We start from the raw sequence: 57,671 nt of genomic DNA, 5'->3' as shown, positions 1-57,671 counted from the left end.
TTGGCACTATCCTGACTGTTTAGATGCAGAACAGCCTGTGGTGGCTTTTGCGCATGCTGTGATTAAAAAAACAGCCATCATGATTGCAAAATGGCAATTGGTCGGCTTTGCACATGGTGTTATGAATACCGACAATTTAAATATTACAGGGTCGACCTTAGATTTTGGTCCATTTGGATTCTTAGAGCGCTTTAAACCGAATTGGATTAATAACCACTCAGACCATCAAGGGCGCTATACCTATCAAAATCAGCCGAGTGTTGCACATTGGAATTTGTGGGTTTGGCTAAACAACCTCATACCTTTGGCAGCAGATGACCAACAAGATGAGTTAAAAACAGCCCTTCAAGCCGCTTTAGCAACATTTGAACCTATCTTTTTACAAACCTATCAAGATGGCCTTGCCCATAAAATGGGATTGCCTACGTTCCATCATGACAGCTTGGCATGTGGTACGGCTTTTCTTAGTATTTTACAAAAAGAGAAATTAGATTACACACAAAGCTTTATTCGCTTGCAAACCAAAGCATATCAAGCCTTACGAGATGACTGTATCGATCTTGAAGCGTTTGATGCCTTCATGACGAACTACCATCAGATTCGGTCAAACCAAAATATAGATGAGTTGCAGACCCTCATGTGTCAGCATAATCCACGTTATATTTTGCGTAACCATATGGCACAAGCAGCCATTGAAGCGGCTGAGCGTGATGACTTCACTGAGGTGGATCGTTTATTTCACTTATTAGCTACACCATATACGCAGCAAGTTGAACGTGAAAAAGCAACTGATTTAACACCACCTGCTTTAGGTGATGCTGAAATTGCTATAAGTTGCTCTTCATAAGAAAAATAAAGTCTATAATTGACTTATCAGTCTGGATATTCAAAACGGTAACCAACCCCATATACCGCTTGAATCCATTCATGATTGGCGTTTGATTCAGTTGCATCAATAATTTTACGACGTAAGTTTTTGATGTGGCTGTCAATCACACGGTCTGCCACATCAAAACTGTCTGGATTAATATGATCTAACAATTGTGTACGTGAGTACACTTGCCCAATGTGCTCTAAAAACAGTTCAAATAAACGGAATTCAGTTGGCGTTAAGTTCAATGCTTTGTGTTTATACCAAATACGTTGTTGTGCTTTTTCTACAGTAAATAAATTTGCTTCTTCTTCAGGTTGCTCTTTACGCTCTAAACGGCGCAATACCGCTTGAACACGTGCAACCAACTCTTTAGGACTAAATGGCTTACAGATATAATCATCTGCGCCCATATTTAAACCCAATACACGATCAATTTCTTCGGTTCGTGCAGTCACCATAATAATTGGGATATCTGATTGTTCACGTACTTTACGACAAATGGTTAAACCGTCCATGCGTGGCACCATTAAGTCTAAAATCATGAGGCTTGGCTTTTTTTGTAGAAACTGCTGATAGGCTTCTTGACCATCATGAAACATATGAACATGAAACCCTGCGGCTTCTAAATAATCTTTGACCAAACCTGCTAGTTCTACTTCATCTTCGACTAAAAAAATACTTCTCATCGACTTCCTTCCTCATCCAAATTGATATGTTTTAAAAAAGTTAATTGGCAACGCAATCCGCCAAGTGGTGAGTGATCAAAAGACAGCTCACCGCCCAAGACCTGTATAATTTTTACCGACAATGCCAAGCCAAGTCCTGTTCCCCCAGTACTTCGAGTCCGTGAGTCATCCACGCGATAAAAACGTTCACCCAATTGTTTGATTTGTTCTGTGGTTACGCCCAATGGGCTATCATCGACATAAACACGCCAATACATGTCTGTTTGCTCAGTATGAATATGAATCTCACCATCTTGTTCAGTATACCGAATACTATTGCTGAGTAAGTTGACAATCACTTGTCTAAAACGATCATGATCGAGTGACAACATGGTTCCCACCCCTTGCATGGTCACTGTCAGTTGAGATTGCTCAAATTTTGGTTTGAAGTTTTCAACTTCCTCTACAATTATTTTCCATGGATCGGCATCTGTAAAATAACATTTAAGCTGTTGAGCTTCGACTTGTGCTAAATCTGATAAATCTTGAGTCAATTTTTTTAAGCTTGAGACTTGACGCATCATGGCAGATAAATGCTCTGGTGTCGGTTTACGAATACCATCTTGCATGGCTTCAATTTGTGCTTGTAACACCGACAAAGGCGTTTTAAGCTCATGAGAGGTGTCTGCCACCCATTGCCGTCTCGATTTTTCATGGGTATTTAAAATATCTGCCAAATTATTAATTTGAAAGGACAAATCCCCTAACTCATCATTTCGTTTAACAGGCATTTGATATTGAAAATTACCTTTCGTCAGTTCTTGTGCAGCTTGTAAAAGTTGCTGAATTGGCTTTTTAAAATAGGTTGCAAGGAGTAATGATAAAATTAAACTTGCAAAGACGGTCACAGCATAAATTAAAAGCAATACGCGCTTTTGGGTACTAAAGAAACTGACACTTAAAATATCATCTTGATCTAAGGTCGGTTGTAAACCTAAATAGCCAATCACCCGACCACCCACCACCAATGGTCGAAAGGCAACCGTTCCTTGCTGCGGTGGTCCGACCACAAAATGTTTTTTGGCATCATATAAAGCTAAACGTGCGCTCAAACCAAAACGGTCTGGCATCGGATAAAATTTTCTAGATATGGTATTTTTTAAATCAATATTTTTATAAGTGTTCGGTAGACTGTTTTTCTCAAATAAAGACTTTTCTACATCAAATGGTGCAGGCTGACTGTTTCTTTTATTGCCAAACATGCCAGGGTTACTGTTTAACGGAAATTTAATGCCTTCAAAAGGTTGATATTCCGATGGCAAATTTTCTTGCATTAGTTTAATTTCTTGCTCAGTAAAATGTCTTTTTTTGGCATTATTTTCTTTTTGGTCTAAGCCTTTAGGCACATTTAACATGGTATTTTCTTTAAAATAACGCTGTTGAAATGCAATATCATATTGACGGCGTAACCACATGCGAGATAATTGATCAAAATCATTGCTGTTGGGTTTGCCCTCAACTTGTAAAATCTGAGCTTGAATGGCATCGCCCCAATCACTATAAATGCCATAAATCCCGACCAAATTTTCTACTAAATGATCGAGCTTTTGCATTTCCACATCTGCAACATATTTGGCAAAGTTTTCTTTCATCGTCCATTGAAATGCACCTAAGCTCACGGTCGTTAAAATGACTGTGGTGCATAGCACAGTTGAAAACAAACGCAGTGCAATAGGAATACGACGATTATTCAAAGAATCTACTCAAATCTGATTTGATTGCTATTCTAACCAACATAGACACAAAAAATCCTCCATTCTTCCTCCATGTTAGTTGTATAAATTTAAATAAAATATTTTTAGGTGGATAACCATGCAATCACGTCTTAAAACCCTCATGATGGTAACGGGCTTGGTCAGCGTTAGCTTATTAAGTGCCTGTTCAACCTTCGACCACTTCCCAAATAGAGATGGTGATCGCCGCTTTGGACCTCGTGATCATAAAAAATCACCCGAAATGAAAGCACTGATTGAACAATCTAAAACGCTATGTACAGGCAAACAAGATGGTCAAGCTGTTCAAGCACAAGTCAATGGTAAGGTCATTGATGGTCAGTGTGAATTACGCTTTAAACCAAATGCAAAGCCGAAACAACCTTAAATGCATTGATTTGATCTGATGCCGATGACAATTTGATGAAGAATGCCTGCTTTTGCAGGTATTTTTCATTTTATGGTTAGTAAAATTGATGGTTTTTGCTTATTCTTAGCCTTAACAATATATGTATTTATAAGCTAGGACAGGCTGACTTATGGACCCCAAAAAATCAAAATACCGTCGTATTGAAACAAAACTTGATCAAATCGGAAATCTTGCTGTTGAAGCATTTCATTATATCGCACTATTTATTATTGGCTGTATGATTGCATGGTCAGGTGTGAATACCACTATAGATATTTTTACGCATAAACCTTATGCGTCAATTGATGATATTTTATTACTTTTTATCTATCTAGAACTTGGCGCAATGGTGGGGATTTACTTTAAAACCAACCATATGCCTGTACGATTCCTAATCTATATTGCAATTACAGCATTAACACGCTTACTCATTTCAGTTATTCAGCATGACCATAAAGCTGACATTGGCTTGGTGATTGTGACAGGTGCAATTTTAATTCTTGCCGCTTCTATTTTTGTGGTGCGCTATGCATCTTGGCACTATCCATCAATGATTCGAGTGAAGCATGAAATTAAGCGTCAAAAGCTAAATCCTGAAGATGATGAGCTTGCTTAAACCTATAAAAAAAGCCTGTCAATGGACAGGCTTTTTTGTGCGTCTAATTAAAATGTAGATAACCCTGACCATTCCATAATGCGATATACCATGTATTTTAAGCTTGATGCGTCTGCATATTTTTCATAAGGCAAACTATGTTGCTCTCCATTTGGATTCGACCATGTGGTATTAAAATATTGCTCTGCATCGACAAATACTTTGGCATTGGCAGGACCAATCACGCGTAAATTGGTTTCTAAATTATAGTTGTTTAAATTACGGGCAGTCAGATTGGCTGAACCTAAAATCAGCTCTTGTGTTGCACCTGATTGCCTAATAACCATTTTGCTATGGCATTGCTCACCTGTCGTATTACACCAACGCACCGTCATACCTGCATCATGCAACTCTTTGGCAACTTGACGATTTGGAATACCGTTTTTAGTACGGCCAAACGCATCTTGGTTTGGATCCAATAAAATGCTCATTTTAACACCACGAAGTTGTGCTTCTTTTAATGCTTCAATCACATCACGGTCAGACAAATAAAACATAAGCATTTGAATATGGTCATTGGCATTGGCAGAACGAATCAATGACAATACACCACGTTCAATGGCTTTTTCAGTCAATACTTGTACTTGCGGTAAGGTTGGATTACTTGAATGATCTGCTATCAAGACATATGGCAATTCGCCGCCTGACATTTTTGCAATCGATTGTTCTGTATTTAATACATCAACCGCAGCAGGCCCTTTCACACGTAAAGCGACATTATCATGTGCAGAACTTGCCGCATGAATATTTTGTGAAGTTACCAATGCTTCCCAACCCGATGCACCATCTACCACCAAAGTTTTACGATGATTGGCTTTAAAGTTTAAAAGTGACAAATAACTTCTTAACGTTAATTTATCAGGTCCTAAGGGATTGGGTAACCAACCTTGTCCAGGGCTATTACCAAAATTTTGGCAACATAATGACCAAAATCCTGTCCAAATTGGATTAGATGCACGTAATGGAATCAAATCTGTTTCAATCACTTCAACACCAACCCGTCTTAATAACACATCCTGCTCAGGGACAATTGACCCATAATATGAGTTAATTGGATCTGTAATAACCGTGATGCTCATGTCAGGATGACGACGTTTTTTTTCAATTAATGCCGCCACCATTTCTTGTGCTAAAGCACGGTGTGGTGCAGCTGTTTTGCCCAACTGATCATTGAACAAAAACATGTCTAACACAATGGTCGACTTGGCCTCTGCAACCATGCTTAACATGGTGTCAAAAATATGTTGCTGATATTGTTTTTTGCCTTGTGCATCAGTAAATGTTTGATCTGCAATGAAATCAACTTCTGCATGATGCAGCTTACCTGTAAAATCGACCCCTTCAGGCAATGGTTTAACCGTTTGATAGACTGAGAGGCTCACATCACCAATCAAAATCATGCCTAAAATCAGGGCTAAATATCGTCGCTTGGACCAATTTAATTTATTGTTAATTCGTTGAAAAATACGCATAAAAAACACCTAGCTTCTTACAAGCTAGGCTAGATAGTATTGCTTAATTTTTCAAGTCTCTTTTGGTGAAAATTAGAAGCTAAAGTCGACCCCTAAGGTAAAATTACGTCCCATTTGCGGTACATTCGCTAAAAATGATTCGTGCTGATACACCTTGCTGTCTAATAAGTTATTGGCTTGAGTATATACACGGTAATCTACTTTACCATTTAAATGGTTGCTATAAGACAAACCTAGATTAACCATGTTATAACCCTGCCCACCTGTTTCATAATTGGCAATATCATCCTGATTAAAGACGTGATAATACTCAACATTTGCAGCATATTGGTCATCAAACTGTGCTTTTACACGTGCGCCTAAACGACCACCTGGAATACGTGGTGCGTTGCCCTCTTGGTCTAATTTACCACGAACATAATCGCCAAATAAACTCACTTGATAAACAGGTGAGAATTGATAACTGATATCACCATCGACACCATAAAAACGTGCTTTAGATTGGCTATATTGAATTAAGCGGAAATCTTGATATCGGTCCAATGTATTGGCATAAATAAAACCATCAAACCAATTGTGAAATACATTGATATTATATTTTAAGCGGTCTTGATCTACATGTAAGCCCAATTCTACATTGTTTGATTTTTCTTTACTCAGGTCATCATTGCCAAGTTCATAGGTATTGGTCGCCATGTGCTTGCCATTAGAGTAAAGCTCTTGAGCCATTGGCAAACGTTCTTGGTGTGATGCAGTGAGTGACAGCTTATAGTTGGGAATAAACTCCCAAGCTGTTGCTGCTGCCACTGAATATGCTGTGTCTTGATAGTTTTTAGCATCTGGATTGGTTTCACCCTGTGTGATATCAATCTTTTGATGGTCTATACGTGATGACAGTTGAAAGTGAAAATTATTATATTGTTTTTCTTGCAATGCAAATAAACTATAACGCTGTGTATTGGTTGGGTCCATCAGCGACTCATCACCTGCAATGGTTAAACGCTGCCCTGTATATTGAACCCCAACTTGCCCCGTCCAACCATTTGCCCATGCTTTATTGTCTAATACAATTCGTGCATCTGTACCACGACTTCTAAATGTCGTTTCTGGTGTATCACCATCCATTTCTGCATGTTGATATTCGGTATAATTGGCTTGTGCAGATAACTTAGAAAAACCAACAAATGGGTCATTTAACTCAGATTTAAAGTCATAGCGTTTTTCTTTGAGATTGATCCATGCTGAGTCGCCATGCTCTTCTTCCGCAGCGCCGCAACTATCGGGTAAAAATGCTGTGCCAAGCGCATTGATTTCACAAGCACCATATGCTGCATTATCGCCTGGAATACCATATCGGTCACGTCGCTCACTATAAGAAACACCTGCATAACCACGATCAAAAATCCAAGATGCCCCAACATTGGCATCTTTAGAGCGTGCAAACGTATTGTCTTCTCGGCGTTCTGTGCCCTGTAAGTTTCGAGGTAAAATATAACTGTTGGCATCGCGTGTCAGTCCACCCGCACTGAGTGCAAATTGTGACCCTAATGCCACTGTGGCTTGACCTGAATACAGCATTTCATCATTGCCACTGTTATAACGGGCACCTACACGTCCTGTATAGCCCTGATCTGGCATCTTATTTGGAATTGTGTGCTCAACCACATTCACTAAACCGCCCACCGACCCTGCTGCATAAAGTAAACTTTCAGGTCCTTTCAACACTTGAATTTCTTGTGCTGTATTGGGGTTTACTGTTACCGCATGATCAGGAGAAACTGAGGATACATCAAGTGCATCACCACCATTTTGTGTAATTTTTACTCGAGCTCCATCTAAACCACGAATAACAGGACGACTTACACCGCCTGTATATTGTGCTGCATAAATACCTGCTTGACCATTTAATGCATTACCAATGGTCGTTGCCCCTTGAATAAGCTGATCTTGTTTGATTGATAAATCGCCTGCTTCTTTATCTAAAGGAACAGCTTGTTCTTTGACTGCTTTTAATTCAATGGCAGGTAAATCCACATTGGCAGGCAAATCTTGAGCAAATGCAGTTTGTATAGAAAGCGCAAGTAAAGACAAAGTCAATAAACGGTGTGGTTGTGACATCTGAAAATGGCCTAACATAAATTATCGTTATGTTATAACATATTTTTATTTTTACAAGTTTTATTCAGCTTTGGCATATTTGATTTAATTGAAAAAGATTCAAGGTGTTATCTTCATTTCTCGTTCTTCATCGAAACAATTCATTAAAAGTCGAAAGTTAAATCAAAAAACACCTTTTGAATAAATATTCTTATAATATATTTTAATTCAATACCTTATTTTCATAGATATCAGTGTAATAATAAAAGGTGAAGTGAAAGTGATTTACTATCGGGTTTATATTCGCACCAATCGTGACCGGTCGCAACGGTTGATATCCAAACAGGCAAAAAGACTATTTTAGAATATTTATTAAAACCATTTAATAAAGCCAAAGAAGCATTAAGAGAACGGTAAATTCATTTAAACGTCACTTGAGAATCGTTTCTTACATATTAAAGAACGATTCTCGCTATAATAATTACATAATGTAATTATAAATTATCAATATATAGCACTGCATTATTTATTCTAAAATCTAGGTCTATGATTTAATAACTAATTTATTTAAAAAAAAACCAAGACAAAATAAATATTCAATAAAAACAAACAATTATTTTATTCATTATGTTTAGAAAAATATCTATACAAATAAAAATAGTATAAACACAAACTCTCTATTGAAACTTCATTTATGCTCAGCAACTATACTATTATTATATTTGGAGGTGAATAACATAAAACAATCCCTATCACATAAAAAATGTTACCGCTCATGGAGCTAGAGTATGAAAACAAAAGCAGTTAAACTTACTTCAGAACCCGTATTTATTACCGACCAAGTCGCTTATATTCAAGCAATTGGCGGAGAGTTCTTTTTTGTATTTTCAGAGAAAAAACCATCAAAAGTGCATCAAAGTGAAGCACATATAGACACTAAAATATATGTTGATGGTCAAATTGGAAAACTATGGGCATGGAAAAGAATTTCCTCTAAAACAAAACTTATTATTTCAGGATCATGATGCTTTAAGATTTATTTAACCAATTATATCTCCTAATATAAACAACAATTTAAGATAACATTACTTTTACTCAATGATAAAATATTTGTATTGTAGATTACGGTCTACAATATTCTCCCAACTGCACTTGTGCTTATAGGAATCAATCAAGGATGAATGATATCTATGTTTTATATATTTATTCATCCTCGTTTATTTCTCTACTTATTGATGAGTAATTCATATCGCTGACATTGCACATCATCCAAATCATACTTTATCTTTCATACCATTTTTATAATAGATTATGTATACATTGCTCGCTTTACCATGTTTTTGAACAAATCCTTGAGCCAATACCTGTAAACATGCATAATTGAACGTTTCTATAAGTATGCTTTGCCTTACTTTAATCTAATTTTACACAATAGACGTTGGACATAGCACGCCATGATGCGAACTCATTACTGCGGCTCAATTACAGAAGCCCAAATTGATCAAACAATTACAATATGCGGTTGGGTACACCGTCGCCGAGATCATGGCGGTGTCATTTTCCTTGATATGCGTGATCGTGATGGTTTAGTACAAGTTGTTATTGACCCTGATACTCCAGAAGCATTTGCAACAGCAGATAAAGCACGTTCAGAATTTGTATTAAAAATTACAGGTCGTGTTCGCAAGCGTTATGAAGGCACTGAAAATGCCAATATGGTAAGCGGTCAAATTGAAGTCTTAGGAAAAGACATTGAGGTTTTAGCTGCCTCTGAAACACCGCCATTCCCTTTGAATGATGAAAACACCACAGTTTCTGAAGATATCCGCCTAAAATATCGTTTCTTAGACATTCGTCGTCCAGAAATGTTAGATCGTTTAAGATTCCGTTCAAAAGTGACCAATCTAATTCGTAACTACTTAGATGACCATGGCTTCTTAGATGTTGAAACACCAATTTTAACGCGTGCAACACCTGAAGGTGCTCGTGATTATTTGGTACCAAGCCGTGTATCAAATGGTAGCTTTTACGCATTGCCACAATCACCACAGTTATTCAAACAATTGCTCATGGTAGGCGGAATCGATCGCTACTATCAAATCGCTAAATGCTTCCGTGATGAAGATTTGCGTGCTGACCGTCAACCAGAATTTACTCAGATCGACATTGAAACATCATTTTTAAATGATGATGACATCATGGATTTGATGGAAGGTATGACCAAAAAACTATTTAGTGATTTACTCAATATTGAATTTGCACCTTTCCAAAAAATGCCATATAGCGAAGCGATTCGTGACTATGCATCAGACAAGCCTGACCTACGTATTCCATTAAAATTGGTTGATGTGGCTGACTTGATGAAAGATGTTGAGTTCAAAGTTTTCTCTGGCCCAGCGAATGATCCTAAAGGTCGTATTGCTGCACTGCGTGTTCCAAATGCAAGTGCATTATCACGCAGCCAAATTGATGAATACACGAAGTTTGTCGGCATCTATGGTGCAAAAGGCTTAGCTTATATTAAAGTCAACGAGCTTGAAAAAGGCATTGAAGGTCTGCAATCTCCAATCGTTAAATTCATTGAGCCAATTGTGCTACAACTGCTTGAGCGTGTTGGTGCAGAAAATGGCGATATCGTCTTCTTCGGTGCAGATAAAGCGAAGATTGTTAATGATGCACTTGGCGCGTTACGTGTCAAAATCGGTCATGACTTAAAACTTGCAACATCAGATTGGGCACCTCTTTGGGTGGTTGACTTCCCAATGTTTGAAGAAACTGATGATGGTAAATGGACGTCAGTCCACCACCCGTTTACCCTGCCAAAAAGCAGTGTTGAAGACGTAACCAATGATCCTGGTAATGCATTGTCTGTGGCTTATGACATGGTATTAAACGGTACAGAAATTGGTGGTGGTTCATTACGTATTTATACCTTAGAAATGCAAAAAGCAATTTTCAAAGCATTGGGTATTTCTGATGAAGAAGCTGAAGATAAATTTAGCTTCTTATTAGATGCTTTAAAATATGGTGCACCTCCACATGGCGGTTTGGCATTTGGTTTAGATCGTTTAGTGATGCTCATGACTGGTGCGCAATCTATTCGTGATGTAATTGCTTTCCCGAAAACCAAAACAGCAGAATGCCCATTAACAGAAGCCCCTGCGCCTGTTGAAGCAAATCAGCTCAGAGATTTAGGCATTCGCTTACGTGAGCAAACGAAAAAAGACGCATAAAATATAATGATTTGAGGCCTGATTATTCAGGCCTTAATTTTCAAAGCTGCACTTCTCAGGCAACTTTTGATGAAAACTACTATAAATTTCATGCTTTAAACTTGCAAATTGGCTGTCTTGAATCGCCTCATGATCATTTAAACAAATGAGTGGCAATTTATTTTCAATTAAAGTTTGCTGTATTTTTGGCAAATTATCTGTCATTACTCGATATGCTTTACCACGCTTTTGAATTTTCGTCGGGAAAAAATTTCCCTGACAAAGCTGCCAAATTCGAAACATATATTGATTCACATCATCATACTCACGAAAGCGATGTCGATAGACCTTTTCTAGATAATCTTGTTCTTTTTCCCACACTTCATTAAAGGTTTGCTTTAAAAAAGGCTGTGGTAAATGATGATTAAAAATACTTGAAAAAATCTAATGATACGAATATAACAAGTTCCTTTTATTGGCACTTAAACCATAACGAATATTAAAAAAATACTTTCTCTTATTTTTACATAATGCTTTGAAATTGAAGTTTCGATTAATAATAGAAATATTGGTCAGCATGACATGCGCTAAAAGATTATCGGTATCTACAGCCGTAATAGGTTCAAGTAATATGCCATCGCGTGGTAAATTATTTTTAAAAAAGAATTCTGGTTCTAAAGGCTTGTTAATAAACATGTCATCATTAAAATAAACAAAGCGCTCTGACAACCCCTTAATTTTATGTATATTAATTTCAATTACATGTGAACTAAATGTAGGTAAATATTCAGGATCAATAATATCTGCATGATGAGCAATATTTACCTTTGGATGTTGCTTGTTTAAAAAATGAGGAAAATGACCACAAGTGACAATATGGATTTTATTCACCCAAGGGCAATATTTTTCTACCGATCGAAACCAATAATGTAAATTATTCCAATCTCGAAAACGACACATATGCGTACTTGGTTGTTGTTGTTCTATACCTTCACCATATTTATGGGCATTAAAACTTTTTCTCCATTTGGGGTCATTTCCATCCACCCAAATCATCACAAAATCAATAGGATTCATATCCAAGCCGTACAATATTACACTCAATTGTAATGTAAACTCTGTACAGTGATTCCTAAACAACTTTAGGTTTATGTTTAGTTTCCCTTATGTAAAAAGCCATTCACAATACCTTTACATTGTGATAAACGCATGGCCATACTGACTTTTCATATTGAGAACATGTATAATCAATGTCATAATCTAAGCGGTTTATTGAGAGGATTTAATATGGCTATGCGTCCTGAAGTCCGCCGACGTGCCCTTGTCATCATTGTATTTTCCTTAGTACAATGGTTCATCATGCGTTATATTTTGTCCAATGAACTCTTAAATATGGACACATATCAGCGCATCTTGTATTTTTGCGTCAGCAGTTTAGCTGGAGCATTACTGATTTTTGTTTCACTGATTTATATGGTTTTAAAGGGTAATCCAAACCGCTAAGTCTGCAAAGAAACATGACAGCACATGAGAGTTTGGGCGATCTTATTAGCCCAAACTTTCCATATACTCTCTCAATGTGAAGTCTGCATAATGCCATTTAGCCAATTTTTGAAAAAAGCTGATTATCTTGCTTTTTTTATCAGTGTCGTTTTTTTCTATATTTTTTATCGTATTGTTTTTATTAAAAATGGCGTCAGCATTTTTTTTATTTTAACCATTTATTCCCTTTTGTTCCTTTCGATTTGTTTTAAATTAGAACATATCAAATATTATTTCCCAAAATTTAGCTTTTTCCCGGTCGTTACCGCACTGTCATTATGGGTGTTACAAGTTGCTTTTCACCCAACGCCATTGGCTAACATTGCGTCAGAGCTCACCAATACACAAATTCTTGGCATGTATAACATGAACTATTTGTATGGTTTGCCTTTCGTATTCTTGCCTTGTTTATTGCTCATTTCTAAATATAAAGTTGAGCATTTTTTTAATATGATTGTAGGGTTTAATCTCGTTTACATTTGCTTTAACTGCTATTTAATGTTTATTAAAGATTATTCTCGAGCGCACTTTTTTGAGCATTATAATCAAATTATTACTTATGACTTTATGATGTTAGGCATCAGTAGTCTTGTGCTGCTATATAGCTTTTACCTTCATAGCATACTTGAAAAGAAATACCTTGCTTATTGTGTTTTGGGTTCTGCAGTCTTTGCAATCACTCTAAATTTACTCCATGGCACACGTGGTGTATGGGTCATTATTCCCTTCTTAATTATTGCCACTGCAATTTTTTACCGTAAATCAGCAAAAAAATTCTTAATAGGCTTTTTTATGTCGATTGTCTTAGCCGCTGGTTTTTTAAGTGTTAATAGTGACTACATTGATCAACGACTTACAGCAGCTTATCAAGATTATACAGTGATTCAAGATCGATCTACGCAAGCAACAAGTATTGGGTCTCGCCTCATCATGTGGAAGACAGCAGTCGATCATTTTGAGTCATCTCCACTAGTTGGCGTAGGTATTTATCAAGTTGCAAAACATTTATGCAAAATGAGTCAAGAAGGAATTTTAGCTGGCTCTTGCCTTACCCATATGCACAGCATCTATTTTCAAGAATTGGCAAGCCGTGGTATATTTGGTTTGGCTGCACTATTATTTTCTTTTTTATACCCTGCTTTTTTATTTTTTAAACGCTGGCTTGTCAAACCTTACTCAGCATTACGCCATTTACTGACCCTATCAGGCATCTATACCATCGGTATTGTTATGCTGTGTGGACTCACTGACTTTTACTTTATTTCAAATGTCAGCTCTACACTGTATTATTTGTTGGTGATCAGCTTGCTTACTTTTATCCATAGAGAAAAACCTCAAGTATTCGAGTAAACTTGAGGTGTTTTCATTTTACTTGCATAGATTGGCGTCTACTTATGATCGATGTTTCGAATTTAGTCATTGAACAGCAAATATTGTCTTTAAATCAAATGCCATTTCAGGCTGATTTAAACATTGCATTTGCCATAGATAAAAACTATTTAAAACCTTGTGGTATATGCATCTATTCCATATTGAAGCATAACCCAAATTTAAATATTGATTTTCATATCTTTACAACATACTTTGATGCCACCCATTTCAAAGCATTGTTGACAGACCGAATTCGTATTCATGTTCATATATTAAAGCCTGATTATTTTGACAGTTTACAAACCACAGGGCATTTTACCACTGCCATTTATTACCGCTTATCTATTGCACATATCTTGAAAGACCAAGTTAAGTCATTTTTATATGTCGATGCTGATATTTTATGCACAGGCTCATTAGATGATTTAACAACTGTGTCATTGGATCATACTGTTTTAGGCGCAGTACAAGACTCAAGCATGAAGTTAGAAGACATCACCGGTCTAGGGCTACCAAATACACACCGTTATTTTAATTCTGGGGTATTGCTGATTCACTGTAAGCATTGGTTAGACTTTGACGTGGTCGAAAAATTTACGCAACTGATCGGTCAGCGTGAATATGAGTATCCAGATCAAGATGTATTAAATTTAATTTTAGAAGGTCATATTGAATATCTTGATGAAAAATTTAATTATTTCAGTGAAAATGATATTCAACCTGCCCTGATGCATTTTGTCAGCACGCCAAAACCATGGAGTATTTGTGCCATGAATAATGCATTATATCTTAAGTATTATGCAGAATCGCCATGGCAACATGAAGCCTTAAACCCGCCAAGAAATTATAAAGAAGAGAAAAAATACGCTAAAAAACTATGGAAAAACAAAGAATACTTGCATAGTTTACAGTGGTTTTATCGTTATACTGTTCATAAATTAAATCAGTAAAAGACGGCATTATGTTACGTAAACTACAAAAAAAATGGTTTAAGTTTTTAGAAAAAAGACAGCGTAAACATTACCACTCACATTGGTATTTACGTTTTGGGTGGTTGAATGGTTCATTTGACCAGACGACACAATGCCAATCATTATTTGAAATTCACTCACCCAATAAAATGACCTTTGCTGACCCATTTTATGCGCAACATGAAGGTCGGCATTTCATTTTTTTTGAAGAAGTTGATGACATACACCCTGTTGGCTTTTTATCTGTGCTTGAGGTGTTTGAAGATGGTCAAGCCACTGAGCCTCAGCCGATTTTAAAACTAGATTATCACTTATCTTACCCATGTGTTTTCAAACATAATGATACGTGGTATATGATTCCTGAAACGAGTGCCAATGAAACTATCGAATTATGGAAATGTACTGACTTTCCAATGCACTGGGTGAAGGAAAAAAACCTAGTTGAACATATTCGTGCTGTCGACAGTACACCATTTTTTCATGACGGATTATGGTATTTATTTACATCGACACGACGTGACTGTAAAAAATTTGGTGACCGACTTGATATTTTTTATACCGATGACCTCTTAAACGGGACTTGGCAAGAGCACCCAAAAAATCCCGTATGCCGTGGACAAGTTGAATATCGCATGGCAGGTCAACCCTTCTATTTTAAAGATACTTTAGTCAGACCAAGCCAAAACTCATTGAAACGTTATGGTGGGCATATTGAACTCAAAGAAATTGTTCAGCTGAGCCCAACACATTATGAAGAGCGCTTGTGCCAAGAAATACTGCCAAATTGGCATGAACAAGATGCAGCATCACATACCATTAATTTTCAGCAACAATTTTTACTGCTTGATGCGGTGCGCTTAACTAAAAAATCATAATTTAATGTTTAGCAATCGCATCATAGACTTGTTTCGTTTTGTTGGTCATCGCAGCAACTGTTAGCTCATCGGCAGCACGGTCAAATAATGTGCAAAAATCAGCGTCGCTGTTTGGACTTAATGCACGATGAAGTGCTGTATGCAAACTTTGAGCATCGCTTTGTTCAGCTAAATACTGTGCGGGAATCCACTCCACGACCCCATTAACACGGGTAGATACAAACTTCTTTTTGGCCTGCAAAGCTTCAACCATCACCAAAGGAAAACCCTCACGCGCAGATGATAACGCCACAACATCTGCCAATTGCAAATAATCACGCGCATTGGTTTTAAACCCTAAAAATGCCACCTGTGAGGACAGTCCTAACGCTATCACTTGTTGCTCACGTGCTAAACGTTCAGAACCATCACCAATTAACAATAAATTAGCGTTAATACCTTGAAAGGCATTTAAGAGGAGCTCAACGTGTTTTACTGCCTCTAAACGCCCAACCCATACCACAGTTGGCCGATCTGCTTGTAGCTGTGAATGATCAGTTTTTGTTTTTTCCCATAGCATGTGCCGCTGATCTGCTGTGAATTCAGGCACCGGTAAGACACCATTATAAATCACATGCGTCTTTTCAGAAGGTAAGTCTTGAGTCAAACCCTGGCTCACTGCAATAATGGCATCGAAGCTAGCATAGAGCATTTTATCTTTTTTTGTGCCATGTACTGTTGTTACATACTGAATATTACGGCTGAGCCAAGGGCGTATAGCACGAACAATGGCAGATGCCTTTCCTGCTTGAGCATGGATCACATCAGGTTGAATCTGCTTAATCTTTTGAATTAATTGCCACAATAAAAAAATGTTTTTTCGACTACGACTAAAATCAAAACCAATAAAGTTCACATTTTCATGAAAGTACGTTTGATAATCTGACTGGGCAATAATTGAAACATCACAATGCTGTGCCAATGCATTGGTCAAATTAAAAGTATGCTGCTCTAATCCACCCATACCACCACTCGTGGCCATGATCTGTAGAATTTTCATTGATGCATTGCCTTATTTCTTTAAATGTTTCTCGAACAATTTGGCTTCTTTTAGAAATGCATAAAATGCGTTGATCATGCTATTTACAAACCCACGCCAACCATTTAAGCAACTACGGCGAATAATATATGACTTAAAAAAAGCAAGCGGCATAATACAGACCAATTTTACAAGGCTTGGTCGTTTGTTCTTTTCAAATTTTTCTTTCGCTTTTAATTCAGAATAGTGATTGTTTTTTTGTACTTTAATATAAATACTAGATTCGCCATAATGGTAAATATCGCCTGTGGCGCTTGCCACCTGCCCATCCACAATAATATTTTCATGCACCTGATTGGATGCATCATAATGTGCTTTGGCTTTACGAAAAAAACGAACTTTGGCGTGCTTTTTAGTGAATTTATTATTGCCCATGCCAAGAAAAATATCATTGATTGGAGTAATTAATCCATCTACTTTATTATCTTGAATCGTACTCACTATTTGCGCTTTTAATTCATCTGACAAGACTTCATCGCCATCTAAATTCAATGCCCATGGATATTTACATTGTGCAAGGGCAAGCTTTTTTTGCCCCACATAACCTAACCAATGCTGATGTGAAATTTTGACATTATCAAAAGATTTAGCAATTTGATAAGTATTGTCTGTACTGCCTGAATCCAAAATAATTACTTCAGCAAAATCACGTACACTTTCTAAGGTTTGCTCAAGCCAACGACCACAATTTAATGTAATGATATACACACTACAAGGTATTCGATTCATAATTTATAACGTCCCTTGGCCAATGCAATTTGCATTTGCATACGATTCATTTTTCCATGAGTGCTGACGCGCGGTATGCTAAAGCGATTACTGTTGCTTATTTTTTCAATTTTTTTACGGGTTGATACTGCATTTACAAAGCCCAACTGCTCAACCATATCTTCATGCCGTGCATCAAATCGACCAAAAGGATATGCAAAGCTATAGCATGTGCCTGCCAATCTTTCGACATCTTGTTTGGATTGCTGAATTTCATTGAATGCGACTGCATCCTCTAACTTCAGTAAGTTCACATGATGCTGAGTATGTGCACCAAATTGAATTAATCCTGATGCCAACATCTCTTGAATATGCTCAGGTTGTAAGGTTTCAATCCCTTCAATATGCGTTGCCAAATAAATGGTGGCTTTGGCATTGTATTTTTTTAACAATGGGTAAGCATATTGATAATTGTCTAAAAAGCCATCATCAAAACTCAGTGCCACAACATGAGGTTGATTAACATGTTGATCTAAATCAGCCACAAAACTAAAGGTACTGTTTCGCTTAACCAAAAGTTGTAAAAACTGCTCAAACTTTTCAGGTGGCATATTCATGCCTGAAGCTTCAACATGTGGATTCACTTGATGCAACATGACGATCCGTGGCAGATGCTTGGCACGATAAGGCAACCAAAACGTATAATTGCCAAGCAAGTACAATATACCAGCCAAAATCACGAGTCCAAGGACAATAGCAAACAACCACATCATCATGAATACACCTCAGATTCCCACTCGTACTGCTCAGTCCATGACAAATTAAATGTCAGTTCAATCATATACTTTGTAATGCGCTGTGCATTAAATGCTTGCCGCGTTTTCGTCCATCCCGCATGTGCCACTTGATATGCCTGCTCAGGATGATGTGCATAATAGGTAATTTTATCTGCCAAATCTGCTTGATCATCAAAATATACAATCTCTTGTGCTGTATATAAGGCCTCAAACTTTGGAATCCGTGGCGAAAACGTCAGTAAGCCATTGCCTGTGAGTTGAACAATACGATCTGAACTGTATAGCGTTACATCATTACGGCGCGAGTAATTTAAGCCCATTTGACTTTCTGCAAGCACAGCATAATATTGTTTGCCATATACGCCTGCTTGACCAAAACAACCATAATATTGATAAGACACTTGTGCAGATGCCAATGCTGTTGCCAAATCTTGTAGAAAAGCTTCTCTTAGCGGCTCTTTATAAATCACACCACAGAAGATAAAAGCTTGCTGAAAACTACTTTTTTCAAATTGTTTTAAAACTTCTACATTCCGATGGCCAATATTTGGCATATATCCTACACGTAAATGCGGTTGCTTGAGTTTTTGTAAGTATTCTCCACCTGTGGTGCAAAATATTGCATCTAAATATGGAGAAAACTCACGAATAAAGCCCAATTTATGCTCTAAATACAATGGGTCTACATACCAAAAGGCAATTTTCGTGTGCGGATAGCGCTGTTTAATCTGTGCTAAAACATCAGGACTCATTAAATCACTGTGTCCTATTAGCACTAAATCAGGCTCAATATTATCCACAATTTTTAAAATTTCTTTATTTGCCCAATTGGCACCAAGTTTTTTAGTTTTAAAGATGGTTCCCATCCGAGCCATATCACGAAAACTAAAGTCATAAACAAAATGACCATTTTCTGTCAGACCTGCAGAGATTTTTCGATCTGTACAATAAAAATGAGCGCCTTGCTTATTAAAGCCAAAATTCGCAATATGTAGAATTTTCATACCATACTCTAAAAAACACAGCACATCTGTAATGGCTTTTACTTTACCACACTCTGAGTTTGTTGTTAAAACAGTTCATTCATCCACAATCAACGCAATTCGCTGAAGTTAATTGCATACACGTCACCACCTTATCAGCTTCATGCAAAGTAGCGGCTTGAGCTAAAGCTGTTATTGATGTTTGGGCACTGATATAGTTTTTGGCTTTCAAACGGTCAATTGCTTGAGTTATACGGTCATCTTTTAGTCGTGTTAATCCGATCACACCGACTCGGCACCCTGCAGTTAAGGCTTCATATAACATCGAAATACTGTCTTCTGTAATCCAGACTGCTTCTGCCAATTGCATTTGTTCAAAAATCCAGCCTGTAGGTGTGTCTTCAACTGGACAAAGCGTCACATGCTGATCTGCCACATCTGAACTTAGCTGTGTAAAAAATGCTTTGGGGGTACGGCGAGAAGAGGTAATTATAATTTGAGCATCGCTATGCTGAGCAATAATTTGTTTTACGCTGTGTATGACCTGCTCATCTGACCACTGATGCCGCTTTGAACTGCCACCCAATGCAATTAAAATTCTATTTTTTTGATGGCGCTGTTGGTTAACAATTGGATTTAATGCCCCTTCAGTCACAATCACATTTTTCCCTGTTATCCCATCATGTGCTGGGATGATGGCATAATCAAAACATGCAAGTGGTAAGCTTGGCTTCATCATGACAATAGTTTTTGCTTTTGAGTAAATTTTCCCAAGTAGCCATGCTTTCAAATGCGTATGGCTGCCTACTGAGATAATGACATCAGGTGAATTTAAAATAGATGGCAAGGTGCGTGAAAACATTGCTGTGAGTAAGTCTCGATATGACACCTTATCAATGCCAATCTCTAAAAATTCTGCAGCTAAATATTGACGTTTTAATGCAGCAAATAAACCTAAAGCTTGTGAACGATGCCCGGCTTTACCATCACTGATATAAATTACTTGCATGCCCCATTCCTTTGCATAAAAAAAGCGAAACCTAAGTTTCGCCCTATAGTACCTGAATTTGATTAGTTCACGTAAGTTAACCAATGTGCATACTTTGGATTTTTGCCTTTTACTGCATCAAAGAATGTTTTTTGAATTTCAGTTGTGATCGGACCACGTGTTCCTGAACCAATAACACGGTCATCATATTCACGAATTGGTGTAACTTCAGCAGCTGTTCCAGTGAAGAATGCTTCATCAGCGATATAAAATTCATCACGCGTAATACGACGCTCAACCACTTTATAACCTAAGTCTTGTGCAATAGTAATGATGGTTTGACGGGTAATCCCATCTAATGCACCACCAGCTAAATCAGGGGTATGTAACACGCCATCTTGGATTAAAAATACGTTTTCGCCTGAGCCTTGGCAAACAAAACCTTGTGGATCCATCAGCATGGCTTCGTCATAACCTGAGTGCGCTACTTCTTGATGTGCCAAGATAGAGACTGTGTAATTACCACATGCTTTTGCTTTGCACATAGTCACATTAGGATGATGATGCGTAAATGATGATGTTTTAACACGAATCCCTTTTTCCATCGCTTCATCGCCAAGGTAAGAACCCCAGCTCCATGCAGCAACAGCGGTGTGGATTGTATTATCTGTTGAGGCAATACCTAGTTTTTCAGAACCAATCCAAATGAATGGACGTAAATAGCACGATTTCAACGCATTGGCGCGCACCACATCAATCTGTGCTTGCTCAAGTGTTGCTTGATCAAATGTTGCTTTCATTTGATAAATTTTTGCAGAATTTAATAAACGCTTTGTGTGGTCTTTTAAACGAAAAATTGCAGGGCCTTTATCTGTTTCGTAGGCGCGTACACCCTCAAAAACACCCATGCTATAGTGCAATGTATGCGTTAATACGTGGACTTTTGCTTCACGCCAATCAATTAACTGTCCATCTTGCCAAATAAAACCATCACGATCAGCCAGATTCATGACATCTACTCCAAATTTTACATTATTGTCTACTATCCATCGCTTACGCGATTGGATCAATTAATCTGTGCCATAAATTGCAAACGATATCGCGGGTAGGTTGCCAATCCGTAGCATTGACTTGCATATTATGATTTGCAAGCGCTAAACGGTGGCTTTCAGCTCGTTCACTCAAATAAGCTTGAATCAAGTTCTGCGCCTCGGTTTTGGATAGATAACCAAGTGTTGCAGCATCTTCTAAGATTCGAACATTGTCAGAATAGCGGGCAAGATCTGCTTTTGCCCCGCTCCATACCAACACAACATACTGTGCCATAAATTCGATATCAACGATACCACCTGCGTCCTGTTTTAAATGAAAAATACCAGATTTTTTTTGCTGTTCGGTTGAGCCAAGGTGAGATTTCATCTTTTCACGCATATTTAAAACCTCTTGCCGTACAACATTTACATCTCGTGGCTGAGTTAAAATGTCACAGCGAAGTTGTTCAAATTGCTCACGTAATTGCACATCCCCTGCTATACAACGCGCTCGCACTAAAGCTTGATGTTCCCATAACCATGCATTATGTAACTGATAACGTTGATAGGCACGTAAACTGGTCACAAGTACGCCTGCCTCTCCTGACGGTCTTAACCTTGTATCAATTTCATAAACTCGACCATCTAAGGTCTGTGTGGTCATTAACGACATAAAGCGTTGTGCCACTTTAAGTGCAAATTCGAAACCTGATATACGTTTTGTTCCATCTGTATCGGCTTGTTCTTCAAGTTGATGAATAAATACCACATCTAAATCTGAGCCATAGCCTAGTTCAATGCCACCTAGCTTGCCATATCCAACAACAATAAAGCCATTATGATCGAGCGTACAACGCTGACCGTGCTGATGTAAGGGATATCCATAACGGCGTGCAACAGCCTGATAGGCCAAATGTAATGTTGCTTGAACACAAACTTCAGCAATGTCAGTCAATGCATCAGACACTTTCATTAATGGGCTTTCTGCAAGCACATCACTTGCAGCAACATTTAATACCGAGCTTTTTTTGAATAAGCGTAATATACGCATTTGATCTTCAACCTGATCAACTTCTATACGTAGCAGTTGATGGCGTAAGGTATCTTGCAAATCTTGCCTGTGTGGCAGTTCAAAATCAGTAGATAAAAACTCATCTAACAAAACGGGGTATTGTGTCAGTTCTTCACAAATCCATGGGCTTACTTCTGCCATTTTGACCAGTCGCTGTAGAGCACCACGGCTTTCAATCAGCATCACCAAATATACAGTGCGACGCATAACTGATTCAATGAGTGGCATTAAACGCAGCAATGCCACATCAGGATGATCAAGCTTTAACACCAGCTCAATGCATAAGGGCCAAAAGACTTTTAAACGTTCAATCGCTTTGGCAGGCAGTTTTTTAATTGCATGCCCTGACCAAAAGCGCTCAACCACTTGATAGCTGTCTGGATCTAAAGCGTGCTGTAAGTCATATTCTAAATTACGTCCTTGAATCGGCTCATCTGCCACGGATTTATCTTGAATGAGTTTTTTAAATTGATTATTTACAATTTGGCGTTGCTGATTTAATACCGCAATAAATTCAGACCAACTTGTAAATGCCAATGTATCAATCATACGTTGGCGTAGTTCATCATCCACAGGTAAGGCTTGGGTTTGCTGATCATTCAAGGCCTGAATAGCATGTTCAATACGGCGTAAGAAAAGATATGCTGTGGTCAGTTCATTGACTTCTTGTGATGTTAATAATTCAGCCTTGGCCAAGTGGTTTAAATTGACTAAACACTGCCGATCTTGTAACTCCGTTTTGGAACCACCGTAGATCAGCTGAAAAACCTGAACAATAAATTCAACTTCTCGAATCCCTCCGGCACCAAGCTTAATGTCATCTTGCAACTGACGGCGTGTAACTTCACGCTCAATTAAAGCTTTCATATCGCGCATGGCTTCAAACGCAGAATAATCGACATAACGGCGAAATACAAAAGGCCTTGTCATCTGTAACAGTTGTGCAGCTTGTTGACCACCAGTCACCGCTCTTGCTTTAATCCATGCATAACGTTCCCATTCACGGCCATGTTGAATTAAATATTTTTCTAAAGCGGCATAACTGAGCGCCAATGGTGAACCATCTCCCCACGGCCGTAAACGCATATCTACACGAAAAATAAAGCCATCTGCTGTCACATGGTCTAATAAATAAATCAGCTTTTGTCCCCACAAAATAAAAAACTGCTGAATATCTATTTTTTTTCGACCTGAAGTTTCACCTTGAGCATCATATGCAAAAATTAAATCAATATCGCTTGATAGATTTAACTCTTGTGCCCCAAGCTTACCCATTGCAATAACAATAAATTCTTGTAATTCGCCATCATAGCTGATGGGTTCACCATATTTTTCAACCAAAGGCAAACGTGCAAATGATATTGCCAATTGTATTGCTGCATCTGCAAAATCAGACAATTCACGAGTTAAAGTTTGGACATCAATTAATTGATTTGCATCTTGCCAAATCCATCGAAACATCAGCCGTGCACGTAAAATACGTAACGCTTTCATCCATGTCATTTCATCTGTAATGTCTTTTACATGCGATGCTGCGCACTGAAAAATCTCTTCAGTGCTTAGATATTTTGAATAAGAATGCTGCTGATGATCTTGTTCAAGTTGTGCCTGATACAACGCATAAACTTGCGTTGCATATATACTGGCACGTAAAGTTTTTTCTAGTTGTTGTTGGTCCATATCATCTGCCTAACTCCCCATGACAGATTTACCATAAAATAGTTTCAGCGTTTTGTCTTTCATCTTTTTTAGTTTTTATCACATTACGCATGAATATAAGTTAAATCTTCTTGCGTTAAAATATATTCCTCAGCTGGCAATTGAACAGTAAACGTAGTTCCCATGCCTTTTTGTGATTCCACTTTAATTTGTCCATGATTGATATCAACAAAACGTTTGCATAATACAAGCCCAAGCCCTGTACCTTTTTCACCACCTGTACCTTTTAGTGTGGTTCGTAGTTTTGGCTCAAAAATCATTTTTTGCTGTTCAGGATCCATTCCCAAGCCAGTATCACTGACCAAAAATACCACCTCTTGTCCAACCCGCTGTGCAGAAATAATTACTTTGCCTGTGCCATCTTGTGCTGTAAATTTCAGCGCATTAGAAACAAGGTTTTGTAAAACCGAAGTCATCATATTAATGTCAGCATAGACAAGAATATCTTTTGGAATTTGATCAATTAACTCAATATTTTTACTGAGCGCTAAGCTGCTGAGCACACTGGTCACAATTTGGCTAGATTGCTTTAAATTAAAATAAATGGGGTGATATACAAAACGCCCACCTTCTGACATCGCCCAATTGAGTAAATTTTCTAATAAATCAAACGTTGCTTTTGCTGTGTCGTTTAAATAGCTCGAAATGTTTTGGATACTTGCTTGATCAAGTGAGTCATACTCATCAGCTAAAACCTCAGAAAAACCCAAAATGCCATGAAATGGAGCACGTAAATCATGTGCAATCACTTGTAAAAACTTAGTTTGGTTAAAGTTGAGCGTTGCAACCTGCTGATACTTTTCTTTTAAATCAGCATGATTTTGCTGCAACTCAATCTGCTCAATAAAGCTATCACATAGTTCATATACTATGCTTGCGATGGCCAAATCGAAACCTTCACTGTCTTGATCAAAACAAAAAATATGCCCCAAACAGCGATTTTTGCTGTCATGCAAAGGAAAAGCAATCAGGCGATTTGAAGCACACAAATGGCTTGTCACTACGGATTGATAACAAATATAATGCGGATGCGTCATCAAAAAAATTTCTTTTTTTGCGTGTACACGCTCTAACGATGCAAAAAATGTATTTGGTACTGACACAGCTTTTAAAAGCTCAAAGCCATCGCTTAGCCAAACATGTGACTCTTTAGAAAACGCACAAACAGCTGTATCTACCTTTAAAAGTGTTTTAATTTGTTTTAAGAATTTTTCAACTTTGCTTTTAAGTATTGAAATCTCTGTTAAGCCTTTCTCTGTGCAATATAGTGGATCACTATGCTGCTCTGCAGATGACATCAATATGGTCATACGGGTATCCTCTCATTTTTGTTTTTTTGTTTTGAGGTGAGAGAAGCTCACACCATCAGTGTCAACACTTTTTACAAAAAAATCAAATAATGAATCACTTCCTTACACTTTATAATAGAATGGCAGTCTATCATTATAGCCTTATGTTTTGTAGATTAATTAGAACTATTTATTAGATTAAAAATAATGTTCTATATCAAATATTTAATAGCTTTTTTTGTGTAGGTTTAACTCATCGGATAAAATCAGTTGATAGAATGCCAAATCAAGCCAACGATCAAATTTAAAGGCCACTTCTTTTAGTGTGCCTGCATGCTCAAAACCGAGCTTTTCATGCAAAATAATACTGCCTTGATTTGTCGCATCGATACCGCCAATCATGACATGCATATTGTTGTTTTTTGCTTCAGCAATAATTGCTTCTAGTAAAATACGCCCCAACCCTTGTCCGCGATACGCTTGATCGACATAAATCGAATGTTCAACTGTAAATTGATTGGCAGGAAAGGCTCTAAACATGCCATAGCTTGCAAAGCCCATCAGCTCTCCTGCTGTATTTTCAATACCAATTACAGGAAAATGGGCTGCTTGTTTTGCTAAAAACCAATCTTTAATTTGATGTAATGAACGCTCTTGATACTCATATAATGCCGTTGAATGAAGAATAGCATCATTAAAAATAGCTAATATGGCATCTGCATGCTGCTCAAAAGAACATGGAATAATTTTATTGTTTTGATCCATTGAAGCATACACTCAATTTTCTAAAGCCACATTATAAAACCTTTTTATGTAATTGTGTTGTGTCCAATACAAAAAAACCTTGGCAATGATGCCAAGGTTTTTTTGTGATCCATTTTTACTTCCGTAATAACGTCTGCATACGCTTTTGTTTCCATACAGTCATGCTTTGATTAAATACAAAAATTCTTAACCAAGCAAATAACATGGTTGCCCCCCAACATATGGTTGGCCACAATGACCAATACAGATGTGGTGTAAAAAAATAATTGGTGAGCATCAAACCACCACACACCAACACATAGCTTGTTAATACCGAGTAAAACCGAAGCTCTTGATTAACGCGATCTTCAAGAGTACGAAGCTTATGATCAATTGCAAATTCAGAAGATGGAGCATGTTCATGTATGTCATCAGTTAACTCATGAACACTAACTTGAAATACCGCAGCTAAAGCACTTAATGTTTCAAGGCTTGCTTTATCGCCATTTTCCACCCGTTGAATGGTTCTCACACTCAGTGCTGTCATTTCAGCGAGCTGCTCTTGAGACCATGCATGTTGTAAACGCTGTTGTTTAATTTTATTCATTGTCTGACTCAATATAAATCGGTACGTACACTATGATCATTTATTATATAGATCAACACGACACTTATATGACAATGACCCGACAGCAACCTGACAGCAACCTGACAGCAAGTAGACAAGCGATTTTAGTCGAATTTTCACAAGAATTTAGAACACATCAATATATAAAAAACAGGCATAAAAAAACCCAAAACATTATTTGTCTTGGGTGATCTATTTACCAAATTATGGTCCCGAGGGTCGGACTCGAACCGACACGTCATCTCTGACAGTGGATTTTGAGTCCACCGCGTCTACCAATTTCACCACCTCGGGAAAAGTATGGTCTATGGGGTTGTATAGTACTCGTTTTAATTATGTTGTCAATTCATCTTGAAGTTTTTTGTTTGTTTTTAAAACACTTGAACTTTAAATGTCATTTCACATGGCATCAATAAAGCGTTTATAATGACAAAAATTTAGTCTTTGTCCTCATTATGCAACTTTCTGATTTCAATTTTGATCTTCCAGATGAGCTTATTGCTCGTTATCCATTAAATGAACGCAGTGCATCGCGTTTACTTCACCTTGATGCTTCAGGTGCTTATCATGACCGTGTTTTCACGGATATCTTAGATTTACTTCACCCTGGTGACCTTTTGGTACTCAATGACACCAAAGTGATGAAAGCGCGCCTCAAAGGTAAACGCGAAACAGGCGGTGCCATTGAAATATTGGTTGAGCGTATGCAAGATCGTTTTATTGCACATTGCCATATTAAATCAAGTAACTCACCCAAAGCAGGTGCAAAATTATATATTGGAGACGCTGATGTACAAGTTACTGTACAAGGTCGACAAGATAACTTATATATTGTGGAATTTTCAGCGCCAATATTAGATGTACTTGATCAGTATGGTCAGTTGCCTATTCCGCCCTATTTTAACCGTGAAGCTGAAGACATTGATACCGAGCGCTATCAAACTGTGTTTAATGACCCAAGTAAGCTTGCAAGTGTTGCTGCTCCCACGGCCAGCTTGCATTTTGACCAAAAATTATTGGATCAATTGGCAGAAAAAGGAATTCAAACCACGTTTGTGACTTTGCATGTAGGTGCAGGCACATTTTTACCTGTTCGTACTGATGATATTGCACACCATATTATGCATAGTGAGTGGTGTGATGTTCCTGAAAGCACGGTACAACGCATCTTGCACACCAAAGCAACGGGCAATCAAGTCATCTCTGTAGGTACAACAGCCACACGTGCTGTAGAAAGCGCTGCCCAAGCACACGGCGGTGAATTAAAAGCATGGACGGGTGACACGCAAATTTTTATTTATCCAGGTTATACCTTCTGTGTAGTCGATCGATTAATCACCAACTTTCACTTACCTGAATCGACATTACTGATGTTGGTTTCTGCTGTATCTGATCGTCAAAGTATTTTATCTGCGTATGAACATGCTGTGAAAGAAAAATACCGTTTCTTTAGTTATGGTGATGCCATGCTGATTGATCAAAAACGTGCTTCGACTGAATGTAGCACTACTGGAAGTATTTAAAAACGGGTATGTCATTGCGTTGTATTGAAGATCACGTACGCTTTTCTTACAAAACGGTTCAATTAACGCTAGCACATCACGCAATAATTAAGGAAAATATTGCCTTCTTAAAATCTACATTTTTTATGATAAACATCAGCGAACTGTTCTTTCGCCTTGATTTGGATTGTATATGAAGTTTGAAAAATTAGCTCAATCAGGTCGTGCACGCCGTGGACGACTCACATTAGCGCATGGTGTGGTAGAAACTCCTATTTTTATGCCAGTTGGAACATATGGCACAGTTAAAGGAATGCTACCTCGTGATATCAAAGAGATTGAAGCACAAATTATTTTGGGCAATACCTTTCATCTTTATTTACGCCCAGGTCTTGAGGTCATTAAAGAACATGGCGGTTTACATCAATTTATGAAATGGGATAAACCCATTCTGACTGATTCAGGCGGTTTTCAAGTCTTTAGCTTAGGCGCGATGCGCAAAATTAAAGAAGAAGGTGTAACTTTCCGCTCACCAATTGATGGTTCAAAAGTATTTCTTTCGCCTGAAATTTCTATGGAAATCCAGCAAACGCTCAATTCAGATATTGTCATGATTTTTGATGAGTGTACGCCCTATCCTGCCACACATGCGCAAGCACAAGACTCATTACAACTGAGCTTACGCTGGGCTAAACGCTGTAAAACAGCGCATGTCAATAATGCCAATCCCAATGCACTGTTTGGTATTATTCAAGGTGGTATGTATGAAGACTTACGTGATGAGTCATTAAAAGGTTTATTAGACATCGACTTTGATGGTTATGCCATTGGTGGCTTGTCTGTTGGCGAGCCAAAAGATGAAATGATTAAGGTCTTAGACTACTTACCTGCCAAAATGCCTGAAGATAAACCCCGTTATTTGATGGGTGTTGGTAAGCCTGAGGACATTGTTGAAGCTGTACGTCGTGGGGTGGATATGTTTGATTGTGTCATGCCAACACGAAATGCACGTAATGGTCATTATTTTGTGACAGACGGATTAGTCCGTATTCGCAATAGTAAATATCGCCATGATCAAGGTCCACTTGATCCACATTGTGATTGTTATACATGCCAAAACTTTACCCGTGCTTATCTATATCATTTAGAAAAATGTGGTGAAATGTTGGCCTCAATGTTAGGCACCATACATAACTTACGTTATTACTTACGTTTAACCGAGTCCATGCGTGATGCGCTTGATGCTGGAACGTTTGATGCATTTGTCGAAGATTTTTATCAGCGTCGTGGTTTAAGCGTTCCGCCTTGTCCAACTGAGTAGTGCGTCAGCATTTGCGCTTGACTGCAAGACAAGGTACATTGCTTAACCAATCAAGCATTTTTTTTGATTTATATTATTTTTAGGAAATTCGAATGAGCCTGTTTATTTCTACTGCTCACGCCGCAGAAGGCGCTGCACAACAACCAAGTTTAATTGCTAATGTTGGCATGATCGTTGTTTTTGTTGCTATTTTTTACTTTTTAATTTGGCGTCCACAATCTAAGCGTGCAAAAGAACACCGCAGTTTGATTGAAAGCTTAGGCGTAGGCAGTGAAGTAGTTTTTGCAGGCGGTTTAATGGGTCGTATTACGAAAATTGAAGGCGATTATGCTGTTGTAGAAATGAGCCGTGGTGTAGATCTAAAAATCCAACGTGCAAGCGTTGTATCCGTCTTACCTGAAGGTACATTAGATAGCCTTTAATTTTTTCTTTTAAGTCGTGCAGTTGTACGACTTTCTATTATTAAGAAGATCGCAAATGCGTTACCCAGCATGGAAATATTTACTGATTATTGTGGTTTTGATTATCAGTACATTATACGCACTGCCAAGTTTGTATCCTGATGAACCTGCTGTTCAAATTTCAGGGGCAAAGGCTGGTACAACCATCGACCAGTCTGTGTTGCAAAAAGCAGAGCAAATTTTAAAAACCCAAAATATCGAAAGTCATGACAACAGCTTTAGTAATAATGCTGCCTTGTTACGTGTGAGTAATACTGGCACACAGCTTAAAGCACAAGATGCGTTACGCCGTGGCTTAGGTGAAAATTATGTTGTCGCACTGAATTTAGCGCCAACCACTCCGCTTTGGTTACAAAAAATTGGTGCTAAACCAATGAAACTCGGGCTGGATTTACGTGGTGGTGTTCATTTCTTGTTAGAAGTGGATATGGATAAAGCGATTGCTCAGCGTATGGATACGTCAAGCAACGATTTACGTCGTCAGTTCCGTGACAACAACGTAAAATTTAACAATATTGCGTTAAATGGCAATGCCATCACGATCCAATTTGCAGACAATGTAGATCGTGATAATGCCATGGGTTTCTTACGTCGTAACGGCAATGAATACACACAACAAGCCTTGGCAACAGATGCTGGACCAACGCTTCGTTTGGTATATACCGATGCACGTCGACAAGAAATTCAGTCTTATGCGGTTAACCAAAATTTAACAACATTACGTAATCGTATTAATGAACTTGGTGTTGCTGAAGCTGTAGTACAAACTGAAGGCGGCAACCGTATTGTGGTTGAATTGCCAGGTGTCCAAGATACTGCAGAAGCGAAACGTGTCTTAGGTCGTACTGCAAACCTTGAGTTCCGCTTAGTTGCAACGCAAAATGAGCAATACATTAATCCGTATACAGGGAAATACAATGACCAGCCATTACCTGCTGGTACAGAAGTTTTTGCCTATCAGTCACTCAATAGCGGAAAGGACATTTTATTACAGCGTAGCCGCATCTTAACTGGTGAACGCGTTCAAAATGCATCTTTTGGTTTAAGCCAAGATTCAGGCGGTGCTGAAGTTAACATTACCCTAGACTCAGCAGGTGGTAAGCTGATGTCTGATGCCACACGTACCTCTGTAGGTAAACGTATGGCAGTACTTTTTGTTGAAAACAAACAAAAAATTACTTATGTTGCTGACCCAACCACAGGTGTTCAAACTGAAGTGAGAACGCCATATACTGAATCTGTTGTAATTAATGCAGCAACCATTCAACAAGTATTGGGCTCACAATTTAGAATTACAGGCTTAAGCTCACCACAAGAAGCTGCTGAGTTATCACTCATGCTACGTTCAGGTGCTTTGGCTGCACCAATGTACTTTGTTGAAGAACGTGTTGTCGGACCAAGTCTTGGACAAGAAAACATTGATAAAGGTATCCTTTCAACAGAAGTTGGCTTTATCTTAGTGGCATTGTGGATGATTGTGTTCTTCCGCTTATTCGGTTTAATTGCCAATTTTGCTTTAGTCTTTAACTTGGCTATGTTGCTCAGTGTCATGTCGTTGATTGGTGCATCATTAACCTTGCAAGGTATTGCAGGTATTGTCATTACCATTGGTATGGCAGTTGATGCCAACGTACTGATTTGTGAGCGAATTCGAGAAGAAATGAAATGGGGCGCATCGCCTAAACAGGCCATTGTGGCAGGTTATGACCGTGCTTATAACACCATTTTTGACTCGAACCTAACCACGCTTATCGTAGCATTTATTTTGTTTGCGATTGGCTCAGGTCCAATTAAAGGCTTTGCTGTGACATTAATGATCGGGATTGTCTGCTCGATGTTCACTGCAATTACAGTAACACGTGCCATTGTTCAAATCATTTACGGTAAACGTCGTGATTTGAAGAAGTTGAGTATTTAAGGAGATTATGATGACCCAAGTACCTCAACCTGAAAAACAATATGGCAGATCAGACAATGAGCGCATTATCCCGTTCATGAAGATTGCAAGACCTGCTGCAATCATGTCGATTCTCATCACGCTCGCCAGTATTTTCTTTATTGCTTATAAAGGATTGAACTTAGGTTTAGACTTTACGGGCGGTATTGCTGCTGAAGTGACTTATAAGCAGCCTGTTGATCAACAACAAGTCATTGAGCAACTTGAAAAATCAGGCTTTCAGCATACTGTGGTGCAAACCTTGGGCAGTAGCAGTGATTTAATCATTCGTATGCCTGTGCAAGACATCAAAACAGAAGACTTAAATAATACACTGACTAAAGCAGTCCAACTGCCTAATAATGTTGCAACATTACATAAAGTAGATTCAGTCGGTGGCCAAGTCGGTAATGAGTTGTATCTACGTTCAGCAGGCGCAATCGCACTCGCACTGTTCTTGATGCTGATATATGTCACCATTCGTTTTGAATTTAAAATTGCCATGGGTGCAATCTTGTCATTATTTCATGACATGATTGCCATCTTAGGCGTTTTTGCTTTCATGCAATGGCCATTTGATTTAACAGTTTTGGCGGCTGTACTTGCGATTATTGGTTTCTCGCTCAATGATAACATTGTGGTTTCAGACCGAATCCGTGAAAACTTCCGAAAAATTCGCGGTGCATCACCCACTGAAGTGGTCGATATTGCATTGACTGAAACATTAAGACGTACTGTTCATACATCAATGACATTAACACTTGTCGTGGTTGCCATGATGATTTTAGGCGGTGATGGCTTACATTGGTTCTCAATTGCGATGTTTGTGGGTGTATTTGTCAGTACCTACTCTTCAATTTATATCGGTACATCGTTCTCACTATGGCGTGGTCTGAATCGCCAAGACTTTATTGTTCAAGTGAAACCTGAATTTGAAGATGAAGATCACAAATCAATTCCTTAAACATTAATTTCAAATCATGTATTTCATGTATGCGCTCTATATCAATAGGGCGCATTTTTTAATTACAAATTATACCCACTGCACTTTAAAACATTCATCACTTGCAACAGTAAGCATCGAATCTGTTAATTTAAAACTTTGATAGTAAAATCGACCAATTTTTTCATGTTCAACAATACCTTGTAAGGAATTGGGGTCTGCTTGAGTATTTAATGTTCTTAAATTTAATCGAATACCCAAACTATGAGCTTTTAAAACAGCCTCTTTGATTGTCCATACCTGAAACCAAAAACTACGATCCTCACCGAGTTGCTTCCACTGTAAAAGCTCTTCTTCATGAAAACAATGTTCTGCTAAAGCTCTCATGCGTACATTTCTCGAAAAGTCTTCTATATCTACGCCTACATTCACCAAACTTCGGCTATATGCCAAGGCATAATATCTTTGGCTATGAGAGTGATTAAAATTGATCTGTGAACTGACCGGTTTACCAAACTCATTCATTTCAATATCTAATGGTTGTGTAGTATGTTGTTGTAACTGTCGATATCTATAATCTTGTAATAGCATTCGTTGTTCTGTGTTTAAACGAAGGTTTCCTGTGTCTTCTATACACAAAATATCTGTGATTTTTTTATAGTGCAAATACATCATGATTTATATATACAAGTGTCTAGCTTCGAACAATTGTTCATTTCCGAGTGCCTCACACATATCTAAAAAGATCGACTAAAAAATAGATGCCCATAACAAATAAACTGTTATGAGCATCATAATGTTAATACTAAATTGCTATATCACCAAATGATATCGTCTCTGTGTTCTTGATACCACATAAGATCTATATTGATATCTTATTTTGAAAAATTAATATTTAACAATGTCACCTTTTAACGCAACACCAGCAACCGCCATCCCTTTATGGCAATCATATGTGGTTGTGCTTTTTACTTCAGATGATTTGTAATAACTTACAATATTTGTTACTGCATTACCACCACGTTGCTTGGCAGAATTTTGCAATTGAATCAATGCTGAACGTAATACCCAATCGCATGATGCTTCCGCAGATTTAGCAAAGCCATTTGTTTTTTTATTGGTAATAATATCTTTTTGTAGTACTTTACCACCCGATTTTGTGTTTTCTAAATAAAACTTAACTGAACCATCTAAAGTGCCATCAGATACAGCTTTTTCTACTGCATCGTTAAAATTCAAGTGATATATTTTATCTGCGGCTTGCGCTGTTGTCACACAAGCAAGCAGGCATATGCTCACACACATTTTTTTAATCATTTCGATCCCCTATTGTAAAAATCATAGATGTATTAATTCCACCAAATGCGAAATTATTCGTGATAACAGTTTCTGCTTTAATATCACGTGGTTGATCAACAATATAGTCAAGTTTACCACAACTGCGATCCACTGTTTTTAAATTAAGCGTTGGCACAAACTTCTGCCGTTGCAGCATTTCAATACTTAGCCATGCTTCTATCGCCCCACAGGCTCCAAGCGTATGACCAAAATAACTTTTTAATGAGCTAATCGGTTTATAACCGAATACAGATTGTGTTGCTTGTGTTTCTGCAACATCACCATGATCGGTGGCTGTACCGTGTGCATTCACATAATCGATACTGTCGGCTGTCAAATTTGCCGACTTTAAAGCCAATTGCATACATTTAGCCATACTGTCCTGATTTGGACGTGTTACATGTGTTCCGTCGCTATTACTGCCATAGCCAATCATTTCAGCATAGATATGTGCACCACGAGCCAAGGCATGTTCACGCTCTTCTAAGATTAAACAGCCTGCACCTTCACCCACAACAAGACCATCTCGATCTGCATCAAAAGGACTCGGTGATAATGCTGGCGAGTCATTCATAATACTTGTTGCAAGTAATACATCAAATACGCCAGCGCCCGGTGCACTTAACTCTTCTGCCCCGCCTGCAAGCATTACTGTCTGCTTACCATACTTTATGGCTTCAAAAGCTTGGCCAATTGACATTGAACCCGATGTACATGCGCTTGAAGTTGGTAAAGATAATCCTTTAATTCCAAAATAAACGCTTATATTGACTAAACTTGTATGTGCCATCATACGAATGTATGTTGTGGCATTCATTTTATCCATGTTTCTGTCAAGGATCATGGTTCCCATTTCACAGACAGCATCTACACTTCCTGCAGATGAGCCAAAAGCAATCCCTGTTTCACCACTTTTGAGAATGGGATGACCAATTAACTTCGCATCTGCCAATGCTTTTTCGGCACTAATCACAGACATTAATGCAACTCGTCCCATGCTTCGCATCACTTTACGGGTGTAATGTTCTGGTACAGTAAAGTGATCTACAGGCCCTGCTAAGCGTGTACGTAATTCAGGATAAATATCCCATTCCGTCATATATCGGATACCATTTTTTTGGGCTTCTATCTGTTGAAAGATATCATCTGCATTTTCACCCAAAGAAGTAATACCCGACATGCCTGTCACAACAACCCGCTTCACTAAACAATTCCCCCATTGACAGAGATCACTTGCCGAGTGATGTACGATGCTTCATCTGAACATAGAAATTTAACAACACTTGCAACTTCATCGACATGTCCCATGCGTTGCATAGGGATCATTTTCATGGCGTGCTCTTTCACTTCTTCTGTAATCATATCTGTTTCTATGAGACCAGGAGCAACACAGTTTACGGTAATTTTACGTTTAGCAAGCTCAAGTGACAGCGCTTTTGTTGCACCGATGAGACCTGCTTTGGCGGCACTATAGTTCACTTGTCCTCGATTACCAGCAATCCCTGACACAGATGATATGGTCACAATACGTCCACCTTTTCTCAGATGAATCATTGGCATAACTAAGGGTTTAATAATGTTATAAAAACCATTGAGTGATGTAGAAATAACTTCATCCCAATCACGATCTTCTAACATAGGAAACGCCGCATCTCTTGCTAGACCTGCATTTAATACAATCCCGTAAAATGCACCATGTTTTTCTATGTCTTGCTCCAATAACTGCTTGCATAATGCGCGGTCATTTACATCAAACATAAGAACATGACTTTCTTGACCAAGCTGTTGAATGCGCTCTGCAACTTGATCTGCATCGGTTTGGTTTGACCGAGCATGTACAGTGACGTCAAAGCCTGCTGTAGCAAGTTGTAAAGCGATTGCACGTCCTATACCTCGACTTGAACCTGTAACTAAAATACGTTTTGACATTTAACTTATTCCTTTTCTGGTTCATATACACTGAGCAGTGCTGAAATATTATGGTCTTCGTACTCTATTTCACACAAAAACTGCCCTAAGCCTTCGTGAAAATATTGACGTTGAGCTCGAATTTTTAAGGTTTTTCCAAGTGCAAAATAGGCAATGGGTAAAACCATCTTTCTGGTACCTAATAAATAGCCAATTCTTGGCGCACGATTAGATTGATGCCCCTGAAAACCAGCATAGGCACTCACTGTTTGAGCCATAATTTCTATGCTCACCCAAGTCGGTAGGCCTTCTTGCTGAAAAAACATCAAATCAGACGTAATCTCTAAAGTTGCTTCTATATAGTTTTCAGAAACTTGAGAAATTGTATCTATAAAAACCATGGGCTTTTGATGCGGAATATAATCTATTGCTTGCATGATTGAGATACTCCAAAAATAAGACTGACATTGCTCCCGCCAAAAGCGAAGGAGTTACTCATCACATAATGTATTGGTTGGCTCACTGTATAATCTCGTACATAATTTTGATCTTGTAGCAGAGCATCAATTTCACCTGACTGATGTAAAGGCAGCCATGACTGTTCTAATAAAACTCGATAGCAAATATAGGCTTCAAGTGCACTTGCTGCACCTAGGCAATGCCCTGTTTTATGTTTTGTACTACTTAAAGGTACGTTGTGCTTTCCAAAAACTTCACGCACAGCATGAATTTCCATTGCATCATTTTGTGGTGTAGCCGTGCCATGTAAATTCAGATAATCAATATAAGATGCTGTAATGCCAGCATAGTTTAAAGCATTATTCATCGCATCTTGTGCACCGAGACCTTCAGGATGCGGGGCAGAAATATGCCATGCATCCATAGATTCGCCATGTCCCATCAACATAATTGGCATCGTTTCTTTTGTGAGTAAAAATAAACTGGCCGCTTCTCCAATATTAATACCATCACGGTATTGACCACATGGTTGGCACTGTTGTTTTGACAAACTTTCTAAACTGTTAAAACCATTTAAAGTTAACTGACATAACGTATCAACTCCACCAACCAATACAGCATCTGCAAGTCCAGCTTCAATTAAACGCTGTCCTGACGCAAATGCTTTTCCACTTGATGAGCATGCTGTAGAGACAGTATAAGCAATACCTGTCCAGCCTAAATAGGATTGCAACCCTCTTGCTAAACATCCCATTTCTTGTTTTTTATACGACACAGCAATATTTTTATGTTCAAAATACTGCTTAAGAATCGGCTCATTGTCTGCAATACCTGATGTTGATGTACCAACAATCACCGCAAGACGAGATTTATCAATGCATGTAACGTGCGAATCTATATCTGTTCTTATTTTTTCAAGTGCAGTTAATGCCAAACGAAGATTACGTGAATCAATAGCTTGCATGGTTGGTGGTAGTTCACAATTATGTAAACTCCCATGATATTCACCAACCAATACAGCCCGATCTACAATAAGACCATGCTTTGATGTGAGTGTGTTTTCAGGTGATGTTAACGCTGTTTTTACATCATCACCTAAGCTTGACAAGCCAATACCACACGCGATGCCCACTGCTGCCATATTTATTGCAATCCTTCAGGTATTTGACTAAATACAATGCTATAAGGTACTTGTATATTTTGAAGTACCACTTGCTGTGGTTGTATATCAATATCTAGAACACGTGTATTGTTTATATCGATATAGTGATGAGATTGGTCAAGTATCACTTTGCTATTTTGTGGTTGAAACGCAGGATATGTTGCAAACAAAATATCTCTCACTAAAAAATCAAACGGGAGTAAACGCATCGCGTCTATACGTTGCTGAATTCTGACCTGTTTACCGTCGAAAGTAAGCTCAAACAAAGGTTGCCCTGTTAAGCTCAAACCCACCATAGACAACACCCCTGCCTTTTCTTCTTGATACAGTAATAAGCTAAAAGTGGTTTTTTTCCACTGCATTTCCAACATGTCTTGGCGCTGATAACTAGACTTAACTTGCCAATCTACCGATCTAAGCCCCTGTACTTGTGGTGCTTGGCAAGCAGCACCAAGCACAACTAATCCAACAAGTAACAATATCTTAGCAAAGCGTATGCAATTTCTCATTTTCACCTTCTCGGCAATATTCAGCAATAGCACTTAAACGGCGCTTTGCATTGCTATGTATTGGATTACTGGTATCCCATGCATAACCTGCAAGCAATGAAGAAATCATATTCTGAATATTGACATTCTTTTTTTGATACGTTGAGAAAACAACATCTTGAAATTCACCCGTATACCATGCTTCAACATAGGCACGAAAAACATCAATTCCTTGACGCAACGGTTTTTCATATTCTTCAAACCAATCTACTGTATCACCTTGTAATACTCGCTCAACCAATGGCACAGCCAAACTTGAAGACTTTAAAGCAATAGTAACGCCAGATGAAAATACAGGATCTAGAAACTCACCCGCATTGCCTAATAATGCATAATTATGTTGTGCAAGATGCTTTACATCTGCCGCATAACCAACCAATGTACCTACGGGCGTATCAAATTTTGCCTGTTTCAACACCAAAGACAAAGCAGGATCATCTGCTAAAATGCGCTTTAATAATTCATCAGGCGTAGAGTCTGCAAAGCCATAGCCATCAAAAAAATCTTGTTCTGCAACCACACCAAAAGATGAGCGTCCATCGGCAAATGGAATGGTCCAGTACCATGCTCTGTTATCCTTTTCATGTACTGTAATTAAAATTTTCTCTCGATCAAAAGCATCATGATCCGTAATACCATCTTCAATATGCGTGAATAATGCACGGCGTACCGGAAAATTAGAAGGACTTTCCAAATCTAAGAGTTTTGGTAAAACACGGCCGAAACCACTGGCATCAAATAAAAACTTAGCCTGTATTTGATAGGTTTGTTGCTGCTCATTTTGAATAGTTAATATAGGGTTCGCACTTTCTACATCAACCTGAAGTACTTCGTGACCAAAGCGAATATCTGCCCCCAAGGCTTGTGCACCTTGTGCCAAAAGATGATCAAAATTGGCTCTTCTAACTTGCCATGTGGTCCCAGGCCCTGCAGTAAACTTATTTCTAAAATCATAAAAACTGGTTTGCTGACCTCTTAAAAAACTCGCACCATTTTTATATTGAAAAGCATATTTATCTACATTTTGACGTACAAGATCTAGTAATCCTGCTTCGTCCAAAAATACCATAGATTGCGGTAACAATGACTCCCCAATACTAAAACGTGGGAAATGTTGACGCTCTATAATAGTTACAGCATGGCCTTTTTTTCGTAATAATGCTGCGGCTGAACTGCCTGCAGGCCCAGCCCCAATAATAACAATATCTGTTTGTTCAATCATAATTTTTCCCCTTTTTTAAATCCTTGAGAACTTGGTGATATTGGTCAGAGACCGTAAATAATGTGGCATACACAAATGAAAAAATAACCCCGAGCAACACAGTTAAACCAAAACAATGAATGGCATATGTATTGCTAAAAGACAGTAAGCCAAAGCCTAACAATGTCGACAACATGCATAGAAATAATGCCATTCCTACAACGTTGCTATGATCATGTCCATGGCGATAAAAAATAGCGTAATCTACACCAATTCCAAGAATAAGAAATGTCCCCATTAGGCTAAATAAATTTATTTGCACGCCTAAAAATGATTGAATTGCAAATGTGGTAAGCAATGCCATACTGACAGGTAGCATAAGCGGAACAATCGAATGAAAGCCATAAATCACACCAAGCCCAATGGCAAGTCCAATCAATGCATAAAGCAAAAGTTTGGTTGCCTGCTGCCTATGGTCTTTAAACATGTCTGATAATGTTTGTATTGGCTGTTGATAGTGAATCTGTGATGTCTGCAAAGCATGAAGAACACTTGGTTTGCCTCGTACCAATACCAGTCGTATATTTTTATTTTGCTGTAAGAAAAATAAAGGGTGCATCTGCATATCTGCAATGCTCAATATTGGCTGACTATCTAACTGTTTTTGCCATACTAAAATATCTTCGATAGGCGTATTGGTTGCAAGTGCATAATCTTCTAACATACTACGTGGCAAATTCATGAGTTGTCTTTTATTCTCATTTTGCTGTTGAGCTGTCGGTAGCCATTGACCCAATGCTTGAAAGTTCTCAACATCCCCTTTTATTTTTAATGTTTTAAGTTTTGTGATTAAGTCTTGCTCAAGTTGAGCAACATTTTGTCCTTCAATAATGAAATAATCTGTTGTTTGAGGTTGTACAAACCGTTCACGAATATAGCGATCTTCTTGCTTGAGTTGATCATTCATGCTTTGTAAATTACGTACATCATCATTCACTTTGATGTGGTAAATTCCCCACACCCCAGTTATTACAATGAAAAAAATAGCACTCAAACGTAATATTTTCTTTTCTTGAAACTTAGTCCTTATATCTCCAATCCAAGACAAACGTTGCAATGCGGAATTTGCATTTAATGCAGGTAATCTTGGTAAGAGTAAAATACTCGTAATCCAAGCTGCGGCCAAACCCACCATGGAAAATACAGCAATTTGCCTAAAGCCTGGAAATGGAGAAAAACTGAGTGCTAAATACGCCACAATTGTGGTCATAAGTCCCATAAATAAACTTGGAAGCAAAGGTTTTAAAATCGTAAAGCCATCATGCTGCCGATGCTGAGACTGTAACGCCATAAAGTAAAAAGAAAAATCAACACAAACGCCTATAAGACTGGCCCCAAAGACCAATGTCATCAGATGAATTTCACCAAATATTGAATGGGTAACAAAAAAAGCCACCAATGAACCACTACTTACAGCAATAAACTCTGTGAGCATCGGGCGTAAAGAACGAAAACCAAACCAAACTAGACCAATCAAACCTAAACTTGAGCCCAAACCAATAGTTGAAATTTCATTTTGTGCAGACTGGGTACCAAAGCTTGCAAAGATCAATGTTCCTGTCCAATGACTTTGAACAGAAAGTGAAGCAAGCCCTTGTTTTTGCAAACCAATCCACTGCATTACTTTTTCTTGGTAATCAATATTATAAGGACTATTTTTCAACTCTAAAACAATGAGCCGAGAGTAACCTTTATCATCTTGAATAGTGGCAAAACCCTGCTCTAAACGTACATTATTTTGTGTTTGTAATTCACTTAACCCCATTAAATATCGGGGAAATAATAACAATGGATCTTGTTTTAACAGTTCTGCTGTCAGTGGTATGCCAGGGCTTGCAAATTGCAATACACTTTGTTCAATCAAAAATGCATAATCTTGATGTTGTAATCGGTCAATATCTGCTTGGCTTAACAAGCCTACACGATGTTTAAACAAAGTTTGACCAAACTGCGCTGTATCAAATTGATGGTGTATCGGCTCTAATTCGTTGGTATGTTTGGCCGCTTGTGTGATCAATTGAGTGGCTTGATTCAGTGAATGTTCGTCTTTTGCATCAAGTACAAGAAATACTTTCTGATTTAATTGGTCACCCATATAACGTTGTGTGTTTTGTACACTCACATTTTGTTCAGCTTTTGGAAGCAAAGCAAAAATATTTGCTTGAATATGAACACGCTCATTCATCCATAATATGGCTGTCAAAAGACCAATAATGAGTAAAATAATTACCCAAATAAAAGTGAATTTATTTTGCCAATTGGAAAAGTGCATATTCTTGTACATTTAATTGTTGAGGTTGTGCTGATTGTTGGCTAAAGCGAATGGTTGTCGAATTCCCGGCTTTTTCATGTAAAACGATGTGATCAAGATACTGACCGCCTTGCATATCAACCTGATCAAACAGTTTTTTAAATAAAGCATGTTTAGGTGTTAATTGAATTTTCCAGTGGGCATTATTTTTTTCTACTGACATTAAATTAAAGTTTTTGACCAAAGTTTCTTCATCACCTGCCATTAGCTGTAAAAAAAGTGTTGCAATTGAACCATATTCAGATTGTTTAACATTCATTTCACTCATAGTACGCTTGGTTTTTTGAATCAGCTTCCTCTCAGTGACAATCAAATCAGCCTGTACTGGTTTTTTAATTTGCCATAACACACCATACTGTTGGCTAAATAGAACATCACCTTGTGAAGTAAATGTTCTGTTTAAACTGGTCATTGTCTTTTGCTGTTCAAAGTGTGCCCGTATGGTTGGTGTATGTGCCAACTGTTGAAAAATACTTCGAGCTTGACTTACATCGGCCATCGCTGATACAGAAAATAAACTTAGAAAAAAAATAATTAACCCATGCTTCATGCTTGATCACTCACAAAAAGATCCCATGCCTTTAAACGATCAAACAATATTTGGGGTGACTGTAAACACAATTCATGGGTCTGCATATTCACTGCCACTTGTGTGGTATAACCTTTGGTCATACGTTTTCCCGTTTCAGCATCAAAAATAAGATAGTCTATTTTTAAACGATTTTCCCATTCTTTGAGCGTTGCACGGACCCTAATTTTTTGTTGAAATTTGATGCCATATATATAGCGCACATGGCTATCTATCACAGGCCAAGCATAGCCTGAATTCAACATATCATTATAATTGTAGCCAAATAAATCCAAGAGCTTACAACGTGCAATTTCAAAATATTTAATATAATGCCCATGCCAAACAATATTCATGGTATCTACATCATGAAAAGGTATTTCCATTTCAACATCAACATGCATTGTGACTCTCCCACTGTGTTAACAGCTCTAAATTTTCTAAACTGTCAACCAACTGCTGTAGTTCATTTTGTAATGGTCGATCTTCAATGACATAGTCGAATGTCTTTTTCGTCCAATCAATAAAGTGTTGTAATTCTGGGGAAACGATGACATTTTTTAAATATATTGCTTGCGTGGCAGCACAGCTTAAGGCTGCAATGACTTGTTCTGTTAACACAATGGTCCGAGTGGCGTCACGCGCTGCGATTGTACCCATGCTCACTTTATCTTGATTATGACATTCAGTTGACCTTGAAAAAATAGAAGCAGGTAAAGTTTGTTTGAGTGCCTCTGCTGTCCATGCTGAAACAGCAATTTGCACAGCTTTAAAACCATGATTTAAAGGCAATCGCTCAGCAGTTGCACCAGTTAAGTTTCTTGGCAATCCATGATTCATCTTTTGGTCAACCAATTGAGCGATTTGGCGGTCCATTAAATCAGCAATATTTGCAATCATTAACTTTAAACTGTCCATCGCTTGTGCAATATGACCACCATAAAAATGACCTCCGTGCAATACACGTTGTTCAATAGGGTCTATTAACGGATTGTCATTGCTTGAGTTCAATTCATTTTCGATAAACTGACGTAACCATACTTTAGAGTCTTCAAACACCCCAATGACATGTGGTGCACAACGTAAAGAATAACGATCTTGTAGTCGTGGGCTTTGATGTGTTTGATCTGGCTGATATGCTAAGAAGTATCTTAACTGTGCAGCTATATGTTGCTGCCCAACATGGGGCTTTTGTGCAAATAAAACTTCATCGAAATGGCTGGCATTACCATCTAATGCCAAAACATTTAATGCTGTAATATATGTACTTGCTAAACTAATCTGCTCTGCTCTTTTAAAATTTAAGCAGGCAATCGCCGTCATTACTGCTGTGCCATTCATGAGTGCAAGACCTTCTTTCGGTCTTAATACTACCGGCGCCATTTGATAGCTTTGGTATACTTTAGCAATGGGCTGAATATCACCATGTATGTAAACATCTCTTTCACCGACCAAAGCACCTGCAATATAAGATAATGGCGTTAAGTCACCACTTGCCCCAACAGAACCCTCAGAAGGAATAACAGGAATTACATTTTCATTAAGCATCCAAACAAGGCGTTGAAGTAATGATAATGATACGCCAGAAAACCCACGCGCCAATGAACATAAACGAGTAATAATAACCGCTCGTGCAGTGACTACATCAAGGTTTTCACCCAAACCACAGCCATGAAAACGAGAGAGCTGAAGGGGTAATTCGTTGACTTGATGTATTGGTACTTCAATTAAACATGAGTCACCATATCCTGTGGTCACACCGTAAATTACACCTTCTTTTTTTAAAAGGTCATCTAAAAAGTCTACACCTTGCTGAATTTTTTTATTCCAAACCACGTTTTGCGGCAATGCAACCTGACACTGATTATTAGCAACAGCAACAATATCTTCTATAGTAAGAGCTGCTTCACCTACGGTTAATACCTGCATATTTATTTATTCCAAAAATAATAAAAATTAAACCACTGATAAGGTACACGTAGGCAGTGTTGTTCAACCAATCGAACATATTGTGTTGTGATCTCTTTCAATGCCTGTTCTCTTGTTCTTCTAGGTAGCTGTAAACACTCAGACATCGAATGAATATGGACTTCTAGTTTTTTTTGAAAACGGTAACAAAATACAGCGACCACTGGCACTTTTAACATACTTGCTAAAATCCAAGCCCCTTGTGGCCATAAAGCCTTTTCACCCAAAAAATCAACATCTAGCACACGATTGGAATGGATTGGCACTCGGTCAGCAGCTATCAGTACCCACTCACCTTGTGCCAATTTTTGTTCTAAAAATATTGCCGTTTCGACACCTAATTCATCAACAGAGATTAAATTAATATTGGCTTTATCACTGATTTTTTGTAAAAACTGATTAAATTTAGACGCATGTTTTTGGTAAACAAGAACATTAATTTTTTGTAAATGTTCTGATTTAATTGCACGCAAAAGCTCAACATTACCAAAGTGTGAAACAATAAGAATCAAACCTTTTTTATGATACTGACCTAAATCTTGCTGCCCCATGACATGTAAGTCTTGCTGAGAAAACTTACCTAACCACCCTTCTATTTTATCTAAAATAGATTGGGAAAAACTCATCAAATGAGCATAGGTGTCTGTCATGGTCGGTAAATGAGTGAACGGCGAGCGCTCGCCTGCAAATAAATGCAACCGTTGTAGGTAATCTAATGATGCTTTTCTTGATGCAGCCGCAAATATCCAATACCACAGCACAATAAAATATAAAATACATTGGATAAACCAACGGCCACCTAAACGGTATAACCATAAAATAATCAGTAAAGGTAGCATGCCACCTTTTTCTTTCACTTCATTCCAGCGAGGCTTTGCCATGTTCATCTAACCTTTAATTTGGTGACGCAATAATTTAGGCAATCGAGCAAGCATGCCAAAAAAAAGTGATGTATGCATTTTAGTTAACTCAACGTTGTCATCCCACACGTTGAAATGTGAAATGCCATCCTCAGGATAAATCACCTTGGTTGGAACATTAATAAATGGCGTTCCTTCCCACTTTAAATACACCAATATTTCACTGTCAAAACCCATGCGCGGTCGTAATGTATACTGATCCATTATCTTTAACGTTGCATCAAGAGGGTAAACTCTAAAACCGCACATACTGTCTTTAATCTCTAAAGACAAGGTATTAATCCATACCCAAATATGGGTTGCATAACGTCCATATAAACGTTTTTTGGGTACGGATTGGTCAAATATGGGTTGCCCAATGACCATTGCAGAAGGATTTTTCTGAGCTGCTTCTAAAAACTTAGAGATGTCTTGCCAACAATGTTGCCCATCTGCATCTAACTGTAAGGCATGGCTATAACCAGATATTCTTGCTTGTTTTAAACCGCTCATGACGGCCTGACCTTTCCCCATATTCTGAGCATGTTCAATCAGTGTCACATGCTCACCTTGAGCAAGAGTCTTTAATATCTTTGAGGTGTCATAATTACTTCCATCATTCACAATAATAATGTCATGGCCAAATTGTTTTAAATAGGCCATTAGTTCATTTAAATAATGTGGGTGGTTATAAACAGGAATAATGAAAACCATTTTCATATTTGACACTCATATACAAAACGGCCTGAGGCTAAAGCTTTACCATTAATACTTATTTTAAAGCTAACTTTGTGTGCCTTTCGAGATAATGCCAATATAACCACTTGATTCGGCTGAATAACCTCTTGAAATTTAAGTTGCTCATAGCCACAGCACCAGTCTAAATCGGACCATATTTGTTTTGCAAAGTGATCAACAAATGCAATTTGACCTACACCAGGATACACAGGTTGATTCGGAAAATGGCCTTTAAAACAAAGTAAATCCGGCAAAAATTCAAGTTCAAAACCATAATGATCTTGCTCTATATATTCAGATAAAACCATTGGATATAAATTTTTATCAAACAATTCTTTTAGATTTTGGTGATTTATTTTTGATTGGCTGTTTATAGGCATTTTAGATAAAAATCTCCAGCGACGAGGAATCGCAATTTTCTCAAGCAAGCAGGTCAGCTCTTTCTTTAAGTGCGCAACAACAATAGGTTTTGCTTCTAGTTTTAGTGCATCAGACAATACAGCAACACAAGCGAGTACTTGACGATGCTCATGCTCAACCATCAATACATGACACTGCTCAATCTGATCTAATTGTAAAATAGCGCACTCGATTGCATCTAAACTTAAACGTTTTTCTTCAAGTTTTACAATTCGATCTACCCTACCTAACAACTTAAAACATTGATTTGGATATAAATCTACACGATCCCCAGTCAGCACCCAATCTGTAGTCATAGCATGAGTGCTACGTACACGAAGCTGTTGATTTTCAATCGTTCCAATCTCTACGCCTTGTAATGCACTCCATAATGCATCGTCAGATTTTTTATACGCGATACCCCCTGTTTCAGAGCTCCCCAAAATTTCGCAAATGTCTACATTTATGTTCTCACGAATCCCTGAATCTAATTTTCCACCTGATGAGAAAATAGATTCACATGCCGTCAAGTCTATACCCGATGACCAACGTTTTAATAATGCAGGGCTAGAGATTAAATAGTTACTCAACTCTAATCCAAGCAGTCTATGTTGCATCTGTACTACGTATTCAGGGTATAGTAATTGCTCTCGGTAGAAGCTTCGACCTGTATGTAAAGGCCATAACAATTTAAACAACAATCCATAAATATGCTGATGACTTACAGTTGCAATGGCAACACTCTGTTTTGGCAAGTAAAAATGTTGTTCTAAACACGTAACTTCATTCAACAATTGCTTTAAATATCTGACAATCTGTTTAGGTTTGCCTGTTGACCCTGATGTAAAGAAGACAATTTTAGCCTGCTCTAATAATTTAAAATCGATACAAATAGACTGATGCGAAGTTTGTCGCTCAACAAAATAAATATTTTGATCTTGTAATTGTTTTTCCAAAGCAGGAACACGATTTGGCGGTAAAATTAAAGTTTTACCCGTAGTAAGCACTGCAAAAAATAAGACTAAAAAGTCATAACTATCTGCTTCCCACAAAGCCATTTCCGTGCATGTACTTTCAGATAAAATACCTGCCTGTTGCTCAACATCTTGCCAAAATGCATTAAATGTTATAGCGGTTAAATGACTATCCCAACATAAAATGCGATCAGCGTAATCAATATGATTCATTGTGAATTTTTTGCTGTCTCTTACGTAAGATAAACTCACCAAGTAACAGCACCCCCATCATTAAATAAGAAATAAAGCCGTTGTATAACACCCAAATAGAGATTGGGAAAAAGAAGACCGTACAAAATGCAAAAAAAGCATTGAAAGCAAAGAAAATACACCAAACCATTGTTACCTTTCTCGTCCACAGCACTCCCTCTTTAGGAAGTGTAGGCTCAAAAACGCGGGCAAAACGCTCAATCATCGATGGTGGTTTCCATAATGTATAAGAAAATACACAAAGCGCACCTAAGCTCATCATCACAGGATAAAATTTAAGCCCTAAAGCCGATTTAAAAATTAAGCTAAAACTGCCACAAATGACAGCAAGCGATGTCAAAGGCCACAATACGTTATTCTTCTTTTGAAAAATCAGACGTAATACACCCAAGACCAATAACAATATACTTACCTGCCACATATAACCATGTGACAAACACCAACCCATTAAAAAAGGGTAAATCAACAAGGTAACCCCTGTTAAAGTAGCTATTATGCCTCGCATTCAATCGACATTTTTTGTATAACTAAAACAACATCATGCACTGTTCTGACGTTTTTAAAGTCTTCAGGCTCAACCATTTTACCGGTTAAATTCTTAATTTTTACAACTAAATCAACAGCATCTATACTATCGACATCTAAGTCAGTATATAAATTAGAGTCCATGTTTACTTTGCTAGGATCAATCTCAAATAATTCATCCATCCAATCGCGTAACTGATTTAAAATATACTCTTCTGTTAACATAATAATATCTCTAACGTGTTCCTTTTTGCTCAACAAGCGCAACTAGCGTATTGATAGATTGAAAATATTTTTTAGTATCTTCTGACTCAGCATTAAGATGAATGTTGTAGCGCTTTTTTAAAGCAAGCCCCAACTCTAATGCATCGATAGAATCTAACCCCAAACCCTCGTTAAATAGAGGAGCTGTATCATCAATGTCTTCTACGCGAATATCTTCTAACGCTAAAACATCAATAATCATTTGCTTCAATTGTGTTGCAAGATCACTCATTGCTTCGATAACTCTCGATTAAAAAACTGATAAAGATATTGATTTAAAATACGCACATTTTTAGGTGTGACCTCAAGTTGAGGAACAATATCTTGAACGTAAATTGGATCCAATACACGAATGGATATGTGAAAAGGTCGATCAGGAATGTGATACCACCTTTCATTTTTACTGAGAGTTGATGGACTACATGTCACGATGACAGGACGAATAGGTACATTTGTACGTAATGCAATATTCGCTGCCCCCCTTTGAAAAAGATTAATCTTATTTTCTTTAACTGTACGTGTACCTTCAGGAAAAATGACTAAAGATGGCGCACCATCTTCATGTAAACGTGCTACACAATCATTCATGAACTGCTCAGAACCTTCATTAAGGATATAATTTGCATTCTTCACAGGGCCTGCAGTAAAAATATTTTTCCACAAGGCTTGTTTAACCACACAATTTGCTTTTTCCATTAAACCAATAATTAAAACGACATCAATTAATGTTGGATGATTCGCAATTACTAACTCTTGTTGACTATTTTTAAGCTTATCTAGCCCGTCAACCTCATAAGTCATGATGCCAAGTTGCACCATCATCTCAACAAAATGATAAAAACTTTGTTGAATTACCGTTTGGGTAACATCAATCCTTTCTTGCTTATTCAGTTTTTTTAGTTTCAGTGCTGGACCTAGCAAAGTACCAATCGCAATACCGCCTACACCAAAACTTGCAAAGCTAAATGCTGTCGCACCAACACGCCAAGCATAGTTGAACTTTCTTTTTAACATCTCACCCAAACTCCTTTATCGGACTGTAGCAAGGTTTTGTTTCCCCAAAATGATTCGAACTCAGCCATGCTTTCAGACGGTTCTAGAGTCATCAACTGATTTATATTTAAACTAATATTTGGTTGGTCTAAACTTACAATGCAAGCAACAGCAAAAGATTCAAACGTTTCTAAATCGCTATATACGTTTGGGATTGGCGCCTCGTAATACACAATGAGTGCTTTACTTGATAAAGGCTGTGTTTTCAAAAATGCATATGCTTCTATGACTGCTTCTGGCAATGTTGCACTTAAGCTTGTTGATCTTGTTCGATCTTTATTCAAAATAGAATATAAACCCGATATTGCATTGTGTACTGATACTGAAAATTGCGTAGGTGATGGTATTTCACCTCGTAGCACATCTTGTAAAATTGTAAGCGTCTTGGCTTCATCGCCAAACCGAGAACCCCAAACGATATAATCTACCTTATCGTTAGATAGTACATTTAGTGCACTATTTAAGGCCAATTTGGCAAGTGGAGATAGTCTGCGACGTTGCATAGCAGGAATTTTTTCTAGTGCATGTAGATTGTTTAACGCAACACTTTTAAATAGCTGCTCAACTTGCAACTGTAGCTTCACATTTAATCCACACTTAATAAAACTCAATTATAGCGAATTAATCTAGATACAAAAACAATACGAACAATTTTTTTGTAAAAAAAATGTTTGGAGTGTTTTTTTTATTAAATCTACTTATTTGTTTTACAAATGATTTTATTACATACTAAATTTAAATAGAATGATTAAAATGTCATATTATTATGCTAAGGTAAAATTATTTTCATATAAATTTAAGAAATAACATATGATGCTATTTATAAATCTTATAAATCAAAAAATATCACCTCTAATTTTTATAAGTATATGAATTTTAAACATTTATCAAGAAAAATAACTCTACATTCATCTCTTGAATTGATAAAAGAATATAAGCAAAAAAGGAATTGGCATGAATTACCTTATTATCGATCTATAAACTAATATAGAGCGTTGTGATGTTAGGGAGCATTATTCTCGAATCAATCTAGTCCATTTACTCCACAACTGATCCTAAATTTTAAAAAAATTATGGGTTGGGACAACTTATCTTTTAATCAATCATTTCTACTAATGAAATGACAAGATACTTCACTAAAATGCTTTTTTGTTCCTAATTACCATGGATGATTGACCTGTTTATCAACTGATAAGTCAGCATAGAAAAAGCCAAGCAGAAGCTTGGCTTTTAAGTTTAAATATTTAGCGTTTGCTCTTTTTCTCAGCTCGCTTAAAGGTTTGAACATAGCGGCGTCGACGTGCAGCCACACGTTCATTGATCTGAGTTTTACGACCTTCAAATGGATTTTCAGAAGTTTTAAATTCAATTCGAACTGGTGTGCCTTCAAGCTTATATACTTTACGGAACACATTTTCCAAATAACGACGGTAATCTGCAGAAACTTTATCGACTTTATTTCCATGAATGACAATCGTAGGTGGGTTTTGTCCCCCCATATGCGCATAACGCATTTTAATACGACGACCATTCACCATTGGTGGTTGATGTTGATCAGTTGCATCATTGAGAATTTGTGTAAGCTTAGACGGCGATACTTTTAAATTTGCAGATTCATAAGCACGATGAATAGATGGATATAACTCACCGACCCCAGTGCCATGAAGCGCAGAGGTTAAATGTACACGTGCCCATGGAATAAATCCAAAGCGTCGTTCAACATCAAGTTTCACCTGTTTGCGGTCATATTCAGACATGTTGTCCCATTTATTAACCGCAATAACCAGTGCACGACCTGCTTCTAAAGCATAGCCAATCAAATGCAAATCTTGTTCAACAATACCATCACGAGCATCGGTAACAACAACAATCACATTAGCATCTTTAATGGCTTGCAAGGTTTTCACAATTGAAAATTTTTCAATCGCTTCTTCAATTCGCCCTTTACGACGAACACCTGCTGTATCAATCAGCGTATATTTACGCTCATTGCGTTCAAATGGAATATAAACAGAGTCACGGGTTGTACCTGGCATGTCATAAACCACGACACGGTCTTCACCCAATAAGCGATTCACTAAAGTCGATTTACCGACATTCGGACGACCAATGATGGCAAGACGTAAGCCAGTTTGCTTATCTAATTCAGCACTGTCTTCATCTTCAGGCACATCAATTAGAATTTCTTCCAACATCTGCGCCACACCACGGCCATGGCTTGCTGCAACATGAATGGGTTCACCAAAACCAAGCTGATAAAACTCAACTACAGCGGCTTCAGCATGAACACCATCAACTTTGTTGGCAACTAAGTATACTTTCTTACCAAGGGTTCGAAGCTCACGTGCAATTTGCTCATCGGAAGCCAATAAACCCGCACGCGCATCGACCACAAAGACAATAATATCAGCTTCATGAATGGCAGTTTGAGACTGCTCAGCCATGTAAGCATCAATCCCAAGCTCACTTTCGCCGATCCCGCCAGTATCAACAACAATAAATGACTTATTGTCATAAACTGCATCTCCATACTTACGGTCACGTGTTAAACCAGCGAAGTCAGCAACCAGTGCATCTCGACTTTTTGTGATCTGATTAAATAACGTTGATTTTCCGACATTCGGACGCCCAATCAGCGCAATAACGGGTTTCATAGATTAACGATTCTGCCAAACGCTTAACGCGCCCTTTTGAGTTGAAACATAAAGCTGGTTGTTGACTACACGCAAGGAAGTTACCTCACCTTTTGTTGCAGATCGACCAACAATTTTACCTGTACTTGAGTCTAAAAGGCTAAGCGCCCCTTCATAATCTCCAACCACAAGATCAGAGCCAAGTAAAACAGGGTTACTTAAATTACGATGCAATAACTGATCATTTTCCCACAGCTTTTCGCCGGTTAACAATCCATAAGCAATAATTTTACCGTCTGTTGTGGTGATGTACACAGCATCTTGCGTCACTTCTGGACGCTTATTACTGCTTGCATCATCACTCCATACCACTTGTTGTTGCTGTAGATCAGTCACAGTCACCTGACCTTGATAGCTGGTTGTCACCAAGAACTGACCCATCATTACAGGATCGCCATCAATATCATTAATACGTTGAATATCTGTACGCCCTTCAGCAACAGATACACGACGTTGTAAACGTGGCACACCACTGACGACATCAATACCATAAACATAAGCATTTGCAGTCGCAATTAACACGGTATTTGGATCGAGCACCACAGGCGTCGCTTGTCCGCGAAGGCTAAGCTGTACATGAGGTAGACGATATGTCCAAAGCTGCTGACCTGAAACGGCATCATGTGCATATACATTACCATCATTGGTCACTGTAATCACACGGCCAAGCTGAATATGAGATGGTGTAATTAATGATCCTGATAATTCATTGGTCCAAAGAATTGTACCTTTGGCTTGATCCAGTGCAATTAACTCACCTTTTTGGTTGCCCACCACAACAATGCCATTACCCGCAACAGCGCCTGCGCTTAAACTGCCTTTTTTAGCGATGCGTGTAGACCATAGACGTTGGTTACCTTGATAGGCTTCAACTGTATTTTTATCAGGGTCGACAAAGAACATGTTTCCATTGTCAACAGCCATCTGCAAACGTAATGGATCTTTCTTATTGGTCGCAGAAACATGTTGTACAAATGTTTGTTGTAAACTTTTCGACTGAACTAATTTTGGCAGTGGATTAGGTTTGATTTTTTCAACTTTCGGTTTGTTACTTGAACAGCCCGCCAAAGCGACCGCTAAGACAGCGAGTGCAAACGGTATTTTAAACTTTTTATTCATTTAAGACTCATCCACTGTTTTCAAAATTGGGCTTTCAATATTTGGATCTTCAACTAAAACACCAACACTTTCGAGTTTTATTTGTAACACTTGTGGCTGTTGCTTACGTGCTACAGCGGCAGCCCATGCAGCTTCATATGATTTACGTGCATTCACAGTATCATTTTTTGCGACATAAATATCACCACGCACTTCATTCACTGTGGCCTTAAACGAAGACAACTGAATCAAATCCAACGTTTTTAGTGCATCATCATATTTCTTTTCAGCAATTTGAGCATATGCAAGGTGTAAATTAACCAAAGCAATCATGCCTGCATCTTTCAATGTACTTGTCTGAACTTTCTTTAATTCACGTGCTGCACTTGCGTAATCACCACGATCAAAATATGCTTTTGATACAATAAATTGTGCTTGAATCGCTTGTACTGCATTTGGATCTTTTTTCACAATATCGTCTGCAGCAGTGATTAGACGGTTTAATGCCATTTTATCACTGGTTGGGGTCAAAGCTTGCGCCTGATCCATCAACTGTTGTACACGTGCAGTTTCATTTTGTGCTTCAACGTTTTGTTTTTTATTCCAATAATTCCAGCCAAAAAAAGCAATCAGTAACACCAAAACACCAGTGACTACCGTAGAGCCATATTTTCTAGCTAACGACTTTGCCCGGTCAAGTTGATCATCTTCTGTTAATGCACTCATTTGATTATCCTTATCAAAACTAAATAACGATTGGAAATTGCTGGATCAGAAAAGGGGTAATCTCACTGATTGCAACATCACTTTGTTCAGCTGTTTCAAGCTTTTTGAGTGCAACAGATTGCTGAGTAAACTCTTTTTCGCCTAAGATCATGGCAAATATTGCACCAGATTGATCTGCTTTTTTCATTTGGCTTTTCATGCTGCCTTGTGAGCCTGTTTTTACACGGATATGTTGCGCATGATGTTGTTCAAGCTGATCTCTTAACTGTTCAGCCAATACAAGCGCTTGTTCTTGATATGCAGGTTCAGCCACCAAAAACACTTCACAATCTCGCACTGCAACAGGTTCTGCAAATTGCTCAATCAAAAGCAATAAACGCTCAAGTCCCATCCCAAAACCAACAGCTGGTACGGATTGATTGGCTTTGCCTTTAAGCTGCCCAACCAAACTGTCATAGCGTCCGCCGCCACACACTGTGCCTTGTGCACCTAAATGTGTCGTCGTCCACTCAAAGACCGTTTTGTTGTAGTAATCTAAACCGCGCACCAAACGCTGATTAACCACAAACTCAACACCAGTTGCCTGCAAATAGCGTTGCAATTGCTGAAAATGTGCCATGGTTTCTTCACCCATGAAATCATGCAATTGTGGTGCATTTTCCAATACTTGACGTGTACTTTCATCTTTAGAATCAAGCACGCGCAGTGGGTTCGTGGTCAAACGTCGTTTTGAGTCTTCATCGAGTTGATCATGATGTAATGTTAAATACTCAACCAATGCTTGACGATATGCTTGACGCTCATCAAGTTCACCTAAGGTGTTTAGCTCTAGTTGAACTTTATCAGCAATGCCCATACGCTTCCATAAGCGTGCAGTTAATAAAATCAGCTCAGCTTCAATATCAGGTGTTGCAACACCAAATGTTTCTACGCCAAATTGATGAAATTGGCGATAACGACCCTTCTGTGGTTTTTCATAACGAAACATTGGGCCCATGTACCAAACACGTGGCGTTGTCCCGCGGAGTAAGTTATGTTCTAGCATGGCACGTACACAACCTGCAGTACCCTCTGGGCGCAAGGTCAATGACTCAGGTGGATTACCTTTATCAAAAAACGTATACATTTCTTTTTCAACAATATCTGTTGCATCACCAATGGCGCGTTTAAATAAACTGGTTTGCTCAACAGTCGGCAAGCGAATTTGTTGATACCCATATGCATCCATTAACGATGTTAGATTTGTTTCAAGGCGTCTCCAAGCAGGTGTTTGCTCTGGGAGAATATCGTTAAAACCTTTAATTGCAGCAATTAGACTCATGATGATGAACTACGAATAATTTCTTTTGACTTAGCTTCTTCAAGCACTTTAACACGTTGGCGAACCATTGACTCAATTTCATTAACTAATTGATGTGTTTCAATGAGATGACTTTTATCTCCATTACGATACACCAATGATTTTGGGCTTGCACCAACAATTCCAATATCTGCTTCTTTGGCTTCGCCTGGACCATTCACTTTACAACCAATGACAGACACATCCATCGGTGTTCGAATATCTTCTAAACGTTCTTCTAACTGTTGCATAACTTTGATGACATCAAACTCTTGTCGTGAACAGCTTGGACATGCAATAAAGTTAATGCCATTTGAACGAAGCATTAAAGATTTTAAAATATCAAAACCAATTTTAATTTCTTCTTCTGGGTTGGCAGCTAGCGATATTCGCATAGTATCGCCAATCCCTTCGAGTAATAATCCACCCAAAGCAATGGCAGATTTCACAGTACCTGTACGATAAATCCCAGCTTCAGTCACACCCAAGTGTAGTGGATTATCAATTTGTTTAGACAGCAACCGATATGCATCTAACGTCAAAAATACATTAGATGCTTTCACGCTGACTTTAAACTCATGAAAGTTTAAACGATCTAGAATATCAATATGACGAAGCGCAGATTCTAATAGGGCTTCACCTGTTGGCTCACCATATTTTTTTTGTAGATCTTTTTCTAAAGAACCTGCATTGACACCAATACGAATCGATATATCGTGATGCTTTGCTGCTGCCACCACTTCACGAATTTTTTGCTCTGAACCAATATTACCAGGATTGATACGTAAACAATCTGCACCCGCATCTGCAACAGCAAGCGCAATTTTATAATCGAAATGAATATCTGCAACAAGTGGAGTACTGACTCTTTTTTTAATTTCAGCAAACGCTTTTGCCGCGTCCATCGATGGAACAGAAACACGCATAATATCTGCACCTGCATCAGCACACCGTTCAATTTGTGCCACAGTTGCTTCCACATCACATGTTTCAGTATTGGTCATACTTTGTACGCTGATAGGTGCATCCCCACCAACATAGACAGAACCCACACGAATCTTACGAGTTGGACGACGTTTTATTGGATTTACTATCATTCTGCTCAACTCTCTCTTTTAGCGAGATAAACGAAAATCTGCTTTATCATTTACAGTATAAGGAGACAATGAAATCGCTTCACCGTTTAAGTTTAATGACACCGCTTTTGCATCATCTAATTGAATTTGAAATGGTGATTGACCATTTAATACTAAATTGTCACTTTGACGTCCTGTCGCAAGTACTTTGCCTGTAGAATCCACAATGTTTAATGTGGTTGGGCGTGATATTTTTAATTCTAATTTATCACCTGATGCCGCTTGATTCTGATCAACAGATAATACTTGTACGCTCGATGGCGCAGACACATTGCTTGCAGCATCATCTAATGTTGCTTTTTTCTTTTGTGACCAATTTTGTAAGGTTGTAAAAGCAATCCAACCAATCAATACAAGTAAAATAAGCAATCCAATTCGTTTCATCCACAATCGATTGCGGTTGCTGTTAGAACCAGGAAGTTTACCCATAATTTTGATTGGTGAATCTTTTAAGCCATGATTTGCTTGTACACCTGTTTCGTTTTGATAAATTTCATCAAAGCGCTGAATAATGGTAGATGCATCCACATCAAGATGCCTCGCATACACACGATAATAGCCTTTAATGAATGCAGCTTCAGGCAACGCATTGTAGTCATCTTTCTCTAACGCCTCTAAAGTTCTCAAAGGAATATTTAACACTTTAGAGATATCAACCAACTCAGCTTTTTTATTCAGGCGAACATGGCGTAAGTATTCCCCAGGACGTTGAACATTGCCTAATGTATTTGAGGTCGACGTGTTACCTGTCGATTGCTGTGAATTAGGATTTACTTCCATACCGCCTCAGTCTTATACTGTAATTGCAAATAGTTTCGATATTCTTGGCTATCTGGATACAATGCCCGTAATTGATTCACCAAGACCTGCAAATTAATATTATCATTATTCGCATGTGCAATGCGAATTCCTGTCCAAAGTGCGGCTGCTCTTTGAT

Annotated in this window: 57 protein-coding genes, 1 tRNA gene and 1 pseudogene (2 of these 59 cut by a window edge); 15 read left to right on the top strand and 44 right to left on the bottom strand. The window is 38.1% G+C overall.

Features of this window, described 5'->3' with window-relative positions; all coding sequences use genetic code 11:
- Positions 1-847, top strand: partial view of a protein adenylyltransferase SelO gene (locus CFY84_RS09355; RefSeq protein ID WP_088824022.1) — the 3' portion only. 596 nt of this gene lie to the left of the window's left edge; only the last 847 of its 1,443 coding nucleotides appear in the window; the start codon falls outside the window, past its left edge; its stop codon occupies positions 845-847.
- Positions 848-873: 26 nt separating this feature from the next.
- Here the strand turns inward: CFY84_RS09355 and CFY84_RS09350 are convergent, their stop codons facing one another.
- The gene (locus CFY84_RS09350; protein ID WP_088824020.1) at positions 874-1,560 is read right to left on the bottom strand and encodes a response regulator; all 687 of its coding nucleotides are present in this window, start codon (positions 1,558-1,560) and stop codon (positions 874-876) included.
- Positions 1,557-3,293: a sensor histidine kinase efflux regulator BaeS gene (baeS, locus tag CFY84_RS09345; RefSeq protein ID WP_088824018.1), complete on the bottom strand. Its 1,737-nt coding sequence runs from the start codon at positions 3,291-3,293 to the stop codon at positions 1,557-1,559. The genes CFY84_RS09350 and baeS overlap by 4 nt, the downstream gene beginning before the upstream one ends.
- 118 nt (positions 3,294-3,411) lie before the next feature.
- Here baeS and CFY84_RS09340 point away from each other — a divergent pair, with 118 nt between their 5' ends.
- Both CFY84_RS09340 and CFY84_RS09335 read left to right on the top strand, forming a co-directional pair.
- Complete coding sequence (locus CFY84_RS09340; protein WP_088824016.1) at positions 3,412-3,699, top strand: hypothetical protein; 288 nt, start codon at positions 3,412-3,414, stop codon at positions 3,697-3,699.
- A 151-nt stretch (positions 3,700-3,850) separates the two neighbouring features.
- Complete coding sequence (locus tag CFY84_RS09335) at positions 3,851-4,336, top strand: phosphate-starvation-inducible protein PsiE (RefSeq protein WP_088824014.1); 486 nt, start codon at positions 3,851-3,853, stop codon at positions 4,334-4,336.
- 47 nt (positions 4,337-4,383) lie between these two features.
- Here CFY84_RS09335 and CFY84_RS09330 read toward each other — a convergent pair whose 3' ends face one another.
- Together CFY84_RS09330 and znuD are read right to left on the bottom strand one after the other, a co-directional pair.
- Entirely contained in the window at positions 4,384-5,847 is a 1,464-nt protein-coding gene (locus CFY84_RS09330) for a phospholipase D-like domain-containing protein (RefSeq protein WP_088824012.1), read from the bottom strand.
- A gap of 72 nt (positions 5,848-5,919) precedes the next feature.
- On the bottom strand, positions 5,920-7,965 hold the full coding sequence (znuD, locus tag CFY84_RS09325; protein ID WP_213062833.1) for a zinc piracy TonB-dependent receptor ZnuD: 2,046 nt from the start codon (positions 7,963-7,965) through the stop codon (positions 5,920-5,922).
- A gap of 241 nt (positions 7,966-8,206) precedes the next feature.
- Between znuD and CFY84_RS11390 the strand changes: the two are divergent.
- The 3 genes and pseudogenes from CFY84_RS11390 to aspS all read left to right on the top strand — a co-directional run.
- Positions 8,207-8,361 (top strand): annotated as a pseudogene (locus tag CFY84_RS11390) (secretion protein HlyD); the annotation flags it as partial.
- A 371-nt stretch (positions 8,362-8,732) separates the two neighbouring features.
- Positions 8,733-8,969 (top strand): hypothetical protein, encoded by a 237-nt coding sequence (locus tag CFY84_RS09315; protein ID WP_088824009.1) that lies wholly within the window; start codon positions 8,733-8,735, stop codon positions 8,967-8,969.
- Between the two features lie 429 nt (positions 8,970-9,398).
- A complete protein-coding gene (gene aspS, locus CFY84_RS09310; protein WP_088824007.1) occupies positions 9,399-11,177 on the top strand; it encodes an aspartate--tRNA ligase in 1,779 nt (592 codons plus the stop codon).
- A 33-nt stretch (positions 11,178-11,210) separates the two neighbouring features.
- Here aspS and CFY84_RS11305 read toward each other — a convergent pair whose 3' ends face one another.
- Positions 11,211-11,588, bottom strand: a complete 378-nt coding sequence (locus tag CFY84_RS11305) for a stealth conserved region 3 domain-containing protein (protein WP_228149633.1) — start codon at positions 11,586-11,588, stop codon at positions 11,211-11,213.
- 12 nt (positions 11,589-11,600) lie between these two features.
- Positions 11,601-12,233, bottom strand: coding sequence for a stealth family protein (locus tag CFY84_RS11300; RefSeq protein WP_213062832.1), 633 nt, complete (start codon positions 12,231-12,233; stop codon positions 11,601-11,603).
- A gap of 210 nt (positions 12,234-12,443) precedes the next feature.
- Here CFY84_RS11300 and CFY84_RS09300 point away from each other — a divergent pair, with 210 nt between their 5' ends.
- From CFY84_RS09300 to CFY84_RS09285, 4 genes are all read left to right on the top strand, one after another.
- Entirely contained in the window at positions 12,444-12,659 is a 216-nt protein-coding gene (locus CFY84_RS09300; protein ID WP_088824005.1) for a hypothetical protein, read from the top strand.
- A gap of 321 nt (positions 12,660-12,980) precedes the next feature.
- Positions 12,981-14,048, top strand: coding sequence for an O-antigen ligase family protein (locus tag CFY84_RS09295; protein ID WP_171289071.1), 1,068 nt, complete (start codon positions 12,981-12,983; stop codon positions 14,046-14,048).
- A 44-nt stretch (positions 14,049-14,092) separates the two neighbouring features.
- Positions 14,093-15,019, top strand: a complete 927-nt coding sequence (locus tag CFY84_RS09290; RefSeq protein ID WP_088824001.1) for a glycosyltransferase family 8 protein — start codon at positions 14,093-14,095, stop codon at positions 15,017-15,019.
- 11 nt (positions 15,020-15,030) lie between these two features.
- Positions 15,031-15,915: a glucosamine inositolphosphorylceramide transferase family protein gene (locus CFY84_RS09285; RefSeq protein ID WP_322852949.1), complete on the top strand. Its 885-nt coding sequence runs from the start codon at positions 15,031-15,033 to the stop codon at positions 15,913-15,915.
- 1 nt (position 15,916) lies between these two features.
- Here the strand turns inward: CFY84_RS09285 and CFY84_RS09280 are convergent, their stop codons facing one another.
- The 11 genes from CFY84_RS09280 to CFY84_RS09230 all read right to left on the bottom strand — a co-directional run bounded on the left by CFY84_RS09280 (position 15,917) and on the right by CFY84_RS09230 (position 27,246).
- The gene (locus CFY84_RS09280) at positions 15,917-16,954 is read right to left on the bottom strand and encodes a glycosyltransferase (RefSeq protein ID WP_088823996.1); all 1,038 of its coding nucleotides are present in this window, start codon (positions 16,952-16,954) and stop codon (positions 15,917-15,919) included.
- Positions 16,955-16,966: 12 nt separating this feature from the next.
- A complete protein-coding gene (locus CFY84_RS09275; RefSeq protein ID WP_088823995.1) occupies positions 16,967-17,722 on the bottom strand; it encodes a glycosyltransferase family 2 protein in 756 nt (251 codons plus the stop codon).
- Entirely contained in the window at positions 17,719-18,474 is a 756-nt protein-coding gene (locus CFY84_RS09270; RefSeq protein ID WP_088824069.1) for a polysaccharide deacetylase family protein, read from the bottom strand. The genes CFY84_RS09275 and CFY84_RS09270 overlap by 4 nt, the downstream gene beginning before the upstream one ends.
- Positions 18,474-19,502: a glycosyltransferase family protein gene (locus CFY84_RS09265; protein ID WP_088823993.1), complete on the bottom strand. Its 1,029-nt coding sequence runs from the start codon at positions 19,500-19,502 to the stop codon at positions 18,474-18,476. The genes CFY84_RS09270 and CFY84_RS09265 overlap by 1 nt, the downstream gene beginning before the upstream one ends.
- A gap of 79 nt (positions 19,503-19,581) precedes the next feature.
- Complete coding sequence (locus CFY84_RS09260; protein WP_088823991.1) at positions 19,582-20,490, bottom strand: mitochondrial fission ELM1 family protein; 909 nt, start codon at positions 20,488-20,490, stop codon at positions 19,582-19,584.
- A 62-nt stretch (positions 20,491-20,552) separates the two neighbouring features.
- Positions 20,553-21,479, bottom strand: a complete 927-nt coding sequence (locus CFY84_RS09255) for a branched-chain amino acid transaminase (RefSeq protein ID WP_088823990.1) — start codon at positions 21,477-21,479, stop codon at positions 20,553-20,555.
- Positions 21,480-21,522: 43 nt separating this feature from the next.
- Positions 21,523-24,252, bottom strand: coding sequence for a bifunctional [glutamate--ammonia ligase]-adenylyl-L-tyrosine phosphorylase/[glutamate--ammonia-ligase] adenylyltransferase (glnE, locus tag CFY84_RS09250; RefSeq protein WP_088823988.1), 2,730 nt, complete (start codon positions 24,250-24,252; stop codon positions 21,523-21,525).
- 83 nt (positions 24,253-24,335) lie between these two features.
- Positions 24,336-25,601: a sensor histidine kinase gene (locus CFY84_RS09245; RefSeq protein WP_228149631.1), complete on the bottom strand. Its 1,266-nt coding sequence runs from the start codon at positions 25,599-25,601 to the stop codon at positions 24,336-24,338.
- A 204-nt stretch (positions 25,602-25,805) separates the two neighbouring features.
- Positions 25,806-26,357, bottom strand: a complete 552-nt coding sequence (locus CFY84_RS09240; RefSeq protein WP_213062831.1) for a GNAT family N-acetyltransferase — start codon at positions 26,355-26,357, stop codon at positions 25,806-25,808.
- Positions 26,358-26,460: 103 nt separating this feature from the next.
- Complete coding sequence (locus tag CFY84_RS09235) at positions 26,461-26,931, bottom strand: helix-turn-helix domain-containing protein (protein ID WP_088823982.1); 471 nt, start codon at positions 26,929-26,931, stop codon at positions 26,461-26,463.
- Between the two features lie 228 nt (positions 26,932-27,159).
- Positions 27,160-27,246: transfer RNA gene (locus CFY84_RS09230), tRNA-Leu, on the bottom strand.
- A gap of 161 nt (positions 27,247-27,407) precedes the next feature.
- Between CFY84_RS09230 and queA the strand changes: the two genes are divergently transcribed.
- From queA to secF, 5 genes are all read left to right on the top strand, one after another.
- A complete protein-coding gene (queA, locus tag CFY84_RS09225) occupies positions 27,408-28,475 on the top strand; it encodes a tRNA preQ1(34) S-adenosylmethionine ribosyltransferase-isomerase QueA (protein WP_088823980.1) in 1,068 nt (355 codons plus the stop codon).
- A 172-nt stretch (positions 28,476-28,647) separates the two neighbouring features.
- A complete protein-coding gene (tgt, locus tag CFY84_RS09220; protein ID WP_088823978.1) occupies positions 28,648-29,775 on the top strand; it encodes a tRNA guanosine(34) transglycosylase Tgt in 1,128 nt (375 codons plus the stop codon).
- Between the two features lie 92 nt (positions 29,776-29,867).
- Positions 29,868-30,197: a preprotein translocase subunit YajC gene (gene yajC / locus CFY84_RS09215; RefSeq protein ID WP_088823976.1), complete on the top strand. Its 330-nt coding sequence runs from the start codon at positions 29,868-29,870 to the stop codon at positions 30,195-30,197.
- Between the two features lie 55 nt (positions 30,198-30,252).
- Complete coding sequence (gene secD, locus CFY84_RS09210; protein WP_088823974.1) at positions 30,253-32,154, top strand: protein translocase subunit SecD; 1,902 nt, start codon at positions 30,253-30,255, stop codon at positions 32,152-32,154.
- 7 nt (positions 32,155-32,161) lie between these two features.
- Positions 32,162-33,136, top strand: coding sequence for a protein translocase subunit SecF (secF, locus tag CFY84_RS09205; RefSeq protein ID WP_088823973.1), 975 nt, complete (start codon positions 32,162-32,164; stop codon positions 33,134-33,136).
- 69 nt (positions 33,137-33,205) lie between these two features.
- Here secF and CFY84_RS09200 read toward each other — a convergent pair whose 3' ends face one another.
- The 27 genes from CFY84_RS09200 to pilW all read right to left on the bottom strand — a co-directional run.
- Positions 33,206-33,790 (bottom strand): 4'-phosphopantetheinyl transferase family protein, encoded by a 585-nt coding sequence (locus CFY84_RS09200; RefSeq protein WP_088823971.1) that lies wholly within the window; start codon positions 33,788-33,790, stop codon positions 33,206-33,208.
- Positions 33,791-34,003: 213 nt separating this feature from the next.
- On the bottom strand, positions 34,004-34,432 hold the full coding sequence (locus tag CFY84_RS09195; protein WP_088823969.1) for an excinuclease: 429 nt from the start codon (positions 34,430-34,432) through the stop codon (positions 34,004-34,006).
- Positions 34,425-35,657, bottom strand: a complete 1,233-nt coding sequence (locus CFY84_RS09190; protein WP_088823967.1) for a beta-ketoacyl-ACP synthase — start codon at positions 35,655-35,657, stop codon at positions 34,425-34,427. The genes CFY84_RS09195 and CFY84_RS09190 overlap by 8 nt, the downstream gene beginning before the upstream one ends.
- A complete protein-coding gene (locus tag CFY84_RS09185; protein WP_088823965.1) occupies positions 35,657-36,382 on the bottom strand; it encodes a 3-ketoacyl-ACP reductase FabG2 in 726 nt (241 codons plus the stop codon). Before CFY84_RS09185 ends, CFY84_RS09190 begins: the two co-directional genes overlap by 1 nt.
- 5 nt (positions 36,383-36,387) lie before the next feature.
- Positions 36,388-36,798, bottom strand: a complete 411-nt coding sequence (locus CFY84_RS09180) for an ApeP family dehydratase (RefSeq protein ID WP_088823963.1) — start codon at positions 36,796-36,798, stop codon at positions 36,388-36,390.
- On the bottom strand, positions 36,786-37,961 hold the full coding sequence (locus tag CFY84_RS09175) for a beta-ketoacyl-[acyl-carrier-protein] synthase family protein (protein ID WP_088823961.1): 1,176 nt from the start codon (positions 37,959-37,961) through the stop codon (positions 36,786-36,788). The genes CFY84_RS09180 and CFY84_RS09175 overlap by 13 nt, the downstream gene beginning before the upstream one ends.
- A gap of 2 nt (positions 37,962-37,963) precedes the next feature.
- On the bottom strand, positions 37,964-38,491 hold the full coding sequence (locus CFY84_RS09170) for a DUF3261 domain-containing protein (protein ID WP_088823959.1): 528 nt from the start codon (positions 38,489-38,491) through the stop codon (positions 37,964-37,966).
- On the bottom strand, positions 38,466-39,752 hold the full coding sequence (locus tag CFY84_RS09165; protein ID WP_088823958.1) for an NAD(P)/FAD-dependent oxidoreductase: 1,287 nt from the start codon (positions 39,750-39,752) through the stop codon (positions 38,466-38,468). Before CFY84_RS09165 ends, CFY84_RS09170 begins: the two co-directional genes overlap by 26 nt.
- Positions 39,745-42,063, bottom strand: coding sequence for an MMPL family transporter (locus CFY84_RS09160; protein WP_088823956.1), 2,319 nt, complete (start codon positions 42,061-42,063; stop codon positions 39,745-39,747). The genes CFY84_RS09165 and CFY84_RS09160 overlap by 8 nt, the downstream gene beginning before the upstream one ends.
- The gene (locus CFY84_RS09155) at positions 42,038-42,652 is read right to left on the bottom strand and encodes a LolA family protein (RefSeq protein ID WP_088823954.1); all 615 of its coding nucleotides are present in this window, start codon (positions 42,650-42,652) and stop codon (positions 42,038-42,040) included. Before CFY84_RS09155 ends, CFY84_RS09160 begins: the two co-directional genes overlap by 26 nt.
- Entirely contained in the window at positions 42,649-43,074 is a 426-nt protein-coding gene (locus CFY84_RS09150; RefSeq protein WP_088823952.1) for an acyl-CoA thioesterase, read from the bottom strand. The genes CFY84_RS09155 and CFY84_RS09150 overlap by 4 nt, the downstream gene beginning before the upstream one ends.
- Positions 43,064-44,599, bottom strand: a complete 1,536-nt coding sequence (locus CFY84_RS09145; RefSeq protein WP_088823950.1) for an HAL/PAL/TAL family ammonia-lyase — start codon at positions 44,597-44,599, stop codon at positions 43,064-43,066. The genes CFY84_RS09150 and CFY84_RS09145 overlap by 11 nt, the downstream gene beginning before the upstream one ends.
- A gap of 2 nt (positions 44,600-44,601) precedes the next feature.
- Positions 44,602-45,525 carry an LpxL/LpxP family acyltransferase gene (locus CFY84_RS09140; protein ID WP_088823948.1) on the bottom strand — a complete coding sequence of 308 codons (924 nt, stop codon included), beginning with the start codon at positions 45,523-45,525 and terminating at the stop codon, positions 44,602-44,604.
- Complete coding sequence (locus CFY84_RS09135) at positions 45,526-46,257, bottom strand: glycosyltransferase family 2 protein (protein WP_088823947.1); 732 nt, start codon at positions 46,255-46,257, stop codon at positions 45,526-45,528.
- On the bottom strand, positions 46,254-47,861 hold the full coding sequence (locus tag CFY84_RS09130) for an AMP-binding protein (protein ID WP_088823945.1): 1,608 nt from the start codon (positions 47,859-47,861) through the stop codon (positions 46,254-46,256). Before CFY84_RS09130 ends, CFY84_RS09135 begins: the two co-directional genes overlap by 4 nt.
- The gene (locus CFY84_RS09125) at positions 47,848-48,405 is read right to left on the bottom strand and encodes a COG4648 family protein (RefSeq protein ID WP_088823944.1); all 558 of its coding nucleotides are present in this window, start codon (positions 48,403-48,405) and stop codon (positions 47,848-47,850) included. The genes CFY84_RS09130 and CFY84_RS09125 overlap by 14 nt, the downstream gene beginning before the upstream one ends.
- Positions 48,393-48,650, bottom strand: coding sequence for an acyl carrier protein (locus tag CFY84_RS09120; RefSeq protein WP_088823942.1), 258 nt, complete (start codon positions 48,648-48,650; stop codon positions 48,393-48,395). The genes CFY84_RS09125 and CFY84_RS09120 overlap by 13 nt, the downstream gene beginning before the upstream one ends.
- A gap of 10 nt (positions 48,651-48,660) precedes the next feature.
- Positions 48,661-48,921: a phosphopantetheine-binding protein gene (locus tag CFY84_RS09115; RefSeq protein WP_088823940.1), complete on the bottom strand. Its 261-nt coding sequence runs from the start codon at positions 48,919-48,921 to the stop codon at positions 48,661-48,663.
- Positions 48,918-49,703 carry a lysophospholipid acyltransferase family protein gene (locus tag CFY84_RS09110; RefSeq protein ID WP_088823939.1) on the bottom strand — a complete coding sequence of 262 codons (786 nt, stop codon included), beginning with the start codon at positions 49,701-49,703 and terminating at the stop codon, positions 48,918-48,920. The genes CFY84_RS09115 and CFY84_RS09110 overlap by 4 nt, the downstream gene beginning before the upstream one ends.
- Positions 49,697-50,326, bottom strand: a complete 630-nt coding sequence (locus CFY84_RS09105; protein ID WP_228149630.1) for a beta-ketoacyl synthase chain length factor — start codon at positions 50,324-50,326, stop codon at positions 49,697-49,699. Before CFY84_RS09105 ends, CFY84_RS09110 begins: the two co-directional genes overlap by 7 nt.
- 660 nt (positions 50,327-50,986) lie before the next feature.
- Positions 50,987-52,396, bottom strand: a complete 1,410-nt coding sequence (der, locus tag CFY84_RS09100) for a ribosome biogenesis GTPase Der (protein ID WP_088823937.1) — start codon at positions 52,394-52,396, stop codon at positions 50,987-50,989.
- 3 nt (positions 52,397-52,399) lie between these two features.
- Positions 52,400-53,554 carry an outer membrane protein assembly factor BamB gene (gene bamB / locus CFY84_RS09095; protein ID WP_088823935.1) on the bottom strand — a complete coding sequence of 385 codons (1,155 nt, stop codon included), beginning with the start codon at positions 53,552-53,554 and terminating at the stop codon, positions 52,400-52,402.
- On the bottom strand, positions 53,555-54,259 hold the full coding sequence (locus tag CFY84_RS09090) for a YfgM family protein (protein ID WP_088823933.1): 705 nt from the start codon (positions 54,257-54,259) through the stop codon (positions 53,555-53,557).
- 19 nt (positions 54,260-54,278) lie between these two features.
- Complete coding sequence (gene hisS / locus CFY84_RS09085; protein WP_088823931.1) at positions 54,279-55,580, bottom strand: histidine--tRNA ligase; 1,302 nt, start codon at positions 55,578-55,580, stop codon at positions 54,279-54,281.
- Positions 55,577-56,695, bottom strand: coding sequence for a flavodoxin-dependent (E)-4-hydroxy-3-methylbut-2-enyl-diphosphate synthase (gene ispG, locus CFY84_RS09080; protein WP_088823929.1), 1,119 nt, complete (start codon positions 56,693-56,695; stop codon positions 55,577-55,579). Before ispG ends, hisS begins: the two co-directional genes overlap by 4 nt.
- Positions 56,696-56,713: 18 nt before the next feature.
- Positions 56,714-57,514, bottom strand: coding sequence for a helix-turn-helix domain-containing protein (locus tag CFY84_RS09075; protein ID WP_088823927.1), 801 nt, complete (start codon positions 57,512-57,514; stop codon positions 56,714-56,716).
- Positions 57,505-57,671, bottom strand: partial view of a type IV pilus biogenesis/stability protein PilW gene (gene pilW, locus CFY84_RS09070; RefSeq protein WP_088823926.1) — the end only. The gene runs 637 nt beyond the window's last position; only the last 167 of its 804 coding nucleotides appear in the window; its start codon lies beyond the right edge, outside the window; its stop codon occupies positions 57,505-57,507. Before pilW ends, CFY84_RS09075 begins: the two co-directional genes overlap by 10 nt.

It is taken from the genome of Acinetobacter apis, assembly GCF_900197575.1.
GTDB lineage: Bacteria > Pseudomonadota > Gammaproteobacteria > Pseudomonadales > Moraxellaceae > Acinetobacter > Acinetobacter apis.
Note: the sequence above shows the minus strand (reverse complement) of the source record. Positions and strands in the feature narration are given on the sequence as shown.

Bases quoted from the DNA above. Each gene is read 5' to 3' on its own strand.
- CFY84_RS09350 (WP_088824020.1), bottom strand. From the start codon at position 1,560: ATGAGAAGTATTTTTTTAGTCGAAGATGAAGTAGAACTAGCAGGTTTG.
- CFY84_RS09340 (WP_088824016.1), top strand. From the start codon at position 3,412: ATGCAATCACGTCTTAAAACCCTCATGATGGTAACGGGCTTGGTCAGC.
- CFY84_RS09335 (WP_088824014.1), top strand. From the start codon at position 3,851: ATGGACCCCAAAAAATCAAAATACCGTCGTATTGAAACAAAACTTGAT.
- CFY84_RS09330 (WP_088824012.1), bottom strand. From the start codon at position 5,847: ATGCGTATTTTTCAACGAATTAACAATAAATTAAATTGGTCCAAGCGA.
- znuD (WP_213062833.1), bottom strand. From the start codon at position 7,965: ATGTCACAACCACACCGTTTATTGACTTTGTCTTTACTTGCGCTTTCT.
- CFY84_RS09315 (WP_088824009.1), top strand. From the start codon at position 8,733: ATGAAAACAAAAGCAGTTAAACTTACTTCAGAACCCGTATTTATTACC.
- aspS (WP_088824007.1), top strand. From the start codon at position 9,399: ATGATGCGAACTCATTACTGCGGCTCAATTACAGAAGCCCAAATTGAT.
- CFY84_RS11300 (WP_213062832.1), bottom strand. From the start codon at position 12,233: ATGAATCCTATTGATTTTGTGATGATTTGGGTGGATGGAAATGACCCC.
- CFY84_RS09300 (WP_088824005.1), top strand. From the start codon at position 12,444: ATGGCTATGCGTCCTGAAGTCCGCCGACGTGCCCTTGTCATCATTGTA.
- CFY84_RS09290 (WP_088824001.1), top strand. From the start codon at position 14,093: ATGATCGATGTTTCGAATTTAGTCATTGAACAGCAAATATTGTCTTTA.
- CFY84_RS09285 (WP_322852949.1), top strand. From the start codon at position 15,031: ATGTTACGTAAACTACAAAAAAAATGGTTTAAGTTTTTAGAAAAAAGA.
- CFY84_RS09280 (WP_088823996.1), bottom strand. From the start codon at position 16,954: ATGAAAATTCTACAGATCATGGCCACGAGTGGTGGTATGGGTGGATTA.
- CFY84_RS09275 (WP_088823995.1), bottom strand. From the start codon at position 17,722: ATGAATCGAATACCTTGTAGTGTGTATATCATTACATTAAATTGTGGT.
- CFY84_RS09270 (WP_088824069.1), bottom strand. From the start codon at position 18,474: ATGATGTGGTTGTTTGCTATTGTCCTTGGACTCGTGATTTTGGCTGGT.
- CFY84_RS09265 (WP_088823993.1), bottom strand. From the start codon at position 19,502: ATGAAAATTCTACATATTGCGAATTTTGGCTTTAATAAGCAAGGCGCT.
- CFY84_RS09260 (WP_088823991.1), bottom strand. From the start codon at position 20,490: ATGCAAGTAATTTATATCAGTGATGGTAAAGCCGGGCATCGTTCACAA.
- CFY84_RS09255 (WP_088823990.1), bottom strand. From the start codon at position 21,479: ATGAATCTGGCTGATCGTGATGGTTTTATTTGGCAAGATGGACAGTTA.
- glnE (WP_088823988.1), bottom strand. From the start codon at position 24,252: ATGGACCAACAACAACTAGAAAAAACTTTACGTGCCAGTATATATGCA.
- CFY84_RS09245 (WP_228149631.1), bottom strand. From the start codon at position 25,601: ATGACCATATTGATGTCATCTGCAGAGCAGCATAGTGATCCACTATAT.
- CFY84_RS09235 (WP_088823982.1), bottom strand. From the start codon at position 26,931: ATGAATAAAATTAAACAACAGCGTTTACAACATGCATGGTCTCAAGAG.
- queA (WP_088823980.1), top strand. From the start codon at position 27,408: ATGCAACTTTCTGATTTCAATTTTGATCTTCCAGATGAGCTTATTGCT.
- tgt (WP_088823978.1), top strand. From the start codon at position 28,648: ATGAAGTTTGAAAAATTAGCTCAATCAGGTCGTGCACGCCGTGGACGA.
- yajC (WP_088823976.1), top strand. From the start codon at position 29,868: ATGAGCCTGTTTATTTCTACTGCTCACGCCGCAGAAGGCGCTGCACAA.
- secD (WP_088823974.1), top strand. From the start codon at position 30,253: ATGCGTTACCCAGCATGGAAATATTTACTGATTATTGTGGTTTTGATT.
- secF (WP_088823973.1), top strand. From the start codon at position 32,162: ATGATGACCCAAGTACCTCAACCTGAAAAACAATATGGCAGATCAGAC.
- CFY84_RS09200 (WP_088823971.1), bottom strand. From the start codon at position 33,790: ATGATGTATTTGCACTATAAAAAAATCACAGATATTTTGTGTATAGAA.
- CFY84_RS09195 (WP_088823969.1), bottom strand. From the start codon at position 34,432: ATGATTAAAAAAATGTGTGTGAGCATATGCCTGCTTGCTTGTGTGACA.
- CFY84_RS09185 (WP_088823965.1), bottom strand. From the start codon at position 36,382: ATGTCAAAACGTATTTTAGTTACAGGTTCAAGTCGAGGTATAGGACGT.
- CFY84_RS09180 (WP_088823963.1), bottom strand. From the start codon at position 36,798: ATGCAAGCAATAGATTATATTCCGCATCAAAAGCCCATGGTTTTTATA.
- CFY84_RS09175 (WP_088823961.1), bottom strand. From the start codon at position 37,961: ATGGCAGCAGTGGGCATCGCGTGTGGTATTGGCTTGTCAAGCTTAGGT.
- CFY84_RS09170 (WP_088823959.1), bottom strand. From the start codon at position 38,491: ATGAGAAATTGCATACGCTTTGCTAAGATATTGTTACTTGTTGGATTA.
- CFY84_RS09165 (WP_088823958.1), bottom strand. From the start codon at position 39,752: ATGATTGAACAAACAGATATTGTTATTATTGGGGCTGGGCCTGCAGGC.
- CFY84_RS09160 (WP_088823956.1), bottom strand. From the start codon at position 42,063: ATGCACTTTTCCAATTGGCAAAATAAATTCACTTTTATTTGGGTAATT.
- CFY84_RS09155 (WP_088823954.1), bottom strand. From the start codon at position 42,652: ATGAAGCATGGGTTAATTATTTTTTTTCTAAGTTTATTTTCTGTATCA.
- CFY84_RS09150 (WP_088823952.1), bottom strand. From the start codon at position 43,074: ATGCATGTTGATGTTGAAATGGAAATACCTTTTCATGATGTAGATACC.
- CFY84_RS09145 (WP_088823950.1), bottom strand. From the start codon at position 44,599: ATGCAGGTATTAACCGTAGGTGAAGCAGCTCTTACTATAGAAGATATT.
- CFY84_RS09140 (WP_088823948.1), bottom strand. From the start codon at position 45,525: ATGAACATGGCAAAGCCTCGCTGGAATGAAGTGAAAGAAAAAGGTGGC.
- CFY84_RS09135 (WP_088823947.1), bottom strand. From the start codon at position 46,257: ATGAAAATGGTTTTCATTATTCCTGTTTATAACCACCCACATTATTTA.
- CFY84_RS09130 (WP_088823945.1), bottom strand. From the start codon at position 47,861: ATGAATCATATTGATTACGCTGATCGCATTTTATGTTGGGATAGTCAT.
- CFY84_RS09125 (WP_088823944.1), bottom strand. From the start codon at position 48,405: ATGCGAGGCATAATAGCTACTTTAACAGGGGTTACCTTGTTGATTTAC.
- CFY84_RS09120 (WP_088823942.1), bottom strand. From the start codon at position 48,650: ATGTTAACAGAAGAGTATATTTTAAATCAGTTACGCGATTGGATGGAT.
- CFY84_RS09115 (WP_088823940.1), bottom strand. From the start codon at position 48,921: ATGAGTGATCTTGCAACACAATTGAAGCAAATGATTATTGATGTTTTA.
- CFY84_RS09110 (WP_088823939.1), bottom strand. From the start codon at position 49,703: ATGTTAAAAAGAAAGTTCAACTATGCTTGGCGTGTTGGTGCGACAGCA.
- der (WP_088823937.1), bottom strand. From the start codon at position 52,396: ATGAAACCCGTTATTGCGCTGATTGGGCGTCCGAATGTCGGAAAATCA.
- bamB (WP_088823935.1), bottom strand. From the start codon at position 53,554: ATGAATAAAAAGTTTAAAATACCGTTTGCACTCGCTGTCTTAGCGGTC.
- CFY84_RS09090 (WP_088823933.1), bottom strand. From the start codon at position 54,259: ATGAGTGCATTAACAGAAGATGATCAACTTGACCGGGCAAAGTCGTTA.
- hisS (WP_088823931.1), bottom strand. From the start codon at position 55,580: ATGAGTCTAATTGCTGCAATTAAAGGTTTTAACGATATTCTCCCAGAG.
- ispG (WP_088823929.1), bottom strand. From the start codon at position 56,695: ATGATAGTAAATCCAATAAAACGTCGTCCAACTCGTAAGATTCGTGTG.
- CFY84_RS09075 (WP_088823927.1), bottom strand. From the start codon at position 57,514: ATGGAAGTAAATCCTAATTCACAGCAATCGACAGGTAACACGTCGACC.